At 68.9% G+C, this 56665-nt stretch carries 56 protein-coding genes, 4 tRNA genes and 1 riboswitch (2 of these 61 cut by a window edge); of the genes, 35 read left to right on the top strand and 25 right to left on the bottom strand.

What is annotated here, in order from left to right:
• From BJ972_RS05305 to BJ972_RS05275, 7 genes are all read left to right on the top strand, one after another.
• A protein-coding gene (locus BJ972_RS05305; protein ID WP_129172772.1) for a DNA polymerase IV crosses the window boundary here: on the top strand, positions 1-56 show its 3' portion. The gene continues 1204 nt to the left of window position 1, outside the view; the window shows 56 of its 1260 coding nt (coding positions 1205-1260); its start codon lies beyond the left edge, outside the window; the stop codon is at positions 54-56.
• A 46-nt stretch (positions 57-102) separates the two neighbouring features.
• On the top strand, positions 103-432 hold the full coding sequence (locus BJ972_RS05300) for a spore germination protein GerW family protein (protein ID WP_129172771.1): 330 nt from the start codon (positions 103-105) through the stop codon (positions 430-432).
• A gap of 15 nt (positions 433-447) precedes the next feature.
• Positions 448-557, top strand: a riboswitch (TPP riboswitch).
• A 37-nt stretch (positions 558-594) separates the two neighbouring features.
• Entirely contained in the window at positions 595-1242 is a 648-nt protein-coding gene (locus BJ972_RS05295) for an ECF transporter S component (RefSeq protein ID WP_373366809.1), read from the top strand.
• A gap of 4 nt (positions 1243-1246) precedes the next feature.
• A complete protein-coding gene (locus tag BJ972_RS05290; protein ID WP_129172770.1) occupies positions 1247-2755 on the top strand; it encodes an ABC transporter ATP-binding protein in 1509 nt (502 codons plus the stop codon).
• Complete coding sequence (locus BJ972_RS05285) at positions 2752-3555, top strand: energy-coupling factor transporter transmembrane component T family protein (RefSeq protein WP_129172769.1); 804 nt, start codon at positions 2752-2754, stop codon at positions 3553-3555. Before BJ972_RS05290 ends, BJ972_RS05285 begins: the two co-directional genes overlap by 4 nt.
• Complete coding sequence (locus tag BJ972_RS05280) at positions 3552-4142, top strand: nucleoside/nucleotide kinase family protein (RefSeq protein ID WP_218850994.1); 591 nt, start codon at positions 3552-3554, stop codon at positions 4140-4142. The genes BJ972_RS05285 and BJ972_RS05280 overlap by 4 nt, the downstream gene beginning before the upstream one ends.
• Positions 4139-4414, top strand: coding sequence for a hypothetical protein (locus BJ972_RS05275; RefSeq protein WP_129172768.1), 276 nt, complete (start codon positions 4139-4141; stop codon positions 4412-4414). The genes BJ972_RS05280 and BJ972_RS05275 overlap by 4 nt, the downstream gene beginning before the upstream one ends.
• Here BJ972_RS05275 and BJ972_RS05270 read toward each other — a convergent pair.
• The 4 genes from BJ972_RS05270 to orn all read right to left on the bottom strand — a co-directional run bounded on the left by BJ972_RS05270 (position 4411) and on the right by orn (position 6815).
• Positions 4411-5661, bottom strand: coding sequence for a D-alanyl-D-alanine carboxypeptidase family protein (locus tag BJ972_RS05270; protein WP_129172767.1), 1251 nt, complete (start codon positions 5659-5661; stop codon positions 4411-4413). The genes BJ972_RS05275 and BJ972_RS05270 overlap by 4 nt on opposite strands.
• Positions 5662-5685: 24 nt before the next feature.
• A complete protein-coding gene (locus tag BJ972_RS05265; RefSeq protein ID WP_129172766.1) occupies positions 5686-6039 on the bottom strand; it encodes a metallopeptidase family protein in 354 nt (117 codons plus the stop codon).
• Between the two features lie 30 nt (positions 6040-6069).
• Positions 6070-6145 (bottom strand) — tRNA-His (locus BJ972_RS05260).
• 49 nt (positions 6146-6194) lie between these two features.
• Positions 6195-6815 carry an oligoribonuclease gene (orn, locus tag BJ972_RS05255; RefSeq protein ID WP_129172765.1) on the bottom strand — a complete coding sequence of 207 codons (621 nt, stop codon included), beginning with the start codon at positions 6813-6815 and terminating at the stop codon, positions 6195-6197.
• Between the two features lie 65 nt (positions 6816-6880).
• On the opposite strand from orn, the gene BJ972_RS05250 reads away from it, so the two are divergent.
• Positions 6881-6953, top strand: a tRNA-Arg gene (locus BJ972_RS05250).
• Between the two features lie 21 nt (positions 6954-6974).
• Here the strand turns inward: BJ972_RS05250 and BJ972_RS05245 are convergent.
• A complete protein-coding gene (locus BJ972_RS05245) occupies positions 6975-8192 on the bottom strand; it encodes a cation:proton antiporter (RefSeq protein ID WP_129172764.1) in 1218 nt (405 codons plus the stop codon).
• A 146-nt stretch (positions 8193-8338) separates the two neighbouring features.
• On the opposite strand from BJ972_RS05245, the gene nadE reads away from it, so the two are divergent.
• The gene (nadE, locus tag BJ972_RS05240) at positions 8339-9169 is read left to right on the top strand and encodes an NAD(+) synthase (protein WP_129172763.1); all 831 of its coding nucleotides are present in this window, start codon (positions 8339-8341) and stop codon (positions 9167-9169) included.
• 36 nt (positions 9170-9205) lie between these two features.
• On the opposite strand, the gene BJ972_RS05235 is transcribed toward nadE, so the two are convergent.
• The 3 genes from BJ972_RS05235 to BJ972_RS05225 form a co-directional block, all read right to left on the bottom strand.
• Entirely contained in the window at positions 9206-9877 is a 672-nt protein-coding gene (locus BJ972_RS05235) for a hypothetical protein (protein WP_129172762.1), read from the bottom strand.
• A 65-nt stretch (positions 9878-9942) separates the two neighbouring features.
• Positions 9943-10239, bottom strand: coding sequence for a hypothetical protein (locus tag BJ972_RS05230; RefSeq protein WP_129172761.1), 297 nt, complete (start codon positions 10237-10239; stop codon positions 9943-9945).
• A gap of 106 nt (positions 10240-10345) precedes the next feature.
• Positions 10346-11353, bottom strand: coding sequence for an aldo/keto reductase (locus tag BJ972_RS05225; RefSeq protein ID WP_129172760.1), 1008 nt, complete (start codon positions 11351-11353; stop codon positions 10346-10348).
• Positions 11354-11570: 217 nt separating this feature from the next.
• Here BJ972_RS05225 and BJ972_RS05220 point away from each other — a divergent pair, with 217 nt between their 5' ends.
• The 4 genes from BJ972_RS05220 (at position 11571) to BJ972_RS05205 (ending at position 14803) form a co-directional block, all read left to right on the top strand.
• A complete protein-coding gene (locus tag BJ972_RS05220; protein ID WP_129172759.1) occupies positions 11571-12113 on the top strand; it encodes a single-stranded DNA-binding protein in 543 nt (180 codons plus the stop codon).
• Between the two features lie 71 nt (positions 12114-12184).
• The gene (locus tag BJ972_RS05215; protein ID WP_241830718.1) at positions 12185-12637 is read left to right on the top strand and encodes a DUF6993 domain-containing protein; all 453 of its coding nucleotides are present in this window, start codon (positions 12185-12187) and stop codon (positions 12635-12637) included.
• Positions 12638-12642: 5 nt separating this feature from the next.
• On the top strand, positions 12643-14325 hold the full coding sequence (ettA, locus tag BJ972_RS05210; RefSeq protein WP_129172757.1) for an energy-dependent translational throttle protein EttA: 1683 nt from the start codon (positions 12643-12645) through the stop codon (positions 14323-14325).
• 1 nt (position 14326) lies between these two features.
• Entirely contained in the window at positions 14327-14803 is a 477-nt protein-coding gene (locus tag BJ972_RS05205; protein ID WP_129172756.1) for an acyl-CoA thioesterase, read from the top strand.
• A gap of 7 nt (positions 14804-14810) precedes the next feature.
• Here BJ972_RS05205 and BJ972_RS05200 read toward each other — a convergent pair whose 3' ends face one another.
• Positions 14811-15692 (bottom strand): acyl-CoA thioesterase, encoded by an 882-nt coding sequence (locus BJ972_RS05200; protein ID WP_179419924.1) that lies wholly within the window; start codon positions 15690-15692, stop codon positions 14811-14813.
• 62 nt (positions 15693-15754) lie between these two features.
• On the opposite strand from BJ972_RS05200, the gene BJ972_RS05195 reads away from it, so the two are divergent.
• The gene (locus tag BJ972_RS05195) at positions 15755-16426 is read left to right on the top strand and encodes a DUF8185 domain-containing protein (RefSeq protein ID WP_129172755.1); all 672 of its coding nucleotides are present in this window, start codon (positions 15755-15757) and stop codon (positions 16424-16426) included.
• Positions 16427-16432: 6 nt separating this feature from the next.
• On the opposite strand, the gene BJ972_RS05190 is transcribed toward BJ972_RS05195, so the two are convergent.
• The 9 genes from BJ972_RS05190 to pepN (BJ972_RS05150) form a co-directional block, all read right to left on the bottom strand.
• Positions 16433-18094, bottom strand: a complete 1662-nt coding sequence (locus BJ972_RS05190) for an FAD-binding dehydrogenase (protein WP_129172754.1) — start codon at positions 18092-18094, stop codon at positions 16433-16435.
• Positions 18095-18137: 43 nt separating this feature from the next.
• On the bottom strand, positions 18138-18563 hold the full coding sequence (locus BJ972_RS05185; protein WP_129172753.1) for a globin: 426 nt from the start codon (positions 18561-18563) through the stop codon (positions 18138-18140).
• The gene (locus tag BJ972_RS05180) at positions 18560-19600 is read right to left on the bottom strand and encodes a mechanosensitive ion channel family protein (RefSeq protein WP_129172752.1); all 1041 of its coding nucleotides are present in this window, start codon (positions 19598-19600) and stop codon (positions 18560-18562) included. Before BJ972_RS05180 ends, BJ972_RS05185 begins: the two co-directional genes overlap by 4 nt.
• 22 nt (positions 19601-19622) lie before the next feature.
• Positions 19623-22187, bottom strand: a complete 2565-nt coding sequence (gene pepN / locus BJ972_RS05175) for an aminopeptidase N (protein WP_129172751.1) — start codon at positions 22185-22187, stop codon at positions 19623-19625.
• A 30-nt stretch (positions 22188-22217) separates the two neighbouring features.
• Positions 22218-22916, bottom strand: a complete 699-nt coding sequence (locus BJ972_RS05170; RefSeq protein ID WP_206736484.1) for a response regulator — start codon at positions 22914-22916, stop codon at positions 22218-22220.
• A complete protein-coding gene (locus BJ972_RS05165) occupies positions 22913-24214 on the bottom strand; it encodes a sensor histidine kinase (protein WP_129172750.1) in 1302 nt (433 codons plus the stop codon). The genes BJ972_RS05170 and BJ972_RS05165 overlap by 4 nt, the downstream gene beginning before the upstream one ends.
• A gap of 10 nt (positions 24215-24224) precedes the next feature.
• Positions 24225-25052, bottom strand: coding sequence for an ABC transporter permease subunit (locus BJ972_RS05160; RefSeq protein WP_129172749.1), 828 nt, complete (start codon positions 25050-25052; stop codon positions 24225-24227).
• Positions 25049-25960, bottom strand: coding sequence for an ABC transporter ATP-binding protein (locus BJ972_RS05155; protein ID WP_129172748.1), 912 nt, complete (start codon positions 25958-25960; stop codon positions 25049-25051). Before BJ972_RS05155 ends, BJ972_RS05160 begins: the two co-directional genes overlap by 4 nt.
• Before the next feature lie 98 nt (positions 25961-26058).
• Positions 26059-28599: an aminopeptidase N gene (gene pepN / locus BJ972_RS05150; RefSeq protein ID WP_129172747.1), complete on the bottom strand. Its 2541-nt coding sequence runs from the start codon at positions 28597-28599 to the stop codon at positions 26059-26061.
• Between the two features lie 116 nt (positions 28600-28715).
• Between pepN (BJ972_RS05150) and BJ972_RS05145 the strand changes: the two genes are divergently transcribed.
• The 7 genes from BJ972_RS05145 (at position 28716) to BJ972_RS05115 (ending at position 35252) form a co-directional block, all read left to right on the top strand.
• A complete protein-coding gene (locus BJ972_RS05145) occupies positions 28716-29480 on the top strand; it encodes a DUF2332 domain-containing protein (protein ID WP_164989874.1) in 765 nt (254 codons plus the stop codon).
• A gap of 9 nt (positions 29481-29489) precedes the next feature.
• Entirely contained in the window at positions 29490-29990 is a 501-nt protein-coding gene (locus BJ972_RS05140) for a ribose-5-phosphate isomerase (protein ID WP_129172745.1), read from the top strand.
• Position 29991: 1 nt separating this feature from the next.
• Positions 29992-30996, top strand: a complete 1005-nt coding sequence (locus BJ972_RS05135) for an Fpg/Nei family DNA glycosylase (RefSeq protein WP_129172744.1) — start codon at positions 29992-29994, stop codon at positions 30994-30996.
• A 13-nt stretch (positions 30997-31009) separates the two neighbouring features.
• Entirely contained in the window at positions 31010-31645 is a 636-nt protein-coding gene (locus BJ972_RS05130; RefSeq protein ID WP_129172743.1) for an FMN-binding negative transcriptional regulator, read from the top strand.
• On the top strand, positions 31642-33087 hold the full coding sequence (locus BJ972_RS05125; RefSeq protein WP_129172742.1) for an amidohydrolase: 1446 nt from the start codon (positions 31642-31644) through the stop codon (positions 33085-33087). Before BJ972_RS05130 ends, BJ972_RS05125 begins: the two co-directional genes overlap by 4 nt.
• A 145-nt stretch (positions 33088-33232) precedes the next feature.
• Entirely contained in the window at positions 33233-34579 is a 1347-nt protein-coding gene (locus tag BJ972_RS05120) for a sensor histidine kinase (RefSeq protein ID WP_129172741.1), read from the top strand.
• Positions 34580-34592: 13 nt separating this feature from the next.
• The gene (locus BJ972_RS05115; protein ID WP_129172740.1) at positions 34593-35252 is read left to right on the top strand and encodes a response regulator; all 660 of its coding nucleotides are present in this window, start codon (positions 34593-34595) and stop codon (positions 35250-35252) included.
• Positions 35253-35259: 7 nt separating this feature from the next.
• Here BJ972_RS05115 and BJ972_RS05110 read toward each other — a convergent pair whose 3' ends face one another.
• Together BJ972_RS05110 and BJ972_RS05105 are read right to left on the bottom strand one after the other, a co-directional pair.
• Complete coding sequence (locus BJ972_RS05110) at positions 35260-39390, bottom strand: SCO7613 C-terminal domain-containing membrane protein (protein ID WP_129172739.1); 4131 nt, start codon at positions 39388-39390, stop codon at positions 35260-35262.
• 108 nt (positions 39391-39498) lie between these two features.
• Positions 39499-39987 carry a Dps family protein gene (locus BJ972_RS05105; RefSeq protein ID WP_129172738.1) on the bottom strand — a complete coding sequence of 163 codons (489 nt, stop codon included), beginning with the start codon at positions 39985-39987 and terminating at the stop codon, positions 39499-39501.
• Positions 39988-40179: 192 nt separating this feature from the next.
• On the opposite strand from BJ972_RS05105, the gene BJ972_RS05100 reads away from it, so the two are divergent.
• From BJ972_RS05100 to BJ972_RS05090, 3 genes are all read left to right on the top strand, one after another.
• Complete coding sequence (locus BJ972_RS05100) at positions 40180-40347, top strand: hypothetical protein (protein ID WP_164989873.1); 168 nt, start codon at positions 40180-40182, stop codon at positions 40345-40347.
• Positions 40348-40486: 139 nt separating this feature from the next.
• Positions 40487-41506 (top strand): AraC family transcriptional regulator, encoded by a 1020-nt coding sequence (locus tag BJ972_RS05095; protein WP_129172737.1) that lies wholly within the window; start codon positions 40487-40489, stop codon positions 41504-41506.
• A gap of 37 nt (positions 41507-41543) precedes the next feature.
• A complete protein-coding gene (locus tag BJ972_RS05090; RefSeq protein ID WP_129172736.1) occupies positions 41544-41969 on the top strand; it encodes a DUF1801 domain-containing protein in 426 nt (141 codons plus the stop codon).
• 50 nt (positions 41970-42019) lie between these two features.
• Here the strand turns inward: BJ972_RS05090 and BJ972_RS05085 are convergent.
• Positions 42020-42093: transfer RNA gene (locus BJ972_RS05085), tRNA-Gly, on the bottom strand.
• 192 nt (positions 42094-42285) lie between these two features.
• Between BJ972_RS05085 and BJ972_RS05080 the strand changes: the two genes are divergently transcribed.
• Positions 42286-42363, top strand: a tRNA-Pro gene (locus BJ972_RS05080).
• Between the two features lie 229 nt (positions 42364-42592).
• Entirely contained in the window at positions 42593-44008 is a 1416-nt protein-coding gene (gene tig, locus BJ972_RS05075; protein ID WP_129172735.1) for a trigger factor, read from the top strand.
• A gap of 59 nt (positions 44009-44067) precedes the next feature.
• Here tig and BJ972_RS05070 read toward each other — a convergent pair whose 3' ends face one another.
• The 4 genes from BJ972_RS05070 to BJ972_RS05055 all read right to left on the bottom strand — a co-directional run bounded on the left by BJ972_RS05070 (position 44068) and on the right by BJ972_RS05055 (position 46345).
• The gene (locus BJ972_RS05070) at positions 44068-44955 is read right to left on the bottom strand and encodes a TIGR01777 family oxidoreductase (protein ID WP_129172734.1); all 888 of its coding nucleotides are present in this window, start codon (positions 44953-44955) and stop codon (positions 44068-44070) included.
• A 3-nt stretch (positions 44956-44958) separates the two neighbouring features.
• Positions 44959-45384, bottom strand: coding sequence for an OsmC family peroxiredoxin (locus BJ972_RS05065; RefSeq protein WP_129172733.1), 426 nt, complete (start codon positions 45382-45384; stop codon positions 44959-44961).
• A 78-nt stretch (positions 45385-45462) separates the two neighbouring features.
• Positions 45463-45921 carry a DUF4395 domain-containing protein gene (locus tag BJ972_RS05060; RefSeq protein WP_129172732.1) on the bottom strand — a complete coding sequence of 153 codons (459 nt, stop codon included), beginning with the start codon at positions 45919-45921 and terminating at the stop codon, positions 45463-45465.
• On the bottom strand, positions 45914-46345 hold the full coding sequence (locus tag BJ972_RS05055) for a TlpA family protein disulfide reductase (protein WP_129172731.1): 432 nt from the start codon (positions 46343-46345) through the stop codon (positions 45914-45916). Before BJ972_RS05055 ends, BJ972_RS05060 begins: the two co-directional genes overlap by 8 nt.
• A gap of 102 nt (positions 46346-46447) precedes the next feature.
• Between BJ972_RS05055 and BJ972_RS05050 the strand changes: the two genes are divergently transcribed.
• The 9 genes from BJ972_RS05050 to BJ972_RS05010 all read left to right on the top strand — a co-directional run.
• Complete coding sequence (locus tag BJ972_RS05050; protein WP_129172730.1) at positions 46448-47257, top strand: thymidylate synthase; 810 nt, start codon at positions 46448-46450, stop codon at positions 47255-47257.
• The gene (locus tag BJ972_RS05045) at positions 47254-47754 is read left to right on the top strand and encodes a dihydrofolate reductase (RefSeq protein WP_129172729.1); all 501 of its coding nucleotides are present in this window, start codon (positions 47254-47256) and stop codon (positions 47752-47754) included. Before BJ972_RS05050 ends, BJ972_RS05045 begins: the two co-directional genes overlap by 4 nt.
• A gap of 188 nt (positions 47755-47942) precedes the next feature.
• Entirely contained in the window at positions 47943-48917 is a 975-nt protein-coding gene (gene dapA, locus BJ972_RS05040) for a 4-hydroxy-tetrahydrodipicolinate synthase (RefSeq protein WP_129172728.1), read from the top strand.
• A gap of 51 nt (positions 48918-48968) precedes the next feature.
• Positions 48969-50645: a ribonuclease J gene (locus BJ972_RS05035; protein ID WP_129172727.1), complete on the top strand. Its 1677-nt coding sequence runs from the start codon at positions 48969-48971 to the stop codon at positions 50643-50645.
• A 125-nt stretch (positions 50646-50770) separates the two neighbouring features.
• A complete protein-coding gene (locus tag BJ972_RS05030; RefSeq protein ID WP_179419923.1) occupies positions 50771-51823 on the top strand; it encodes an efflux RND transporter periplasmic adaptor subunit in 1053 nt (350 codons plus the stop codon).
• Positions 51820-52551 (top strand): ABC transporter ATP-binding protein, encoded by a 732-nt coding sequence (locus BJ972_RS05025; RefSeq protein WP_129172726.1) that lies wholly within the window; start codon positions 51820-51822, stop codon positions 52549-52551. The genes BJ972_RS05030 and BJ972_RS05025 overlap by 4 nt, the downstream gene beginning before the upstream one ends.
• Positions 52548-53771, top strand: coding sequence for an ABC transporter permease (locus BJ972_RS05020; protein ID WP_129172725.1), 1224 nt, complete (start codon positions 52548-52550; stop codon positions 53769-53771). The genes BJ972_RS05025 and BJ972_RS05020 overlap by 4 nt, the downstream gene beginning before the upstream one ends.
• A 43-nt stretch (positions 53772-53814) precedes the next feature.
• Entirely contained in the window at positions 53815-54306 is a 492-nt protein-coding gene (locus tag BJ972_RS05015; protein ID WP_129172724.1) for a GNAT family N-acetyltransferase, read from the top strand.
• 59 nt (positions 54307-54365) lie between these two features.
• Positions 54366-56665 carry the 5' portion of an FtsK/SpoIIIE family DNA translocase gene (locus BJ972_RS05010; protein WP_129172723.1) on the top strand. 511 nt of this gene lie beyond the right edge of the window, so only the first 2300 of its 2811 coding nucleotides appear in the window; the start codon lies at positions 54366-54368; its stop codon lies beyond the right edge, outside the window.

Below are 56665 nucleotides of genomic sequence, written 5' to 3'. Positions count from 1 at the left end.
GCGACCGCGGCGGGCGCGTCGAGAGCTCGAAGCGGCGTGATCCTTTCCTGGAATGAACCGGGCGGGCTATCGGCGGGGCTCTGGCGCGGCTAGCGTGGAAGGATGCCCTCCATCATTGAGACCCTTGCAGACAGATTCAGCGGATTCGGCGTGAAGGCCGTCTACGGCGACCCCGTCGAGGTCGACGGCACGACGATCATCCCCGTGGCGTACACGCACTACGGCTTCGGCGTCGGTACGAGCGACGAGACCGACGACCGCAGCGAGGGCGGCGGTGGCGGCGGAGCCTCCGTTCCCATCGGCGCGTACGTGTCGCGCGGAGGAGACCTGCGCTTCGAACCGAACATCATCACGGTGCTCGTCGTCGGAATCCCGTTCGTCTGCGTCGCCGGTCGGGCCCTCGCGCGCGTCATCCGCGCCGCCAAGAAGTAGCGGCGGGTCTATACTCGTCTCGAACACGGGAGTCCGGTGAGCCGGGCTGAGAGGAAGGTTCTCAACCTTCGACCGTCGAACCTGATCTGGATCATGCCAGCGCAGGGAGTCTGACAATCTCACACCCGTGCCCTATCCATCCTTTCGAGAGGGGCACGTCACGTGCACAGTTCTGCCATCACCACTCCAGGTACGAGCGCTCCGGCGCCGAAGCGGTCGGCTTCCGACCTGTTCGGCTGGCGCGTCATCGACATCGTCATCGCCGCCGTGCTCGGCGTCGCACTGGGTCTCGTCTTCTGGGCCTGGAACTCCATCGGCTATCTCTGGTTCCAGGCCGCTGACGCCGTCACGCCCGGTTTCGGCGGCACGGCAGTCGGCATCTGGCTTCTCGCCGGTGTCGTCGGCGGTCTCGTCATCCGCAAGCCCGGCGCGGCTCTCCTCGTCGAACTGCTCGCGGCGATCGTCTCCGCGCTCATCGGCAACGTCTGGGGTATCTCGACGGTCTACTCGGGTCTCGCCCAGGGTCTCGGTGCCGAACTCGTCTTCGCGGCGTTCGCCTACCGTCGATTCGGGATCGTCACCGCGGCGCTCGCGGGTGCCGGTGCGGCCGCCGGTGCGTGGATCCTCGAGTTCTTCCTCTTCGGCAACATCGAGAAGAGCGTCGAGTTCAACATCATCTACTTCGTCTCGCTCATCGTCTCGGGCGTCGTACTCGCCGGTGTGCTCGGCTGGTTCCTCGTGAAGGCCCTCGCCGCGACGGGCGCTCTCAGCCGGTTCGCCGTCGGCAGGGAATCGCGCCGGGAGGTCTGAGCGCATGTCGGGCGGGGCACGCATCACGGCCTCCGGGTGGGGCTGGCGGCACGCCGGGCGGAAACGCTGGGCCGTGCGTGACGTCAGCGTCACGATCGAGCCGGGGGAGCGGGTGCTCCTCCTCGGGGCGTCGGGGTCCGGCAAGTCCACTCTGCTGAGTGGTCTCGCCGGGCTCCTCGGCGGTGCCGACGAGGGCGAGACCGCCGGCGAGCTCGTCGTCGACGGTCGCCGACCCGAAGAGCAGAGGGGGCGGATCGGACTGGTCCTCCAGGACCCCGACTCGCAGGTCGTGCTCGCGCGGGTCGGCGACGACGTCGCGTTCGGGTGCGAGAACCTCGGCGTCGCGCGCGACGAGATCTGGCGCCGCGTGTCGCACGCTCTCGATTCCGTCGGCCTCGATCTCCCGCTCGACCACGAGACGCGTCGTCTGTCGGGAGGGCAGAAGCAGCGGCTGGCCCTCGCGGGCGTGCTCGCGATGCAGCCGTCGCTCCTGCTCCTCGACGAGCCCACTGCCAACCTCGACCCCGTCGGCGTCGAGGAGGTACGGGATGCCGTCGCGCGCGTCGTCGCCCAGACGGAGGCGACGCTCATCGTCGTCGAGCACCGCACGCCCGTGTGGGTCGACCTCATGACGCGGGTCATCGTGCTCGATGCCGACGGCGGAGTGCTCGCCGACGGCGCGCCGGCGGACGTGTTCGGGCGCACCGCAGCGGCTCTCGCCGCCGCGGGGGTGTGGGTACCCGGTGCCTTGACCGGGCTTCCTCCTGCCCCGACGCTCACCGATGCCGCTGCGGTCCTCGCGACGGAGGGACTCGCCGTCGGCCGGGCGCCCCGAGGCAGACGCTCGCGCCCGGCGGTGGCGTCGACGCGTCCGGCGGGGGCCGTGCAGTGGCCGCTCGACCTCGCGATACCGCATGCTGCGTCGACCGTCGTCCTCGGACCGAACGGCGCGGGCAAGTCGACACTCGCGCTGACGCTCGCCGGCCTCCTCGCCCCGCTCGCCGGCCGCGTGGTGTCGGAGTCGGATCTCGGCGCGAAGTCGGGGCGAAGTCCCCACGACTGGACGTCGCGCGACCTGCTGACGCGCATCGGCTCGGTCTTCCAAGACCCCGAACACCAGTTCCTCGCGACGACCGTGCACGATGAACTCGCCGTCGGTCCGCGTCGTCTCGGCTGGGCGGCATCCGATGTCGATCGCCGAGTCGGCGAGCTGCTCGATCGACTCGATCTCGCGGCCCTCGCGGGCGCGAACCCGTTCACGCTCTCGGGCGGTCAGAAACGGCGCCTCTCGGTCGCGACCGTGCTCGCCTCCCGACCGCGCGTGATGGTGCTTGACGAGCCGACGTTCGGTCAGGACCGCGTGAGCTGGATCTCGCTCGTCGAACTGCTCCAGGCCGAGACCGCACGGGGCACGACGCTCATCTCCGTCACGCACGACGCGGGTGTCGTCGAGCACCTCGGGACGAACACGATCACCCTCGACGTGCAGACCGACGAGAGGGCGGCCGCATGAGCGTCGCCCTGCAGCAGACCACCATCGCTCCGGTGCGCCGCCCCGTCGTCTTCCTCGACCGCGTCAACCCCGTGACGAAGATCGTCGCGGCCGTCATCCTCTCGGTGCCGCTCTTCGCCTCGATCGACTGGGTGAGCGCACTCGTCGCGGTGGTCATCGAACTCTCGCTCTTCGCCCTCGCGGGGCTGCGGTTCACCGAGCTCGTCCGCCGCATCGCGCCCGTGCTGCTCTTCGCGCCCATCGCGGGCATCAGCATGCTCCTGTACGGCGAGCCGGGCGGCACGGTGTACGCGAGTTTCTGGTTCGCGACGATCAGCGACAACTCGATCCAACTCGCGATCGCGATCACCCTGCGTGTTCTCGCGCTCGGCCTGCCGACCATCCTCCTGTTCGCACGCGTCGACCCGACCGAGCTCGCCGACGCGCTCTCGCAGGTGGCGAAGCTGCCGAGTCGTTTCGTGCTCGGAGTGCTCGCGGGAACGCGCATGATCGGCCTCTTCCTCGAGGACTGGCGCAGCATGGAACTCGCTCGCCGGGCGCGGGGTGTGGGCGATTCGGGAACGATCCGGCGCTTCCTCTCGATGTCGTTCGTCCTGCTCGTCTTCGCTGTGCGTCGCGGCACGAAGCTCGCCGTCGCGATGGAGGCCCGCGGGTTCGGATCGAGCATCACCCGCACGTGGGCGCGTCCCTCGCAGCTCGGCTGGCGCGACCCCGTCGTCGTCATCGCGGCCCTCGGCATCATGGCGATCGCGCTCGGCGCCGCCGTCGCCGCCGGCACCTTCCGGTTCATCGGATCGTGACGCCCGACGAGGCCCTCCGCGCCATCCTTCACCGAGACGACGTGTCGGCCATCCTCATCGACGGTCCGAGCGGGTCGGGCAAGTCCACGTTCGCCGATTCCCTCGTCGCGGCACGTGGAGCGCGGCCGACGGCGCTCGTGAGGCTCGACGACATCTATCCCGGCTGGTCGGGGCTCGATGCCGCCATCGAGACGGTGCAGACCGGCATCCTCGGTCCGTGGAGGCGCGGTGAGCGTGGTGGCTGGCGGCGCTGGGACTGGGCGCGGAACGAACCCGGCGAGTGGGCGGATGTCGCGCCGGGGCTCCTCGTCGTCGAGGGGTGCGGCGCCTTCGGCGACGACGTCACAAGATCCCGCGTGCTGTTCCATGTCTGGGTCTCGGCACCGGACGCGGTGAGGAAGACCCGGGCCCTCGAGCGCGATGCCGGAGGCTTCGACGAGCACTGGACGATGTGGGACGAGCAGTGGCGTGCGTACGTCGACCGAGCCGACCCCGAACGTCGCGCCGACATCGTCGTCGACACGGATGCGCCAGCGGCGGAGACTCACACGATCCGCGGAGACGCCGGGTCTACGGTGGGATCATGACTGAAGAATCCACCCCCGCCCAGTACCTCGCCGAGTTCGTCGACGGCCCCCTCGAGGGCGAGTTCGACACCCGTAGCCTCATCGGAGGCGCGGCCGAGAAGCGCATCGCCATGGTGGCCGCGGTCGACGGGCTCGAGTCGACGTTCTGGTACGACGCCGTCGACGAGCGCGATGTCGCCGGTCAGCTGCGCGTCGCGTACCGCTTCGACGCTCCTGACTCCGACCCCGTCGCCTCCGACGACGAGAACAACGAGTGGACCGCGACCGTCTAGTCCGCTGACTCGATGAGCGCTTCGATGACCGGAACCGGATTCATCAGGCGCCAGAACACACCGGGGTCGCGGATCGTGCGATCGATCTGCAGCGGCGCCGAGACGTCACCGCCGGGGGTGGCGACGGTCACGCGACCGATCGTCGCCCCTTCGGTCGCCGTCGTGACAGGCGGGATGTCGAGGCTGACGTCGCCTCCCGCGCCATCGAGACCGCTCTGCGACTTCGACACCGCGGCGACGGCTCGCGCCGTCGCACCCCACGGCGTAGAGATGGTCGCGTAGGGCTGACCGGCGGCGATGACCTCGACCGGCCCGATCCCGCCCGCGAGGCTGTCGCGAAGACCCACGACGGCCGGGTCGAGGGTCTCGTAGTCGGGCATGCGGAGGAACGCGCCGGTGACCGTCGCGGTATCGTCGCCTTCTCCGACCGTCGTCGTGAAGAGCAGGCAGAGCCCGGCCTCATCGGTGAACGAGCGGGAGAGCCCGCGCACGCCGGCGTCGGCCAGGTGAGCGCTCGAGTCGGGGATGCTCCGTGCAGAGCTGCCCGACGTTTCGCCGGCGTAGACCGACGCGAGAGCCGGATCGGCGACGGCTCGTGCCGCGAGGCGGGCCATGTCGGTCGCCGTGCCGACGTTGTCGCCCGAGAGCCCTGTCGCATCCGCGACGGTGACCGAGTCGTAGCCTTCCTCGGCGAGCCACGCGTTGGCCGCAGCGACGTATGCGTCGACCGAGCCGAACGCGAAGCGGGCGAGCGTGTCGGCGTGGTTGTTGCTCGACGCGAGGGCGACGGCGCGCACGACGTCGGAGTATGACCAGGTGTCACCGGGGGAGACCTGCAGCACGCGGACGTCCTGACGGCCGTACTCGGCGTAGGCGGCGAAGTCTGCGGCGAGGATCGGCACGGCATCGCCGGCCTCGCCCGCCGTGAGCGGCTTCGCATCGAGTGCGACGAGGAGCGTGATGATCTTCGCCGAACCTCCGATGGGCACGGCCTCGGCGATACCGCTCGTCGAGAGCACCGCGGCGTCGGGTTCGGCTCCGGCGGGGGAGATCACGACGGCGTTGGCACCGTCGGCGGGCATGGCGGCGACCGTCGCCTCCGCGGCACCCGTCGAGGGCGCCATGGCCGTGACGGTGGCCGGGGGCAGCGGGCCGAGCAGGGTGACAGGGCCGTAGAGGCCGATCGCGAGGATCGCGACCGCGCCGACGATGATGCCGACGACACGGCCGGGACTGACGGAACTCACTGCCTCAGGCTAACCCGAGCGGGCTTACGCCCAGCCGAGCTCGTGCAGCCTGTCGTCGTCGATTCCGTAGAAGTGCGCGATCTCGTGCACGAGAGTGATGTGGATCTCGTCGCGGAGCTCGTCTTCGTCGGCACAGATCGCGAGCAGCGATTCGCGGTAGAGGATGACGCGGTCGGGCATCTCTCCGAAGCCGTACCGATCACGTTCGGTGAGGGCGACGCCGTCATAGAGTCCGAGGAGATCGAGCGAGCCGTCCTCGGGTCGGTCCTCGACCACGAACACGACATTGTCGAGGCCGTCGAACATGTCGTCGGGGAGTTCGTCGAGTTCATCGACGACGAGGCGTTCGAAGTCCTCGGGAGACATCTCGAGGGCCATCGGTTCTGCCTTCCCGGGAGAAAAGCTACTTGGGGTGAGTAACGGGGCTTGAACCCGCGACCTCCTGGACCACAACCAGGCGCTCTACCAACTGAGCTATACCCACCATGGCTTCGATTCCCGCTTGCGGTAATCGAGGCAACTCAACGAGATTACTACACCTTTCGGGCGTACTCGTCCACGATGGCCGCTGAGACCGTCTGAAGTTCGGCAGAAGTCGGTCCGGGCTCGCCGATGAAGACTGCCTGACGGTAGTACGCGAGCTCACGGATCGACTCGAGAATGTCGGCGAGGGCGCGGTGGCCGCCGTGCTTGGCGGGGGCGTTGAAGTACACGCGGGGGAACCAGCGACGCGACAATTCCTTGATCGTCGAGACATCGACGTTGCGGTAGTGCAGGTGCTTGTCGAGGCGCGGCATGAACTTGGCGAGGAACGCGCGGTCGGTGCCGATCGTGTTGCCGGCGAGCGGAGCCTTCTGCTCTTCGGGGATGTGCTTCAGCACGTACTCGAGAACGTCGAACTCGGCCTGCGCGAGGCTCACACCGTTCGGGATCTCATCGATGAGGCCGGACTCGGTGTGCATCGCGCGCACGAAGTCGCCCATCGCGGCGAACGCCGAGTCGTCGGGCTTGATGACGATGCTGATTCCCTCGTCGACGGGGTTCAGGTCGTAATCGGTGATGACGACCGCGATCTCGACGAGTTCGTCGACGTCGAGGTCGAGTCCCGTCATTTCGCAATCGATCCAGACGAGGCGGTCGCCAGCAGTTCCCATGCTGGGAGTCTATCGGCGGCTCCGACACGGCCTCGCTCGTGCCCTGCGCTATCGTGGATGCGCTGGCCCCCGTAGCTCAGCGGATAGAGCAGAGGCCTTCTAATCCTTTGGTCGCAGGTTCGATTCCTGCCGGGGGCACCGTGGTCGCGAGGCGACCGGTCAGCCCTCCACCGGCACGAAGACATCGTCGTCGGGGCTCGGCTTCGCGGTCGCCGTCGGTCGGCGGATGAGCAAGGCGACGAGCGGGAAGATCAGCACCGACAGCATGCCCGCCCCGACGAGAGCGGCCGCTGTTCCTGCCGCCACCTCGCCGGCGTCGACGCCGATGGCGGTGACGGCGACGATGATGGGCAGACCCGTCGCGCCGAACAGGGCGAGTGAGGTGCGGTCGCGACCGGTCGCTCCGGGTGGTGCCGACAGCATGCTCGGAAGTCCTCGCACGACGAGGAGGAGCACGAGGAAGATCGGTACGAGCGCGAGTGTCCGCGCGTCGGAGACGAGTGCGTCGAGGTCGAACGTCACACCCGTGCTGATGAAGAAGATCGGCACGAGGAACCCGAAGCCGACGGCCTCGAGCTTCGACTCGACGAACTCCGCATCCTTCTCCGGTGCGCCCTGCAGGAGCAGCCGCCCGAGCACGCCCGCGGTGAAAGCGCCGAGCAGCATGTCGAGGCCGAGCATGACGCTCAGTGCGACGAGCGCGATGAGGATGAAGAGCACGAGCCGCACCGCGAACTGACTGCTCGAGTGAAGCGTCGCCGCGATGATCGCGTGGAAGCGTCGGCCGACGCCGATCGCCGCGAGCCAGATGGCGGCTCCTGCCACGACGGCGAAGACGATGATGACGACGAGTGCCAATCCGGGCTCGCGTCCGCCGAGGAAGAGTGAGATCGCGAGCAGAGGTCCGAACTCGCCGACGGCGCCGACCGCGACGACACCGACGCCGAAGGCCGAGCGCAGCTCGCCGGCATCGCGGAGGACGGGCATGATCGTGCCGAGTGCGGTCGACGTGAGGGCGATGCCGATGAAGACGGCGGTCGAGAACGACGGCGAGAGAAGGGTCGCAAGGGCGATGCCGAGGGCGAGCGATATCAGCCAGCCGAGGACGGATCGCTTGATGGGGCGGCCGCGGATCGCGCGGAAGTCGACCTCGTTGCCCGCGAGGAAGAACAGCATCGCGAGTCCGAATTCGCTGAGCGCGTCGAGGAGCGGCCCCTCCGTGATCCAGCCGAGGCCTGACGGGCCGAGCGCGAGACCGAGGAGGATCTCGAAGACGACGAGGGGGATCGCGATCCATCGACCGATGCCGCGTGCGAGCAGCGGCGCCGTGACGGCGACGAGGGCGACGACGACGAGAGATCCGACCGTGAGTTCCATGGCGCCACCTGTCTGCTGAATCGGGCCCGCTGCCGTGATGCTATCGGCCCGCGGGCCGCCGCAGGGAGAAGGTCGGACCCCGCAACAGAGGGGAGCCTCCCGCTTCGCGTTGCGTCGTCGAAACACGGCGCGGGTAGGGTCGCACTATGCGTGAACGTCAATCGAGAATCATCGCCGATCTCGGCGTGCAGCCCGTCATCGACCCGGCGACCGAGATCAAGCGTCGCGTCGACTTCCTCGTGCGGTACCTCCGGGCCTCCGGTGCCTCGGGCTTCGTGCTCGGCATCAGCGGCGGTCAGGACTCGAGCCTCGCCGGGCGCCTCTGCCAGCTCGCCGTCGAGCGCGTCGTCGCCGAGGGAGGCAGCGCTCGTTTCGTCGCCATGCGGTTGCCCTACGCCGTGCAGCGCGACGAGGACGACGCGCAGTTCGCCCTGCAGTTCATCGCACCGAGCGAGTCGGTCGTCTTCAACATCCAGCGCGGCGTCGACGGGTTCGCGGCGGAGTACGGCGAGTCTCTCGATGAGCCCATGAGCGACTTCACCAAGGGCAACGTCAAGGCGCGCGCCCGCATGATCGCGCAGTATGCGGTCGGTGGCCAGAACGGCCTTCTCGTCGTCGGCACCGACCACGCGGCCGAGGCGGTGACCGGATTCTTCACGAAGTTCGGTGACGGCGGCGCCGACATCCTGCCGCTCAGCGGCTTGACGAAGGGGCAGGGCCGTGCGCTGCTCGCCGAACTCGGGGCCCCCGAGCGCATCTGCCTGAAGGTTCCGACGGCCGACCTGCTCGATGGCTCACCGGGCCAGACCGACGAGGCGAACCTCGGACTCAGCTACACCGACATCGACGCGTTCCTCGAAGGCCGCGACATCGACGACGAGGTCGCCGAGAAGATCGAGCAGCGCTACCTCGCGACGCGCCACAAGCGCTTCTCTCCCGTGGGTCCGCTCGACGAGTGGTGGATGTCGAACGACTGAAGCGGATCGTCGGGCCGTCAGGCTCGACGGTGAGGGTCAGCGGCGCGCGTCGATGATGCTCGTCGCGGGAAGCGATTCGGCCGTCGGGGTCACGACGGTGACGGCTTCGGAGCGATCGGCGTCGTCGGCGGGGATGATGCCGTTGTACTTGTCGTGATGCTGCTGCGCGACCCAGTCGTCCTGCTCGGCGACGAGGCTCGTCTCCGGAGCGGCGCTCTGTGCGGCCCAACGCTGCAGGTCGGCCTGGAAGACACGGCGCATGCGGCCCGGCTTCTGCTGCCACTCGACGAGGTTGTCGCGGAACTCGGCGACGGCGGGCTCGAGCTGGTAGCCGAACGTGGCGGAGGCGCGCTTCAGCTCGTGCAGCTGGTGCGCGGCCCAGTTGGCCGTGACGCCGGCGCCGCGGATGGGGAGCAGGCGCACGAGGATGTCAGCCTGGCCGACGGCGCGGTCGGAGAGGATCTGCTCCTGCGGCGTGAGCGAGTTCCAGACGGACGCCTCGGTCGCGGCGTCGACGAGCGCGGCGATCGCCGAGGCCTTCAGCTCGCGATCCCGCTGAGAGATGAGTCGCTTCACGGTGCCGCGCGAGATCCACGCGGCGACGAGCCCCGCGACGATGATCGACACGAAGAGGACCGCGGCCGTGAGAAGGAGCTCACGGTTCGCGGGAGCGAAGAGCCAGTCTGTCAAGTCATTCCACCACTGCATGCCCGCAGGCTACCCCCGAGGTGTCGTCGCGCCGGGGATGCCGTGCGGCGCGCCTCGCGGCGGCTTCAGTGGAAGCACTCGGCGGCGTCGTGCGCGCTCCAGAACTCGCCGAGCGGCATCGAGCGCGTTCCGCCGCCGATGAGGAGTCGTGCCGCGAAGCGCTCGCCGCTCGCGGCGACGCGGCGCTCGATGTGGCCGAGCACGTCGCCGTTCGTCGACGACACTCGCCAGAGCGACTCGCTCACCGGCACGAACGCGAGACCCGGCACGGTGATGCCCAGGGGGCGTCGACCCGGCGGGTAGGACGGGTCGACGCTCGCTACGGCGGCGGTGAGCGGGGTGCGGAGTGGTGCGGTCGTCACGGTGTCCTCCTCGGTCGGGGAGCCGGTCTCGGCTCGTGCGTCGAACATACATTCGACCACCGACACGGTGGAGGACCGCGGCGTTCACCGCGTCATCCGCCCCCGATCAGCCGAGGACGGTGCCGTGAGCCGCGAAGGGTTCGATCGCGGCGATCTCGTCGGCGTCGAGCGCCGGGGCGTCGAGCGCGGCGATGTTCTGTTCGAGCTGGGCGACCGACGACGCACCGATGAGCGCACTCGTGACCGTCGGCTGACGCAGCACCCACGAGAGCGCGAGCTGCGCGAGCGACTGGCCGCGCGACGCCGCGATGTCGTTGAGGGCGCGCACGCGACCGAGGTACTCCTCGCTGATGCGCTCGGCCGGCAGGAAGTGGCTCGTGGCGGCGCGGGAGCCGGCGGGCACGGTTCCGTCGAGGTAGCGGTCGGTGAGGAGGCCCTGCGCGAGCGGCGAGAAGACGATCGAGCCCGCACCGATCTCATCGAGGACGGGGAAGAGGCCCTCTTCGATGTGACGGTCGAACATCGAGTAGCGCGGCTGGTGGATCGTCAGCGGGATGTTCCAGACCGCGAGGGCCTCGGCCGCTGCACGCGTCTGCTCGGGGGAGTAGTTCGACACACCGACGTAGAGCGCCTTGCCCTGCTGTACGGCCGTCGCGAGCGCGCCCATGGTCTCTTCGATCGGAGTCTCGGGGTCGGGGCGGTGCGAGTAGAAGATGTCGACGTAGTCGAGGCCGAGTCGGCCGAGCGAGCGGTCGAGGCTCGAGAGCATGTTCTTGCGCGAGCCCCACTCGCCGTAGGGGCCGTCCCACATGTGGTAGCCGGCCTTCGTCGAGACGATGATCTCGTCGCGGTACGGTGCGAGATCGCTCGCGTAGAGCCGGCCGAAGTTCGACTCGGCGCTTCCGGGAGGCGGGCCGTAGTTGTTGGCGAGGTCGAAGTGCGTCACTCCGAGGTCGAACGCGCGTCGCACGATCGCGCGCTGCGTGTCGATCGAGCGCTCGTCTCCGAAGTTGTGCCACAGGCCGAGCGAGAGACCGGGGAGCTTCAGGCCGCTCCGTCCCACGCGTCGGTAATTCATCGAGTCGTAGCGGGAGGGGGAAGCGGCATAGGTCATGGGATCAGCCTAGAGCCGCTCGCTCCCTCCTCCACAAGCGGATGACGCGGGAGAAGTCTTCACAATCGGCGCCCTCTCTCGAGCACGATGACGCGACTACGCCGACGATCGAAGAGCGCGGTTCCGGGGGTCGGATTCAGGCACGAGGCGACTCTCGGAACCGCGGACGGGCATTCGCCCGTCATCACTCGTCAGCACCCGGAACCAAGGAGAAATCATGAGCGACACCATCACCCTCATCGGCAACGTCTCGACGCCGCCACGGCACAGCGTCACGAACGGCGTCGACGTCACGACCTTCCGCCTCGCCACGAATCAGGGGTACTACGACCGGGAGAAGCGCGAGTGGGTCGAGGCCGATGCCAACTGGTTCACGGTCACGGCCTTCCGACAGCTCGCGAAGAACACCGTCCAGTCGCTCGAGAAGGGCCAGCGGGTGATCGTGCGCGGCAAGCTCAAGGTGCGTCCGTGGAACACGGGGGAGAAGAGCGGCACGAACATCGATATCGACGCCCAGTCGATCGGGCACGACCTGACGCGCGGCGTCACTCGCTTCACGAAGGTCGATGCGCCGGCCTCGGCGACGGGCGAATCGGGCGGGCCCGGTGATGCGACCGACCCGGTCGAGCCGAGCGGTCCCGGTGGTCGGGGTCGCCTCGCGGATGACGGCGCCGACGTTCCCTGGGGGAGCATCACATCGACCGAGGAGGTCGAGGGTCTCGAGGCGTCGTTTCGAGCATCATCGTCCGTAGACTCGTAGGGGGTGGCCGCGTGGCGCGGCCGGACAGGTGGAGAAGCATGGTGCGCGGTCGACGTGTGGCTCAGGTGTCGATGGCTCTCGCAGTGGGAGCCGCTCTGACATGGGGGCTCGCGGCCTGCACGGGTTCAGAGCCCGTCGCGCCGTCGACGCCACCGCCGAGCACCTCGGCCGCGCCTGAGCCGCCCGCGGGTTCGGTGCTGCTGCCCGACGGCACGGCGGAGGAGAACCTCGCCTACTTCGACTCGGTGAACAACGGCATCGTGACCGCGCTCGGGGCGCCGTGGGGCCGTGACTTCATCGACGGTCTGACGGCGGCCGGCTTCGACCGCGCGAACATGCAGGTCACGGCCGACCGCACCTCGGTCGACCTCGAGGCCGACTCGGTGCAGTTCTCGGTGCTGTGGGGCGAGGAGTGCCTCGTGGGCCAGTTCGGCCCCAAGAGCGGCGGCTACCACAGCGCCGTCCGACCGGCGCTCGGCACGGGCGGCTGCCTCGTCGGAGCCACCCGGCCCATAGACTGGTAAGCGATATGGCCGAATACATCTATTCCATGGTCCGCGCCCGCAAGGCGGTCGGCGACAAGCTCATTCTCGATGACGTCACGATGGCGTTCCTCCCCGGCGCGAAGATCGGTGTGGTCGGCCCGAACGGTGCCGGTAAGTCCACAATCCTGAAGATCATGGCCGGCCTCGACACGCCCTCGAACGGTGAGGCGCGCCTCACGCCCGGCTTCTCGGTCGGCATCCTCATGCAGGAGCCCGAACTCGACGAGTCGAAGACCGTGCTCGAGAACGTCCAGCAGGGTGTCGGGCCGATCAAGGAGAAGCTCGATCGCTTCAACGAGATCTCGGCGGCGATGGCCGAGCCCGATGCTGACTTCGACGCACTCCTCGCCGAGATGGGCACCCTCCAGGAAGAGATCGACGCCGCCGACGCGTGGGACCTCGACTCGCAGCTCGAGCAGGCGATGGACGCCCTGCGCTGCCCGCCGAGCGACGCCGAGGTCTCCGTGCTCTCCGGTGGTGAGCGACGCCGCGTCGCACTCTGCAAGCTCCTCCTGCAGAAGCCCGACCTGCTCCTCCTCGACGAGCCCACGAACCACCTCGATGCCGAGAGCGTGCTGTGGCTCGAGCAGCACCTCGCCAAGTACCCCGGTGCGGTCCTCGCCGTCACCCACGACCGGTACTTCCTCGATCACGTCGCCGAGTGGATCTGCGAGGTCGACCGCGGTCGCCTCTACCCCTACGAGGGCAACTACTCGACCTACCTCGAGAAGAAGCAGGAGCGACTGCAGGTCCAGGGCAAGAAGGACCAGAAGCTCGCCAAGCGTCTCTCCGAAGAACTCGAGTGGGTGCGCTCGAACGCCAAGGGCCGTCAGGCGAAGTCGAAGGCCCGTCTCGCTCGATACGAAGAGATGGCGGCCGAGGCGGAGCGCACACGGAAGCTCGACTTCGAAGAGATCCAGATCCCGCCGGGACCGCGCCTCGGAAGCCTCGTGCTCGAGGTCAAGAACCTGAAGAAGGGGTTCGGCGACCGCACGCTCATCGAGGGACTGAGCTTCAGCCTTCCGCGTAACGGCATCGTCGGCATCATCGGTCCGAACGGTGTCGGTAAGTCGACGCTCTTCAAGACGATCGTCGGCCTCGAGCCGATCGACGGCGGCGACGTCAAGGTCGGTGAGACCGTCGAGATCTCGTACGTCGACCAGTCGCGCGGCGGCATCGACCCGAAGAAGACCCTGTGGGAGGTCGTGTCCGACGGACTCGACTACATCCAGGTCGGCAAGGTCGAGGTCCCGTCACGTGCCTACGTCTCGACGTTCGGCTTCAAGGGCCCCGATCAGCAGAAGCCCGCGGGCGTGCTGTCGGGCGGTGAGCGCAACCGTCTGAACCTCGCGCTCACGCTCAAGCAGGGTGGCAACCTCCTCCTCCTCGACGAACCGACCAACGACCTCGACGTCGAGACGCTCTCGAGCCTCGAGAACGCGCTCCTCGAGTTCCCCGGTTGCGCCGTGGTCATCACCCACGACCGGTGGTTCCTCGACCGCATCGCGACGCACATCCTGGCGTACGAGGGCACCGAGGAGAACCCGTCGAACTGGCACTGGTTCGAGGGCAACTTCGAGTCGTACGAGGCGAACAAGATCGAGCGCCTCGGCCCCGACGCGGCCAAGCCGCACCGCTCGGCATACCGCAAGCTCACGCGCGACTGACATGCGACTCCACGTTCCGACTCCGCTCCGCTGGTCGGATCTCGATGCGTACGGTCACGTCAACAACGCCCGGATGCTGAGCCTCCTCGAGGAGGCTCGCATCCAAGCGTTCTGGGTGTCGGCGGAGGCCGACGAGAACGCGGCCGGCGCATCGACGGCGGTGCTCGACGCGACACCCGGAGCCGACACCGTGACGCTCATCGCGCGTCAGGAAGTCGAGTACCTGGCTCCGATCCCGTATCAGCGTCAGCCGCTCGACATCGAGCTGTGGATCGGTCACATGGGAGGCGCGAGTCTCGAGGTCTGCTACGAGGTCTTCTCGCCGCTCGGCGTCGAACCGCGCGTGCTGTACACCCGAGCCGTCACGACGATCGTGCTCGTCGACTCCGCGACCGAGAGGCCGCGCCGCATCGACGACCGCGAACGTGAGGCGTGGCAGCCGTACCTCGGCGACCCCATCGTCTTCCGTCGCCGCTGAAGGCCGTTCAGTCGAACGACGACGGATCGGGCACACGCACCATGCCCTCTTGAGCGACGCTCGCGACGAGCACGCCGTCGCGCGTGAAGATCCTGCCCGTCGACAGTCCGCGACCCCCGCCGGCCGTCGGCGACTCCTGCACGTAGAGCAGCCACTCGTCGACGCGGGTGTCGCGGTGCCACCACATCGCGTGGTCGAGGCTCGCGATCTTGAGGCCCGGCGTCGCCCAGGCGATGCCGTGTGCGCGGAGGATGGGTTCGAGGATCGAGTAGTCGCTCGCGTACGCGAGAGCGGCGCGGTGCTGGTTCAGGTCGTCCGAGAGGCGGCCGAAGGCGCGCATCCACACGGCCTGATGGGGTGATCGATCGCCCGTGACATCCAGGTAGATCGGCGACGGAGAGTGGCGTACGTCGAAGGGGCGCTGGCTCGCCCAGTGCCGCGCTGCGGGGTGGTCGACGCCCGCCAGCACGTCGGCGGTGCTCGGGAGCGATTCGGGGTCGGGCAGATCGCTCGGCATCTCGATCTGATGCGCGACGCCGTCATCCGGTTCCTGGAACGACGCGATCATCGACAGGATCGGCTTGCCCGCCTGGTACGCCTGCGTGCGCCGGGTCGAGAACGAGCGGCCGTCGTGGATACGATCGACCGAGAAGGTGATGTTCTCGGAGGCGTCTCCGGGGCGCAGGAAGTAGCCGTGCATGGAGTGCACCGGGCGGTCGCTCGGCACCGTGCGTTGAGCGGCCACGAGGGACTGCGCGAGGACCTGCCCGCCGAAGACCCGGCCCATCGGCGCCCACTGCGAGGGGCCCGTGAAGATGTCTTCGTTGGTGCGCGCCCCCGTGTCGGTGAGATCCAATGTGCTGAGCAGTCCGTCGATGGGTCCGTTCATGCGTCCTCCGTCGTGGCAGCCGGGCGCCGGGGCGCGTCCGTCCTTGGTAGTTTAGACAGCAGATGAATCAGCCGATCACGCTTGCAGACCGCCCGTCGCTCGACGACCTTCACACCTACCTGTCGCGAGCCGCGCGCGTCGAGGACGGCTCCGTCCGGCTCATCGCCGGCAAGGGTGTGCTCGCCGTCTACACGGCGATCATCTACCCGCGCGGCCTGCTCGATGACAGCCCCACGGTCCTCGGGCTCCGCACCTACGCGCTCGCCGACCGCGAGGCGTTCGACTCAGTCGTTCCGCTTCGTTCGCTCCTCGAGCGCATCGCGTACGTGCGCGACTCGTCCGGCGCCGACGGCCCCGTCGCCATCGGCCGACCCCACGAGGTCAGCACCGTCACGTGGGCGGGCATCTCGCCGCCCCGCGGCGGGTGGGCGGCGCACGGCCAGGCTGCACCGGCGCTTCTCGAGGCCGCGGCACGCGCGGGCATCGACGAGGTCGCCGCGAGCATCCCCGCCGGCACGGGCGAGCAGCTCGTCCAGCGTGTGCGTGGAGAGGTGTGGGGTCAGCCGGTCGAGGGCGTCGAGCACGTGCCCGCCGGTGCCGCCTTCGCGGCGTTCAGCCTCGGATTCCTCTCGGACGACGCCGTGCAGATCTTCGAGACCGGCCCGTGGACGCGCCTCACGACGCAGCGCGGTCACGTGCTCGTGCGCCGGAAGCCCTGGACTCTCAAGGCCTGACGCGCTTCACGCGCGCCCGATCGCTCGGCCCGCCTGGCGACCGGTGAACAGACATCCGCCGAGGAAGGTGCCCTCGAGCGCGCGGTAGCCGTGGATGCCGCCGCCCCCGAAGCCGCTCGCCTCGCCGACCGCGTAGAGGCCGGGAACGGGGGAGCCGTCGGCTCCGAGAGCCCGGGCGTCCAGGTCGGTCTCGATGCCGCCGAGGCTCTTCCGCGTCACGACGTGCAGCTTGACGGCGATGAGCGGTCCGGCCTTCGGGTCGAGGATGCGGTGCGGGGTGGCGACGCGGAGGATCTTGTCGCCGCGATACCGGCGGGCTCCGCGCACGGCCGTGAGCTGGAGGTCCTTGGTGAACTCGTTCTCGACCTCGCGGTCACGGGCGACGATCTCTCGCTCGATCTCTTCGGTGTCGAGCGGGGCGTCGCCCGAGCGTTCGCGCATGCCGACGAACAGTTCCTCGAGCGTGTCGGCGACGACGAAGTCGGCTCCGCGCTCCTTGAACGCCTCGACGGGCCCGGGGGCACCGGGGCCGAGGCGCTTCGCGAGCAGACGCACGTTCTTGCCCGTGAGGTCGGGGTTCTGCTCGCTGCCCGAGAGCGCGAACTCCTTCTCGATGATCTTCTGCGTCAGGACGAACCAGCTGTGGTCGTAGCCCGTCGTGCGCAGGCGCTCGAGGGTGCCGAGGGTGTCGAATCCGGGGAAGAGAGGCGCGGGCAGCCGCGTGCCCGTCGCGTCGAACCACAGCGATGACGGACCGGGCAGGATGCGGATCCCGTGCCGGGCCCACACCGGGTCCCAGTTCTCGATGCCCTCCACGTAGTGCCACATGCGGTCGCCGTTGATGAGTCGCGCGCCGGCCCGCTCGGCGATGCCGAGACCGCGGCCGTCGACGTGGGCGGGAACGCCCGAGAGCATGTGCGTCGGCGCCGTGCCGAGTCGTGCGGGCCACTGAGCGCGCACGAGGTCGTGGTTGCCTCCGATGCCGCCGGTCGCGATGACGACGGCCGCGGCCTCGAGTTCGAACTCGCCGACCTCGTCGCGTGAGCTCGCCTCACCGCGCGCCGCCGGGCTCGGGGCGAGGACGGCTCCGCGGACTCCGACGACGGCGCCGTCTCGAGTGATGAGCTCATCGACGCGGTGACGATGGCGAACGGTGACGTGGCCGCTCTCCATCCCCTCGCGCACGCGCGCGACGAACGGGTCGAGCACGCCCGGTCCGGTGCCCCACGTGACGTGGAAACGCGGCACCGAGTTGCCGTGCCCCGTGGCCGAGTAGCCGCCGCGCTCGGCCCATCCGACGATGGGGAAGAAACGCACACCCTTCGCGTGGAGCCAGGCCCGCTTCTCGCCCGCGGCGAAGTCGAGGTACGCCTCGGCCCAGCGCTTCGGCCAGGCGTCCTCCTCGCGGTCGAACGCCGCCGAACCGAACCAGTCCTGCCGGGCGAGCTCGATCGAGTCCTTTACGCCGAGTCGGCGCTGCTCGGGGGAGTCGATGAGGAAGAGACCGCCGAACGACCACCACGCCTGTCCGCCGAAGGATGCCTCGGGCTCCTGATCGACGATGACGACCCGTTTACCCGCGTCGAGCAGTTCGGCGGCGGTGACGAGACCGGCGAGGCCGGCCCCCACGATGATGGCGTCGGCGGAGGGCTGATTTGAGACGGGCACGAGACTCCTTCGTCGTGTGCGGACCACTAGTGGGTCAACTGTCTCACTTTTCGAACGTGTTCACCATCGCCTGTGCTGCGCGCTCCAGGTAGTCCCACAGCGTCGCCTCGTACACGGGGGCGAGCTGCAGCTCGTCGACGGCGGTGCGCATGCACGCGAGCCACCGGTCGCGGGCGTCGGGGTTGATGCGGTACGGCGCGTGGCGCATGCGGAGGCGCGGGTGCCCGCGCTCGGCGCTGTACGTTCCCGGACCGCCCCAGTACTGCTCGAGGAAGAGCAGCAGGCGCTCCTCGGCGGGGCCGAGGTCCTCCTCGGGGTACATGGGCTTCAGCACCGGGTCGGCCGCGACCTCGCGGTAGAACACCGAGACGAGCTTCTGGAACGTCGGGCGCCCGCCGACCTGGTCGTAGAACGACTCGATGACGGATGCACCGTGCTCGCCCGAGCGCAGCGGGATGTCGGCGGTCATGAGCCCTCCGGTGGCTTCTTTCCGAATCTCTTCGGCTTCGTGGTCGTCACGTGCGGGACGACGGAGTTGGGCTTCGTCTTCGGCGGACGGGCGCCCTTGACGCGCGTCGCCTCGTCGAAACCGGTGAGGACGACCGCGGCGAGGCTCGGAACCTTCACGCCCATGTCGTCGAGAGCACGCTTCAGTCGCATGCGCAGTTCGCGGGCGATGTCGTCCTTCGAGGATGTGCGCACCTTGACGACGAGGCGGATGACGAGTGCGCCCTCGACGATCGATTCGAGGCCCCAGACCTCGGGCCGCTCGAGGATGCGCGAACGCCACTTGCTGTTCTGCGCCATGTCGACCGCGGTCGCGAGGATCTCGGACTCGACCCCGTCGACGTCGGTCTCGTACGGCACCGTGATGTCGAGGATGACGCGCGCCCAGCCCTGCGACATGTTGCCGACGCGGAGGATCTCGCCGTTCCGCACGAACCAGAGTGTTCCGTTCACGTCGCGCACTTGCGTCACGCGGATCCGGACATCCTCGACGACGCCCGTGACCGGGCCGAGGTCGACGATGTCGCCCACGCCGAGCTGGTCTTCGACGACCATGAACAGGCCGTTGAGCGCGTCCTTGACGATGTTCTGGGCGCCGAAACCGAGGCCGGCGCCGATCGCCGCCGACAGCAGCGCGAACGATCCGAGGATCGTCGAGTCGATGACCCCGACGATCATGAGCACGACGACGATGAACAGCGTGACGTTGACGACGTTCGTCAGCACGGAGCCGAGCGTGCGCGTGCGCTGCACGAGTCGTACCGCGGCGAGGGGCGACGCTTGAAGCGCTTGCGTGTCGGTGACATCCTGCTTGCGCTTGACACCGTTCACGATGTTGTCGACGACGCGACGGATGACGAGATGCAGGATCCAACGGATCAGCAGGGCCACCGCGACGATGACGATGACGTTGATCGCCTTGCCGAGAATGACTCCGCCCTGCTCGCCCCACCACGTGCCGAGGTCGGCCCAGAAGTCGCCGGTCGCCAGTCTGTTCATGTGCAGAGAGCCTACTGAACCCCTACTGCGTGTCGCCTGAGCGGAGCGCGTCGGCGGCCCGCGCGGCGAGGGCGCGTTCGAGTTCGGAGAGGTGCTCGGCGATGATGCGTCGAAGGGCGGGAGCCTGTCCCTCTCGATCGAGCCATTCGCGGGCGGCGCGCGCGACGTCGTGCGACACGAGGGGAGTCGGGAAGAGGCCGTCGACGATGAGTTCGGCCATCGTGAAGCTCCGCGCCGCCCACACCGACTCGAGCATCGCGAAGTAGGGCTCGGTGCTCTCCTCGAGCAGCGACGCCGGCCGAGCGCGGCGCCAGCCGGCCGACAGCGCACGGACGAGGTCGTTGGAGAGGCTCTCGTCGGTCGCGACGGCCGTCCAGGCGTCGCGCTTCACCGCGGCATCCGGGCGGGCCGCTCGAGCCGTCGCAGCCAGCTGTCCGCCCTTCGCGGTGGGGTCGAGTGCGAGGGCCGCGTCGATGTCGGCATCGCGAGCGACGCCCGCGGCCGCGAGGGCGATGACGAGTTCCCAACGGAGGTCGGTGTCGATCTCGATGCCGTCCACGCTCGTCCGGCCGTCGAGGAGACCGGAGAGGATCTCGTGGTGCCCGGGCGTCTCGGCGATGCGGATGAAGGCGCGGAGGAACTGGAACTGCGCGTCGGAGCCGGTCTCGGCGAGCTGCACCAACGCCCACACGGAGTCGGCCGCGTGCACGGCGAGCGAGTGCCGGGTGTCGGGATCGACGTAGCGGTCGAGAGCGGTCTCGAGCTGTCCGAGGGCGGTATTCCGCGTCGTCGACTGCGATTCGTGGCCGATGTTGCCGACGACGAGGCGCACGAAGTCGCTCGCGGGCATCTCGGCGTCGCGCACGGCGTCCCACACCGAGCCCCAGACCAGGATCCGCGCGACGGGGTCGTCGATGCGATCGAGGTTGTCGAGGGCGAACGCGAGGGATGCCTCGTCGAGACGGATCTTCGCGTACGTGAGGTCGTCGTCGTTCAGCAGCACGAGGTCGGGACGTGCACGCCCGATCGCGTCGGCCACTGCGGTCGAGGAGCCCGCGACATCCAGTTCGAACCGCGCGGTGCGGACGACCGCGTCGCCGTCGAGGTCGTAGAAGCCCACGGCGAGCCGGTGCGGACGGAGCGTCGGGTGGTCCTCGGACGCCGTCTGTTCGATGTCGAACCGGATGATCGCTCCCGCGTCATCCGTCTCGATCTGCGGACGCAGAGTGTTGACGCCCGCGGTCTCGAGCCAGAGAGCCGACCACTCGCCGAGAGTACGACCACTCGCCGTCTCGAGTTCGTCGAGGAGGTCGCGAAGCGTCGCGTTGCCCTCGCGGTGCGTGCGGAGGTAGGCGCCGACCCCCGAGTAGAAGGCCTCGCTGCCGACCCAGGCGACGAGCTGCTTGATGACCGAGGCGCCCTTGTCGTAGGTGATGCCGTCGAAGTTGACCTCGACGTCTTCGAGATCGCGGATCTCGGCGACGATCGGGTGCGTCGACGGCAGCTGGTCCTGCCGGGCGGCGTCGGTCTTCTCGATCGACGCGAACGTCGCCCAGGCATCGGTGAACGGTGTCGCCTGTGCGGTAGCATCCGTCGACGTCCACGTGGCGAACGACTCGTTCAGCCACAGGTCGTTCCACCATTTCATCGTGACGAGATTGCCGAACCACATGTGCGAGAGCTCGTGCAGGATGACGATCGTGCGCTGTTCCTTCCGCGCGTCGGAGACCTTGGAGCGGAACAGGTACGCCTCGTTGAAGGTCACCGCCCCGACGTTCTCCATCGCACCCCAGTTGTACTCGGGCACGAAGATCTGGTCGTACTTGTCGTACGGGAAGTCGACGCCGTACGACGTCTCGTAGAACTCGATGCCGGCGCGCACGGTGTCGAAGAGCACGTCGGGCTCGGCGTGCGCGGCGAGGGACGCGCGCGTGAACACCCCGAGCGGCACGACGCGGCCGCTCCGCGTCTCGGCGGCGCTCCGCCACACGGCGTAGGGACCGGCGATGATCGCCGCGATGTAGCTCGAGATGACGGGGCCGGCATCGAACTCCCACACCGCGGTGCCGTCTTCGAGACCGTCGACGGGAAGAGGGGTCGGCGCATTGCTCAGCACCTGCCACTCGGAGGGGGCGGTGATCGTGAACTGGAAGCTCGCCTTGAGGTCGGGCTGGTCGAACACCGCGAAGACACGGTTCGCCTCGGCGACGGCGAACTCCGTGTAGAGGTAGACGCTGTCGTCGACGGGGTCGACGAAGCGGTGCAGACCCTCGCCCGAGTTCGTGTAGAACGCATCGCTCACGACGACGAGCTCGTTCTCCGCAGCCAGACCGTCGAGCCGGATGCGCGTGCCGTCGCTCACGACGGTGGGGTCCAGGCCGACGCCGTTGAGACGGATCTCGTGGATGCTCGTCGTCGTCGCCTCGATGAACGTCGAGGAGCCCGGCCGGGCCTCGAACCACACGTGCGTCTCGGAGCCGAATCGTTCGGCTCCGCGCGTGAGATCCAGGGCGATCTCGTAGCGGTCGACTCGGACGTTCGACGAGCGTTCCTCGGCTTCGAGGCGGGTCAGATTGGCTGCGGGCATGGAGCGGCCTCCCGGGATCGGCGTAGAGGTTCAGCCTACTGAGTCGGCCTGGCGGCCCTTCCCGATCGAGACGATCCCGGCCTCGTACGCGATGATGACGAGGTGCACCCGATCGCGTGCGGACAGCTTCTGCAGCAGGCGTCCGACGTGGGTCTTCACGGTCGACTCCGAGAGGAAGAGGTCGCTCGCGATCTCGGTGTTCGATCGCCCGAGCGCGATGGCGGCGAGGACCTCACGCTCGCGCGGAGTGAGCAGGTGCGTCACATCCGTGTTCGTGGAGGGTGCGCTCGCCACGGTCGATTCGGCGAAGAGCTCGACGAGGCGACGCGTGACGCGCGGCGCGAGTGCGGCGTCGCCCGAGTGCACCGAACGGATCGCCGCGAGCAGTTCGGCGGGGCGGGCATCCTTCACGAGGAAACCGCTCGCTCCCGCGCGGAGCGCGGCGAACGCGTAGTCGTCGAGGTCGAAGGTCGTGAGCACGATGACGCGCGGACCGTCGGGTCGTGAGGTGATCTCCGCCGTCGCGGCGATTCCGTCGACGCCGGGCATCCGGACGTCCATGAGCACGACGTCGATCGGTGTCGTCCGCACGAGAGCGATGGCGCTCGCGCCGTCGGCCGCCTCTCCGACGACGTCGATGTCGTCGACGGCGTCGAGCAGCATGCGGAAGCCGATGCGGACGAGGGACTGGTCGTCGACGATCGCGATGCGGATCGGCGCGGTGTTCACGGGGCCTCCGGTGTCGTCGTGGTCGGGGGAACGGGGATGACGGCGTGCACGCGCCACCCGCGCGGAGTGAGCGCCCCGGCGACGAGCGTCCCGCCGTAGAGCGCGACACGTTCCCGCATACCCAGGATGCCGCGCTCGTGGCCGTCGCTCGTGCGGTCGGGCTGTGCGGGGCCGTCGTCGTCGACGGTGAGCTCGATGCTCTCGGCCGTGGCGCGGACGATGACGCTCACGTGGGCGACGCCGCGAGCGTGCCGCATGATGTTCGTGAGAGCCTCCTGCACGATGCGGTACACCGTGAGGGAGAGCGTCGTATCGGTCGGCGCCGCACCCGACCAGTTCAACTCGATCGGTAGGCCGGCACGGCGGGCGTCGTCGACGAGTTCGAGCACATCGCCCGCGCCCGGCTGCGGCGATCGCGCACTCGAGTCCTCGTCGGCCGACGAGAGCACCCCGAGCATGCGTCGCATCTCGCCGAGAGCATCGCGCCCCGTCTCGGCGACGTGCCGCATGGCCGACGCCGCTCGCTCGGCGTCGCGCTCGGTCGTCGAGGCGGCGCCCTCGGCGAGGGTCACCATGACCGTGAGGTTGTGCGACACGATGTCGTGCATCTCGCGGGCGATGCGCGATCGCTCGGCGGCCGTCGCGAGCTTCGCCTGCTGATCGCGCTCGTGCGCGAGATCGTGAGCGCGGCCGATAAGAGCGTCAAGATACCGCCGACGATTGCCGACCGTGATGCCGATGAGGGTGGCGATGAGCATGAAGATGGCGAACTGACTCGCCGAGGCGGGCGCCGTGGCACCGAAGGGTTCGACGTCGTCGACCCGGTAGAGACCGACGGTGAGCGCCGTCGCGACCCAGCCGACGACGACCGAGGCGCCGAAGCCGATCCAGGCCGATCGGGTCGATCGGTACACGCCGAGTCCATAGAGCGCGATGACGACGGCGACGAGGTCGACGGGGGCCGACGGCGCCACGGCGAGGCAGACGACCCACGCCGCCGACATCAGGAGCCAGGGGCGCGACCGGCGCGCAAGGGCGAGCACTGCGGTCACGGCGAGTGTCGCGATGACCGCGAGGGCGACGGCGTAGCCCGAGCCCGGCGTCGAGGCCGACTCCGCCGTCGAGGCGTTCGCGATGATGCCGATGAGACTCGGCACGCCGTAGAGACCGGCGATGAGTCCATCGGTGAAACGCGGGTGTCGTGCCCAGAACTGGCGGATGACGCCCGGGGGTTTCGGCAGCCGCAACTCACCCCCGACGGTCGGGCGACCGTCGGGGGTGAGTGAGCCGGAACGCATGGCTCGAAGCCTACGCGTCGCGGCGTTTCAGGAGCACGCCGCCGACGATGAGCGGAACCGCGGCCCAGATGCCGATGATGACGAGGTTCGCCGCCGTGCTGAGGTCGCTCGCCGTGAACCCGTTGAGTCCGAACGACGCGAGACCGGCGTTCATGAGGAGGTAGGGCTGCAGGTCCTGCAGCCACTCGACGGGGAGCATCATCAGGATGATCGGCAGCAGGATGATCGCGCCGATGGCCGCCGTGATCCCGCCGGCCGAGCTCCGCACGATCGTGCCGATGCCGAGTGCGAACACCGAGACCACAGCGAGGTACAGAGCGCTGCCGAGGAGGGGCACCCAGAGGTCGGGATCGGTGAGCGAGGCCGACACGCCGAAGCTCGAGAGGAACGCACCGCCGACGGCGTACGACGCGAGCGACGCGACGACGCCGAGGACGAACGCCGAGACACCGAGGACGATGGCCTTCGCGACGAGCACGGGGAGGCGCTTCGGTACGGCCGTGAAGCTCGAGCGGATCATGCCCGTCGAGAACTCGCCGCCGATGACGAGCACACCGAGCGTCGCCATCACGAGCTGGCCGAAGAAGACTCCGAACGTGGCGACCTGGAGCACGAGCGACGTCTGCTGCTCGGCGGGGATGCTCTCACCCTCGCCCCAGAACGTCGCACCCATGAGCGCGGCGAGCCCGATCGAGATCGCCACGTAGACGCCGAACGACCACCAGGTCGAGCGCAGGCTGAAGAACTTGATGCGTTCGGCGCGGAGCACTCCGCCGAACGAGAGCGTGGCCGAGGCGGGCAGGCTCGTGCGGGGTTCGGTGACGGTTGCGGTACTCATCGGGCGGCCTCCGTGCGGTATTCGACCGAGTCGTTCGTCAGGGCCATGTAGGCCTCTTCGAGCGACGCGGTCAGCGGGGTCAGTTCGTGCAGCAGGATGCGGTTGGCGAGTGCGGCCTCCGCGATGGTGGGGGAGTCGATGCCCGTGAACTCGAGCACATCGGCCTCGACCTGCGAGATCTGCACCGTCGAACCGGCGAGCAGCCCGATCAGTTCACCGGTCTGGGGCGTGCGGACGCGAACGCGCGTCGCGGCTCCTCCCGCGAGGACCTCGGAGACGGGTGCGTCGGCGATGATGCGGCCGCGCCCCAGCACGACGATGTGGTCGGCGGTCTGCGCCATCTCGCTCATGAGGTGGGACGAGAGGAAGACCGTGCGTCCTTCCGCGGCGAGCGAGCGCATGAGGCGTCGCACCCACAGCACGCCCTCGGGGTCGAGACCGTTGACGGGTTCGTCGAGGATGACGGTCGCGGGGTCTCCGAGGAGTGCCGAAGCGATTCCGAGCCGCTGTCCCATTCCGAGTGAGAAGCCGCCCACGCGCTTCTTCGCGACCGACTCGAGACCGGTCATCTCGATGACCTGGTGCACTCGTGCGACGGGGATGTTGTGCGTCGCGGCCATGGCGCGCAGGTGATCGAACGCGGTGCGACCGGTGTGCACGGCCTTCGCATCGAGCAGCGAGCCGACCTCGCGGAGGGGAGCGCGGTGTTCGGCGAACGGCTTGCCGTTGACCGTGACGCTTCCCGCGTTCGGGCGGTCGAGTCCGACGATCATCCGCATCGTCGTCGACTTGCCGGCGCCGTTCGGGCCGAGGAAGCCTGTGACCTGGCCCGGCCGCGCGGAGAACGTGATTCCATCGACGGCGACCTTGTCGCCGTAGCGCTTCGTGAGTTGTTGTGCGGTGATCATGCACTCGACGTTACGGACGACACCGCTGTCGGCACATCGGTCGGAAGTCGGGTCTCGGGTGCCCGGGGTGGTACCGCGGTACCACCCCGGGGGTGCCGTCAGCGCGCGTCGCGCTCCTGGGCGGCGAGGGCGCGTTCGACACCGGCGAGGTTCTCGACGATGAGGCGGCGGAGCGCGGGCGGCTCGGCGTTCGCCTCGAGCCAGGCGTTCGTCGCGTCGACGAGGGCCCGGTTCGCGAGCGGCGAGGGGTAGAGCCCGACGATGAGCTTCTCGGCGATCGCGTACGAGCGGTCCTCCCACACCGGCAGCAGCATGTCGAAGTACGGCTTCACGAACGGTGCGAGCAACTCGGGGTCGGCTGCACGCAGGAAACCGAGGGCCGTGGTGCGCACGATCGTGTTCGGTGCGGTGGAGACCTCGACGAGGGACGCCCACGCCGCGTGCTTGCCTTCGACGGTCGGGAGTGCGGCACGAGCGTGCGCGGCCGACTGCTGGCCCGTCGCGGTGTTGTCCGATGCGAGGCGTGCATCGATTTCCGCCTCGCCCGCGAGACCTCCGGCCACGAGGGCGATGAGGAGCTCCCAGCCGAGATCGGTGTCGACGTCGAGCCCGTCGAGGCTCACGGCACCGCTCAGGAGGTCTGCGACGACCGCGAGGTCGGACGACGACTCCGCGATGGAGGCGAACGCCTTGACGAACTGGAACTGGGAGTCGCTCCCGGCGTCCGCGGTGCGCGCGAGGGTCCACAGGGTGTCGGCGACCTCGCGCAGGGTCTCGTCGCGTCGCTCGGGCGTCGTGTACGCCGACGCGGCGAGCACGACCTGCGACAGCACGGTGCGGAGCGTCGTCGACTCGGTCTCGGTCGCGATGTTGCCGAGCACGAGCTTCACGAAGTCGCGCGCGGGCACCTCGGCGTCTCGCGTCGCATCCCACACGGAGCCCCAGACGAGCGAGCGGGCGAGCGGGCTCTCGAAGCCGGCGAGGTTCTCGATCGCGACCGCGAGGGATGCCTCGTCGAGACGGATCTTCGCGTAGGCGAGATCGTCGTCGTTCAGCAGCACGAGGTCGGGCCGGGCGAGGCCGACGAGCTCGTCGACGCTCGTGACCGCACCGTCGACGTCGAGCTCGACGCGGTGCGTCCGTGCGAGGCGTCCGTCGGTGAGCGTGTAGAAGCCAACCGCGAGGCGGTGCGGACGGAGGGTCGGGTACGCGTCGATCGCGGTCTGCTCGATGTCGAAGCGTGTGATCACTCCCGCGGCATCCGTCTCGATGACCGGGCGGAGGGTGTTGACGCCCGCGGTCTCGAGCCAGAGCGTCGCCCATGCCGAGAGGTCGCGGCCGCTCGCGGTCTCGAGTTCGACGAGGAGGTCGGAGAGCTCGGTGTTGCCCCACGCGTGCTTCTCGAAGTACGCGGCGACGCCCGCGAAGAACGCGTCGATGCCGACCCACGCGACGAGCTGCTTGAGCACTGATCCGCCCTTGGCATAGGTGATGCCGTCGAAGTTGACCTGCACGTCCTCGAGATCGTTGATCGTCGCGACGATGGGGTGCGTCGAGGGCAGCTGGTCCTGGCGGTACGCCCAGCTCTTCTCCATCGCGGCGAAGGTCGTCCACGCCTCGGTCCACTCGGTCGCCTCGGCCGTCGCGATCGTCGACGCCCACTCGGCGAACGACTCGTTGAGCCAGAGGTCGTTCCACCACTTCATCGTCACGAGATCGCCGAACCACATGTGCGCGAGCTCGTGCAGGATCGTGACGACGCGACGTTCGCGGATGGCGTCGGTGACCTTCGAGCGGAACACGTACGACTCGGTGAAGGTGACGGCTCCGGCGTTCTCCATGGCGCCCGCGTTGAACTCGGGCACGAAGAGCTGGTCGTACTTCTCGAACGGGTACGCACGACGGAACTTCTCTTCGAAGTAGGCGAAGCCCTGGCGCGTCTTCTCGAAGACGTAGTCGGCGTCGAGGTACTCGACGAGGCTCTTCCGAGCGAAGACGCCGAGAGGGATGACACGGCCGTCGCTCGACGTGAGCTCGCAACGCACGACGGCGTAGGGGCCGGCGATGAGCGCGGTGATGTAGCTCGAGATGCGGGGCGTCGGCTCGAACGCCCACGTCTTCGCACCGGGCGCGGCCTCCGTCGGCGGGGGAGTCGTCTGGTTCGAGACGACCTCCCAGTGCTCGGGCGCCGTCACGGTGAAGCGGAAGGTCGCCTTGAGGTCGGGCTGCTCGAACACGGCGAACATGCGCCGCGAATCGGGCACCTCGAACTGCGAGTAGAGGTAGACCTCGCCGTCGACGGGGTCGACGAAGCGGTGGAGGCCTTCACCCGTGTTCGTGTAGAGCGCGTCGGCGACGACGGTGAGCTCGTTCGAGGCGGCGAGGTCGTCGAGCGCGATGCGCACGCCGTCGGAGACGGACGGGTCGAGCACGACGCCGTTGAGGGTCACCGAGTGCACGGTGCGGGTGATCGCATCGATGAAGGTCGACGAACCCGGCGTCGCACTGAAGCGCACGGTCGTCGTCGAGCCGAACACCTCGTCTCCGCGGGTGAGGTCGAGGTCGACGTCGTAGCTCTCGACGGCGATGATGCCGGCGCGTTCCTGGGCTTCGACGCGGGTGAGATTCTCTCCGGGCACGGTCACTCCTTCGGTGTCATCGGCGGCTCGTGGCCGCACCCGATCAAGCTTAGGCGCGGCGTCTGACGGCGCCGCCCGTCGTGTTTGCCGAGAACGCATCTCTGGCAGGCATCCGCTTGACCGATGACATCGCCGGATGGCTCACGGAGCACTGGCCGGAGGTGTCGGCCGTCGCCCTCGACCACGCGACCCAGACGAACGAACCCGCCCGCTGCGCCACCCTCCTTCCCGTCCTCACCTCGATCCCCGGCCCGCTCGCGCTCCTCGAAGTGGGCGCCTCGGCCGGCCTCTGTCTCTTCCCCGATCGATACAGCTACCGCTACAGCGACGGCACGGAGCTCGATCCGCCGATCGGACCGAGCTCCGTCGTCATCGAGTGCGAGGTCGCGGGCGACGTGCCGCTGCCCGACCGGCTTCCCGAGGTCGTCTGGCGCCGCGGCATCGACCTGCACCCGCTCGACATCGCCGACGCGGATGACGTCGACTGGCTCGACGCCCTCATCTGGCCCGAACACGACGACCGCCGACGCCGTCTCCACGACGCCGTGGGCATCGTGCAGGCCGAGCCGCCGCAGATCGACACGGGTGATCTCGTCTACCGCATCGAGCAGACCATCGCGGAGGCGCCCGAGGATGCCACGCTCGTCGTCTTCCACGCCGCGGTGCTCGCCTATCTGCCTCGTGATCGACGCGCGCGGTTCGTCGAGCTCGTCCGGGAGAGCCGTGCTCGATGGATCAGCGCGGAGGCGCGGGGTATCGTGCCCGGCATCCCCGAGCCTGACGGAGGCGAAGCCGGTGACTTCTTGCTTGCGCTCGACGCCCGGCCGCTTGCCTTCGTGCAGCCACACGGGCGCGCGATCCGGTGGTCGGCGACTCCTTAGACTGGGCGCATGCGCATCCACATCGCGACCGATCACGCCGGCCTCGACTTCAGCACACACCTCATCTCGCACCTCGGTGCCGCCGGTCACGACGTCGTCGACCACGGGCCCGTCGAGTACGACGCGCTCGATGACTACCCCGCCTTCTGCATCAACGCCGCGCAAGCGGTCGCCGTCGACCAGGCCGCCGGAATCGAGGCCCTCGGGGTCGTTTTCGGCGGTTCAGGCAACGGTGAGCAGATCGCGGCGAACAAGGTGACGGGCATCCGCGCCGCACTCGTCTGGAACCAGAGCACGGCCGTGCTCGCCCGCCAGCACAACGACGCGAACGTCATCTCGATCGGTGCACGTCAGCACACGGTCGAGGAGGCGACGAGCTTCATCGACGCGTTCATCGCCGAGCCGTTCTCCGGTGACGAGCGCCACGCGAGGCGCATCGCTCAGCTGGCCGAGTACGAAGCCACGGGCGACATCGCCGGCAAGAACGTCGACCACCCCGCGCGCGGCTGACATGCCCGAAGGCCATTCCGTCCATCGCATCACGCGGCAGTTCGCACGCAACTTCGTCGGACACCGCGTCGAGGCGTCGTCGCCGCAAGGCCGATTCGCCGCGGGCGCGGCCGAGATCAGCGGCCGCACGATGATCGACGCGCGGGCGGTCGGCAAGCAGATGTTCCTCGAGTTCGACGATGACGTGTGGCTTCGTGTGCACCTCGGCATGTACGGGGCGTGGGACTTCGCCGGCGACATCCGTCTCGACGCCACGATCGCGAGCGCGAACGGGCGCATGGGGCAGACCAACCAACGCGGCACGATCCTCGACGCGCCGAATCCGGATGCCGTCGTGTTCGACGCCGACGGCGAGAACTCGCTGAGCTCGATCGGTGCGCCTCGCCGCACCCGGGTGCGGATGGCCGAGAGCGAGAAGGAGAACGACGCGCTCGCGGAGTTCCCGCCGCCTCCCATCGGTCAGGTGCGCGTGCGGCTGCTCACCGAGAACGTGTGCGCCGACCTGCGCGGCCCGACGGCGTGCGAGGTGCGCGATTCCGCCGAGGTCGAGGCGATCGTCGCGAAGCTCGGGCCCGACCCTCTGCTCGACGACTCGCCCGAGGCGGAGGAACGCTTCACGACCGTCATCCGGAAGAAGCCGACCCCCATTGGTCTGCTGCTCATGGACCAGTCGGTCGTCTCGGGCATCGGCAACGTCTACCGTGCCGAGATGCTCTTCCGCGCGAACCTCGACCCGCACACGCCCGGCAAGCTCGTGCCGGAGGAGACGGTGCGCGCGCTCTGGCACGACTGGGCGCACCTCTTGCGCATCGGTGTCGAGACAGGCCAGATGATGACGATGGACGGACTCGAGGGCGAGGAGTGGCGCCAGGCGATGGCGAACCGTGCCGATCGTCACTGGGTCTACAAGCGCGAGGGGCTGCCGTGCCGGGTGTGCGGCACGAACATCGTGCTCGAGGAGATGGGCGCCCGGAAGCTCTACTGGTGCCCCTCGTGCCAGCGCTGACATCGGAGGAACGATGAGACAGAACCCGAGCTTCACCCTCGCGAGCGAGGATGCCGTGAAGCGCGTTATCCGGGAGAACCCGTGGGCGACGATCGTCAGCCGCACGGATGCCGGCGAGCTCGTCGCCTCGCACTACCCGGTGCTCCTCGAAGAGACGGCCGAGGGCATCTCCCTCGTCAGTCACGTCGGTCGCCCCGACGAGCAGCTGCACGAGCTCGGACAGCACGAGGTGCTCGTCATCATCCAGGGTCCGCACGGCTACATCTCGCCGTCGTGGTACGACGCGAAGCCCGCCGTACCGACCTGGAACTTCGTGTCGGTGCACCTCTGGGGAACGCCCGAGATCCTGAGCGACGAGGAGAACCTCCGTGTGCTCGACGACCTCGTCGCCCACTTCGAGCAGAAGGTGCCGGAGCCCCGACTCATGAACGGCACGCCCGAGAACGCGGCCTACGCCGCCCGCATCTCGGCGGGAACGGTCGGTTTTCGTCTGCGTGTCGACCGTTTCGTCGGAAAAGACAAGATGAGTCAGAACCGACCCGCCGAGACCGTCGAACGCATCATCACCGAACTCGATGCCGGCAGTCCCTACGCCGACCCGCGTCTCGCCGACGAGATGCGCCGCGCGCGAGACGAGCGCACCCGGTGAGCGACCTCGTCCTCGCCGGGGTCCGCCGGCCCGGCGAGGAGACCCTCCTCGACGTCGTCGTCGATGCGGGGGTCGTGACAGCGATCCTGCCGGCGGGGTCGGATGTCTCGGGCGAACGCATCCCGGCCGACGGGCGGGTGATCGTGCCTGGCCTCTGGGACGAGCACGTGCACTTCAGCCAGTGGGCGCAAGCGAACGGACGGGTCGATCTCTCTGCGGCCAGTTCGGCAGCGGAGGCGGCGGCGATCGTCGGCGATGCAATCGCGCGAGGTCGACGCGAGATCATCGGCGCGGGGTTCCGCGACGGACTCTGGCCGGACGCGCCGGATCGCCCCGTGCTCGATGCGGCGAGCGGAGAGGTGCCGGTCGTGCTCGTGAGCGCCGACCTGCACTGCGTCTGGCTCAACAGCGCGGCTCTGCGACGCCACGGGTTCGCCGAGCACCCGACGGGCCTCCTGACGGAGGAGGACAGCTTCCGCGTCGTACGCACGCTCGAGGACATCGGCGACGAGGCGCTCGACGCACTCATCGACGACGCCGGTCGTGCGGCGGCCGCGCGCGGAGTCGTCGGCATCGTCGACCTCGAGATGCGCTGGAACCGCGACGACTGGCTGCGACGTCGCCGCGGCGGCTTCGACGCGCTGCGCGTCGAGTTCGGCATCTACACGCAGCACCTCGACCGCGCGATCGCCGACGGGATGCGAACGGGTGACGCGCTCGACGAACTCGTCACCGTGGGGCCCTACAAGGTCATCACCGACGGCTCGCTCAACACGCGCACCGCGTGGTGCTTCGACTCGTACGTGGGCCAGGACGTCGACCCGTACGGACTCTCGACGGTTCCTCCCGAGCGACTCCTGCCGCTCGTCCGCCTCGCGACCGAGAACGGTCTCGTGCCGGCCGTGCACGCGATCGGTGATCGGGCCAACGCGGCAGCCCTCGACGCATTCGCCGAGCTCGGCGTGGGCGGGCGCATCGAGCACGCGCAGCTCCTCCGCCGAGAGGACGTCGCGCGCTTCGCCGATCTCGGGATCACCGCGAGCGTTCAACCCGAACACGCCCTCGACGACCGTGATGTCGCCGAGCTGTACTGGTCAGGGCGCACCGACCGCGCGTTCATGCTCGCGAGCCTCGTCGACATCGGGGCCACCCTCGCGCTCGGCTCCGATGCGCCCGTCGCGCCGCTCGACCCGTGGGTGACGATCGCCGCCGCCGTCGGTCGCACGCGCGGCGATCGCGAGCCGTGGCATCCCGAGCAGTCGATCACACGAGAGGCGGCGCTCGCCGCATCGTCGCGGGGTCGTCGGTCCGTCTCCGTCGGGGATGCGGCGGATCTCGTGCTCGTCGACGCCGACCCGCTCACCGTGCCCCTCGCCGAGCTCCGCGAGATGCCCGTCGCGGCGACCTTCCTGGGTGGTCGGGCCACCTACAGCGCGCTGTAGCGGGGGATAACCCCCTTTCGCACTGGGTTGCCCGCCCGGTGGGAGCGAACGCCGCGCCACGAGAGTCTGAGAGGACGATCGACGCACGCGCCCCCGGGCCGCGTGAGAGTCGGCGCCGCGCACGGCAGAATGACCGAGGAGAACCATGTCGACCACGAGCACCGAACCCGCCCCGACCCGCCGAGGCTACGGCTCGCTGTGGCGCGGCGTACCGCGCGAGCTCGGCTTCCTCCTCCTGACGATGCCGATCGCCATCACCGGGTTCAGTGTCGTGATCACCCTGTTCCTCACCGGACTCGGCCTCATCGCCCTCGTGTTCGGCGTCTTCATCGTCGTCGCGGCACTGTACGCGGCGCGCGGTTTCGGAACCCTCGAGGTGATGCGCCTCGGCTGGGCCGGGCGAGCGCCGATCGCACGACCGGTGTGGGAGCCGCGCGATCGTTCGATCGGATTCTGGCGCGCTGTCTTCGGCCCCTTCGCCGACGGCCACTACTGGCTCTACCTCCTGCACACGGTCGTCGTCGCGCCCGTCATCAGCATCATCAGTTGGACCTTCGCGGTCGTCTGGCTCTCGGTCGGACTCGGCGGAGCGACGTTCTGGATCTGGGCACGCACGCTTCCCCGTGATGAGCAGAACGTCTGGCTGCATCAGGTGCTCCTCGACTTCTTCGTTCCCGGTCGCACCTTCACCGTCGATCCGATTCTCGGCGAGAGCATCCTTCAGTTCCTGCTCGGCGTCGTCTTCCTTCTCACCCTGCCGCTCATCACGCGTCTCTTCACGCTGCTCCACGACGTCGTCGCGCGCGGCATGCTGTCGTCGTGGCGTTCAGAGGCGCTCGAGCGCGAGGTCGCCGTATTGTCGGCATCGCGGGGTGCCGCTGTCCAGGCCGAGGACCGCTCGCTCCGCCGCCTCGAGCGAGACATCCACGATGGTCCGCAGCAGCGCCTCGTGCGTCTGCAGATGGACCTCGCCGCAGCCGAACGCAAGCTCGATTCCGATCCCGAGGCAGCCCGAGCGGTGCTCGCCGAGGCTCGAGGCCAGGCGAAGGACACCCTCGACGAACTCCGAGCCCTCTCGCGCGGCTTCGCGCCGCCGATCGTCCAGGACCGCGGTCTCGCCGCGGGTCTCGAATCCCTCGCCGCGGCATCCATCATCCCGGTCCGGCTCGAACTGTCGCTTCCCGACGGACGCCTGCCGGCGGAGATCGAACGTAACGTCTACTTCGTCGCGGCAGAGCTCATGACGAATGCGGCGAAGCACTCGGGCGCGACGGAGATACGCCTGCACGCGGCTCTTCGCCCGGTCGTCGGCGGAGCGTGGCTCGATGTGTGGGTGACCGACAACGGTCGCGGGGGAGCATCGCTCCGCGACGACCATGGACTGCGCGGGCTCGAGGAACGTCTCCGCGGACTCCGCGGAGTGCTCGTGATCGAGAGCCCGGTGGGCGGGCCCACCGTGATCGGCGCGCACGTGCCCCTCCCCGTCGGCTGAGTACGCTGAGGGGGTGCCGACCGATGCCCCCGCCCTGCGCCTCGTTCTCGCCGAGGACTCTCTGCTCCTTCGCGAGGGACTCGTCCGCCTCTTCGACGAGGCGGGATTCGAGACGGTCGCAGCGTACGGTGACGCCGATTCGCTCCTCGCCGAAATCGACGGCATCGCCCCCGACCTCGCGGTGCTCGATGTGCGGATGCCTCCCACGTTCCGCGACGAGGGCGTGCGTGCAGCGCTCGAGATTCGGAGGCGGTTGCCGAAGACCGGCATCCTCCTGCTCTCGCAGTACGTCGAGGGCACGTACGCACACGAGCTCCTCGCCGCCGGCGAGGGCGGCATGGGCTATCTCCTGAAGGACCGCGTCGCATCGCTCGAGGAACTCGAGGATGCCGTCGCGCGCGTGAGCGCCGGCGGAACCGTGCTCGACCCTCAGGTCGTGCGGGAGCTCCTCGCGCGTCGCGTCGACCCTGTCGCCGCCCTGACTCCGCGCGAGCGCGAGGTGCTCGAGCTCATGGCGGAGGGCCGCACCAACGGCGGTATCGCCGAACGGCTCTTCATCGGCGTCGGCGCCGTCGAGAAGAACGTCACGTCGATCTTCCAGAAGCTCGCTCTCGAGGACTCGGGCACCGATCACCGCCGGGTCCTTGCGGTGCTGACCTGGCTGCAGCGCTGACGACGCCTCAGCGCAGGTGCGCGATCGCGAGCGCCGCCGCCTTGAACTCCCGGATCCGCCTCTCGTAGGTCGCCGCGACGACGATGAGGAGCACGCCTCCGATGCCGAGCCAGATCCACCAGAAGACCGACTCATAGACGAGGGTGATCCACGGCCAGAGCTGAGCGACCGCGTGCACGATGAGCACGCCGCCTCCCAGCACGAAGGGCGCCTGGAGTTTGGCGCGAGCGCCGACGACGAGGAGCGCGAGTGCCACGACGCCGAGGACCGTGGCTCGCCAGAGCGTCGTGCCGGTGAAGTCGAGCAGGAGCGGCGGCACGAGCAGCAGGACGAGTCCGGGGGCGAGGAACGGCCAGCTCGACGCGTTCGGTCGCGCAGCGAAGAGGAGCCACCCGGCGATGAGCACCGGAAGGGCTCCGCTCACCAGCCACAGGTCGAAACCGGGCTCCGTCTCGGCGAGCGGCAGCTCGCGGATGCTCTGGATTCCTGTCGTGATCACGAGGGCCGGCGCCGAGATCGCGAGGGTGGCGAAGATGTACGGGGCGCGGATCGGTCCGCGCCGACCTGCCGCTGCCGCTCCGATCAGGAGGACGGCGGCAGTCGCGCTGATGATGAAAGGGCGTACGAGCTCATCGGGCTCGAGTGCCACGATCGATGCTCCGAACCCCAGCACGAGCGCGATCGCCCACAGCGCGACGGATTCGCGTCGCGTCGCGGGGCGGCGTGCGGCCCATGCGGTCGCCGCGAGACCGACGACCAACGGGATCGTCAGCCACTCGATCGGTCGGATCGATGTCGTGGCGAGTGCCGTGGCCGTCACGACGGCGCTTCCCCCGATCGCCGTCCACGCCGTGAGTCGTCCGAGTGGTGCACGCGACACCTCGACGGAGGCCGCGCCGAGGGCGGCGAGGAGCAGGGTCGCGAAGAGTGATCGCGCGATCGGTCCGCCCTCCACGGCGATGGCGGTCGACTCGCCGAGGACGAAGAGCACAGCACCCGCGACGACGAGCGCCGAGGAGGTGCGCGCGTGAACGGCCGTGTCGCTTCGCGCGAAGCCGACCGCTGCGACGCCCACGACCGCGAGACCGGCGAGCAGCCAGATGTCGTTCGGTTCTTCGCCGAACCAGGGGCCCGTCGCTCGGAGCGTCATCGCGGTGAGCACGACGGCGGCGCCGGCCGCTCCCGTCGCGAGCACGAGGGCGGCGTCGGCGGCGCGAGCACGCACCCACGTGCCGACGATGAGGAGGAGCGCACCGATCGATGCAGCGATGATGCCGCCCAGCGAATCTCGCTGCTCGATCACGAAGGGGAGGAGGGCGAGAACGCTCGCCGCGAAGAGGATGACGGCCGGGGCGGCAGCGTCGAGAGAGTACGACGACGTGCTCGCATCGCGCGGTGCGGCGTCGGCCGGGCTCGGGGTGCCCGTCTCTCGGCGACGTGCGCGTTCCGTGAGGGCGGCGATGACGGCGAGTGCTCCCGCGGGAGCGAGGGTCCAGGAGCCGAGCGAGTCGATGCCCTCTGAGCCGAGGCGCAGCCAGAGGCCGGCGGTGCCCGCAGCGAACGCCGCCCACACGAGATGCTTCCGCAACGACTGCGAGCCGAAGAGACCTGTGCGATCGGTCGCGGCGATGAGGAGCACGACGGCGAGGAGGATGAGGGCGATCGGAGGAGCGTCGGCGACGGCCGTCGACATGACGAGGCCGAGGACGACGGTGAGCGCGACGCCGATCTCGACGGCGATGCGCCGAACACCCGAGGCGTCGCGTCGAGCGAGCGCGAGTGCGCCGCCGGCCACGAGGATCGCCACGACCGATGGAAGGAGAGCACCGACGAGCGGCTCGGCGCTCAGAAGCTCGGCGAGGGTGAGACCGGCGAACGTCACGAGCGGCGCCACGGCGATGCCTGTCGCGATCGTTGCGGAGCGGCCGATCATCGTCGTGCCGGAGCGCAGGGCGATGAGTGCGCCGACTGCTCCGACGAGACTGCCGATCGCGACGCTGAGCGGCGTCGGCGAAGCGAAGGTCGCGACGTAGGCGAGCGGCAGGATGAGCGCGACACCGGTGAGCAGTACGGCACGCCGCTCGCGGTTCGACAGCGCCCGGCCGAGTCGCAGTGACGCGAGGAGGAGAAGCGCGGCGCTCGCGATCACGGCCGCACCGAGCCCCTCGGCCGTGCGGAAATCGGCACCGCGCGCGACGGGCGCGACGAGCAGTGCCGTGCCGGCGGCCTGCACGACGAACACGGTGAGAACCGTGGAGAGTACGACGGAGACGGCTGCAGTCGCGATGAATCGCGCGGCGTAGATCGCGAGCACGATGACGATCGTCGTCGCCCACCACGTGACGGCGTTCGCGAACGAGGCGAGCCACGCGCTGAAGGACGCCGCGATCGCGAGGGCGACCAGGGGAGCGGTCGCTCCGCGGGGCAGGCCTCCTCGACGAGCGAGTGCGGCGAGCGCCGCGAGTGCGATGACCAGGCCGGCCACCGTGATGCCGAGCGGCGTCTGCAGCAGAGCCGGAGCGCCGAGAAGCACGACGGCAGCGGCCCACGCCAGCCCCGTGCCCCGCGCGCGTGTCATTCCGCCGACGAACCAGAACACCGCAGCAAGCGCCACGGCGACAGCGAGTCCGAGCGTCGCCCACACGTCGGGCCCGAGGGGAGTACGTACCGGGTCGACGAGCGGCGCTCGCCAGAGCCTCTCGGCCCCGAGCAGCGTCTCGGCCCAGGCGGCGAAGGAGCGGCCGAGTGGTGCGATGAGGCAGATCACCGCGACGGCCGCCGCCCCGATCGAGGCGCTCACGGCGACGATTCTCGGTGCCGCGGGCCGGGTCCGCCGTGCGACGAGTTCGAGGGCCAGCGCGACGGCGACGGCTGCCGCAGGAGGCACGATCAGGGCGAACGACTCGTCACCCGTTCGAAGAGCGACGAACGCGGGAGCCGCGGACAGGGAAACGGCGCCGACGACGCCGGCGATCGCTGAGGTGACCGTCGTCAGGGGAGCTCCGCTGCCGAAGCGGAGGCCGCGCACGAGGAATGCGGCGGCGACAACGGTGACGATGCCGCCCGAGAGGATCGGTCCGGCGTCGTGGTCGGGGAACACCCACGGCGCGAGGGCTGAGGCGCCCACGAGTGAGGTCGCCCCGACCGCGTGGAGCGTCGATCGTTCGATGCCGAGAGACCGATCGCCACGACGGCCGAGCGCGAGGAGGGGATGGATGAGGGTCGACAGAGCTGCCGCCGCGAGGCCGGCGAACACGGCGAACATCCCGTCGCCGTCGACGAAGGACGACACCAGGACGCCGACGCCGATGGGCAGCGCGAGTGAGGCGGCGATGCTCGCCGCGCGCAGCCGCGACAGCCACGCCCAGCCGACGAAGGCGAGGCCGAGAACCGTGAGAGCTGCACCCCAGTACGTGCCGGCATCGGTCGTGCCCGCAGCGAACAGGTCGTTCGCTCGAGCCGCCCAGACATCGAGGAGCAGGAGGATGACGGCGAGCCAACCGATACCCTCGGCGGTCGCTTCGAGTCGTCGGCGCAATGCCGTCGAGATCGCGAGGGCGAGCAGCGTCAGGATGCCGATGACGACCGCGCGCATGACGAGACCACCGGTGATCCACGCGACCGTCAGGAAGAAGACGGCAGCCACACCGACGAGTACGACTCCGGCGAGGAGGAGGACGACCTGCACGCTCGAGCGTCGGCGTCGAGGTTCATCGCCCGCGGCATCCGTTCGTTCGGTGGGCAGGACGGGCGCAGCGAGAGGTGCCGACGCGGGAGCCGGGACGGGGGAGGCATGCGGGGCGGAAGGAACAGGAGCGAGGAGGGTAGGCGGAGCGACGACCGGTGCCGGTGCCGGAGCGGGAGCGGGCGCGGGAGGAGCCACCGGGCGTTGCGCCGCCGCACGCTGCTCCGCTCGCATCGTGCGGATCAGATCGGAGCGTTCGAGGAGCGCGCCGGCCGACTCCTCGGAGAGGCGGAGGAGTTCGTGGGCGCGGGGGCCGCTGAGGTCGAGGCCGCATAGCGAGCACACGGCGCTCGTCAGCGGAGTGAAGCAGGCGGGGCAGCGACGTGGATCGATGAGATCGTCGGTCGATCGAGGCCAGAGCCCTGCGTCGAAACCTTCTGAGTGCGCTGCCATGCCCCTGCCCCCTTGTTGCCTGGGGACTCAGCGTATCGAGCGGCGTCGCCGATTAAAAAGAAGCGGCGCGTTCTGTGGAGAACGCGCCGCTCGTCAGTGGTGTGGAGGTCAGCTGACCGCGATGTGGGAGAAGAGGAACCAGCGGTCCTTGTCGAGTCCCTGGCGGATCGCGATGGCGATGTCCTGGCTCGAGGGGTCGAGCTGCTCGAGACCGGAGATGGCCTCGTCGACCTTGGCGATCGTGACGTCGATCTGAGCGATCACCTCGGCGATCGTCTTCTCCGACGTCTTGAAGCCGGCCGTCGGGGTCGTGCCCGTGGTCTTCTCGGCGACGGTCGCGAGGCGTCCGTCGATCGGCAGACCCAGAGCGACGACGCGCTCGGCCGCGAGGTCGGAGAAGTCCTGCGCGTGCTCGACGACGACGTCGAGGAACTCGTGGACGCCGATGAAGTTCGCGCCGCGCACGTGCCAGTGCGCCTGCTTGCCGTTGACGGCGAGAGCGATGAGCTCCTGCACGATGGGGGTGAGGAACTGTGCGACGCCGGCAGCGACATCGGGGTTCGATACGGCCTGGGGGGCAATCTGGGTGTCGGTCATCGTGTGCACCTTTCCTTGTCTCTACGTTCTCTCGGTGATGACAACGCTACGCCGGTGACATTTATTCGCAAGCAAGATAAGGCTCCGCTCACCCGTATGACAAGGCGAGTCGCCGTATGACGGGTGCATGAATCGACGAGTCGCCCTAGTGTCGAATGAACGGCGCGACGATGCGCCAGGGAAGGACGGACCATGGCACACCTCGAACTGGCTCGCGAGTATCTCGAACTGCGCGAGGCGAACGGACACCCCAGCCCGCCCGATGCCGAACATGCGGCGATCGAGCTCACGCGCGATCACTCCGAGGAGGAGCTGCGCGGCCTCATCAAGGAGGAGCGCAACGTCCTCGAGGGCGAGTGAACGACGCTCACCCTGATGTGACGCGAACGGGGGCACGCGTCATCCGCCCCCGCCAGCCGCGTCGAACCGCCCCACCGTCTCGGCCTCGGTAGGCTCGGCTGGGGCGGTTCGACCGCCGCGACGATGCTGGAGGGTTGTATTGGCGGGGTTCACTGACGACGATGTCATCGCGTGGTTCGACCGGCTGGTCGGGGCGGTTCCCTCCGCCGGCGCTCGCCGAGTCGAAGCGCCGACGAGCGTCATGTCCTTCGACGGTGCGGCGGGCCTCGCCCAGTTCGCGCGCGGGATGGACGTCGTCTCCCCGGATGCCGCGGAATTCAGCGCACGCCTCGCTCTCGTGCCCCTCGTGCACGTCGCGATGTCGGCGCGACTGCAGACGCCCCTGACGACGAGCCGCACCGAGCGATGGATCGCCGAGGAGTCGGAGGGCGCCATCATCTTCGGCGCCCAGAACCGCGGGGGAGTGATCTGTCGACAGGGTGAGAACGCCGCGGTCATCGCGCCCGGGCGCTCGACGCTCCTCCTGACCGACGTGCCCTTCGTCATGGAGCACCCCGGCGTGACCGAGCCCGTGGGCCTCCAGGTTCCGCTCGAGCTCCTGGGCGTCGCCCGCGACGAACTCGTAGCCGTCGCCGCTCTCCCTCTTCCCGACTCTCCCTTGACGCGCGCGACTCGCACCTTCGTCAACCACTTCGTGCACGAGGCGGTCGTCGACGGCACGGCCGGCGACGTCGCCGACGTCGAACTGGCCGTCCTCGACCTGGTGCGCGCGACCGTCGCTCAGGCCGTCGGCCGTGCGCGACGCCTGGAGGACCGTACTCTCTACGTCCGCTCGACGGTGCGCGACCTCATCGAGCGCCGGCACCGGTCTCCCGAGTTCTCGGTCGACTCGATCGCACGCGCTCTTCACCTCAGCCGTCGCCAGCTCTACCGGTACTTCAGTCCCGACGAAGACGGGCTGGCCGACCTCATCGCCGAGCGGCGCATCGAGTCGGCCCGCCGCCTGCTGCTCGATCACCCTCACGCGCCGATCGGCGAGGTCGCCGCGTCGACGGGCTTCGCCAACGCGAACACCTTCCGCTCTCAGTTCGTCCGCCGCTTCGGCGTGACACCGACCGAGTACCGCCGCGAACCGAACGTGGCCGAACGGTCGGCGTGAGCCCGGGCGACGCCGGAGCACCCCGAAGGAACAGATCATGGCTGAAGCGAAGACCGGACCGACGGATGCCGATGTCGAGGCGTTCCTCGCCTCGGCCGCCACGCCGCGGAGACGAGACGAAGGCGCTCGACTCGCGGAGATCTTCCATGAGGTGACGGGCACGGACCCCGTGATGTGGGGTCCGACGATGGTCGGCTACGGGAGCTTCCGATACATCTCCGCCGCGAACCCGCGAACCCGTGGCACCTGGCCGAAGACCGCGTTCTCGCCTCGCAAGGCGCAACTGACGTTCTACGGCCTCAAGGATCTGCCCGACGGAGCCGCGCTGCTGCCGAGACTCGGCACCTACACCGAGGGAGCCGGCTGCATCTACGCGAAGAAGCTCGACGATCTCGACCTCGACGTGCTGCGCGAGCTCATCGCGATCGCCTGGTCGCGCGGCGACGATCCCGAGCCTGCCTAACAGCGCGCACGAGCTATGACCCCGCAGAGAGCGTGGGGGAGAAGCCGATCTGGAGGGGCTGACGAGAATCGAACTCGCATCATCTGTTTGGAAGACAGAGGCTTTACCACTAAGCTACAGCCCCGAATTTCTCCGGAGAGAAATCGGTCGTGGCCCGCGAACGGGCACTCGAACATCCTAATACAGGATGAGCGCTTCATCGTGCACGGCCATCGCGCGCGTCATCCGTCGGCATCGGTGATCGCTCGCGAGGCGTGCCACTAGACTTGCCGAGTTCCCGCCCTGGTCGGCGGAACACCGGGTCGCAGAGCCGACTCGGGGCGTAGCTCAGCTTGGCTAGAGCGCCCGCTTTGGGAGCGGGAGGTCGCAGGTTCGAATCCTGTCGCCCCGACCACGATCGGGGTCGGGCGTGTTCGCCCGTGGCCGAACACCGTCTCATTCAGGTGTCACACGACGCCATCACGATAGGCTGATCACCATCGATCGGTTCCCATCGATTGGGCTGTCGCGCCCGGGTCAACTACGCTTGTCCGGGTTTAGTTTGGCGCTGCATTTTCGAATCCTGTCGCCCCGACCAGCAGCCCGACTCGCCACGAACTTCCACCAAACAGGAGATCTTCCCCATGCCGACTACTTCGGTTGAGAAGCTGAGCCCGACGCGCGCCAAGCTCACCATCACGGTGACGCCCGAAGAGCTGAAGCCCAGCATCACCCACGCCTACGGCCACATCGCCGAGCAGGTCAACATCCCCGGATTCCGCAAGGGCAAGGTTCCGCCGCCCATCATCGACCAGCGCGTCGGTAAGGGTGCCGTTCTCGAGCACGCGGTCAACGAGGGCCTCGACGGCTTCTACCGCGCCGCGATCGCCGAGCACGGCCTGCGCGCCCTCGGTCGCCCCGAGGCAGACATCGTCGAGTGGCCGAGCGACAAGGACTTCTCGGGAGACCTCCTCCTCTCGATCGAGGTCGACGTCCGCCCCGAGATCGAGCTCCCCGACTACTCGGGCGTCACGCTCACGGTCGACGCGGCAGAGATCGCCGACACCGAGGTCGACGACGAGCTCGACCGTCTCCGCAGCCGTTTCGGAACGCTCATCACGGTCGACCGCGCCGCGAAGACCGGTGACTTCCTCACCATCGACCTCACCGCCAAGATCGGTGACAACGAGGTCGACTCCGCGAGCGGAATCTCGTACGAGCTCGGCTCGGGCGAACTGCTCGAGGGCATCGACGAGGCGCTCGACACGCTCTCGGCCGACGAGACCACGACCTTCAACTCGGAGCTCCTCGGTGGCGACCACGCCGGCGAGACCGCCGAGATCACGGTGACCGTCACGGCCGTCAAGGAGCGCGAGCTCCCCGCAGCCGACGACGACTTCGCTCAGATCGCGAGCGAGTTCGACACCCTCGACGAGCTTCGTGCGAGCCTCGCCGAGCAGGTCGCCACGTCGAAGACCTTCGGTCAGGGTGCACAGGCCCGCGACCTCCTCGTCGAGAAGCTCCTCGAGCTCGTCGAGATCCCCCTCGCGCAGTCGGTCATCGACGACGAGGTGCACCGTCACCTCGAGGGCGAGAACCGTCTCGAAGACGACGAGCACCGCGCAGAGGTCACCGAGGCGAGCGAGAAGAACTTCCGCACGCAGATCCTGCTCGACGCCGTCGCCGAGGCCGAGAAGGTCCAGGTCAGCCAGGAAGAGCTCACCCAGTACCTCGTGCAGGGCGCCTCGCAGTACGGCATGAGCCCGAACGACTTCGTCCAGGCGCTCAGCGAGAACGGCCAGATCCCGGCGATGGTCGGCGAGGTCGCGCGCAACAAGGCCCTCGCGATCGCGCTCGGCAAGGTCACGGTCGTCGACTCCGACGGCAAGGCCGTCGACCTGTCCGACTTCACCGCAGTCGTCGCCGACGATGAGGCGGATGACGCCGACGAGGCCGCCGCCGAGGCCGAGGTGACCGAAGAGGTCGTCGAAGAGAAGCCCAAGAAGAAGGCTCCCGCGAAGAAGAAGGCTCCTGCCAAGAAGGACGCCGACTCCGAGTAGTCGTACTTCACGCGAAGGCCCCCGATCAAGTCGATCGGGGGCCTTCGTCGTGAGATCGTTCAGCGCGCGAGCATCGCGTCGATCGCCTGATCGGATGTCGAGTGGGTGAAGCGGAATCCGTCGCCGAGCAGGCGGGCCGGCCGCACCTTCTGGCTCGCGAGGAGCAACTCGTCGGCGGCGTCGCCGAGGACGACCTCGAGGAGTCGCTCCGGTACGGGGATGAGGTACGGCCGATGCATCCGCCTCGCCAGTTCGCTCATGATCGCATCGGCGGTCGCCGGGTTCGGTCCGACGAGATTGACCGGGCCGCTCAGCGTCGAGTCGAGGAGGTGCACGATCGCGCGCACTTCGTCCTCGATGCTGATCCACGGCCAGTGCTGACCGCCCGTGCCGAGACGGCCCGAGACGCCGAGCTTCGTCAGCAGGCGCACGGGCTTCATGGCGCCGGCGTCGCCCACGACGACCCCGGTGCGGAAGGTGACGACACGGGTATCGCTCGGGGCGAGGGCCGCGGTCTCCTCCCAGCGCAGCGTGACGTCGGTCAGGAACGACTCGCCGTGCGACGAGTACTCGGTGAGGAGCTCGCCCGGTCGATCTCCGTAGAAGCCGACGGCCGAACCGCTGAGGAAGACCGACGGCGGGTTCGCCGCCTGACGCATCGCATCGGCGAGCGTGCGCGTCGCCGTCACTCTCGATTCGAGGATCTCGCGTCGGTACTTCTTCGTCCAGGGCAGTCGAGAGATCGACGCGCCCGACAGGTTGATGACGGCGTCCGCGTCATCCATCGCCCGGAAGTCGAGGATGCCGGCGGCCGGCGACCAGTTGACCTCGTCGGGAGCGGTCGTCTGATGCCGCACGAGGCGAGTGACCTCGTGGCCCTCGGCGCGCAGCTTGTCGACGAGAGCCGTTCCGATGAAGCCCGAGGCTCCGGAGATCAGGATGCGCACGGGCTACGCGAGCTCCGCTTCGATGGTGATCGAGATGCCGGCGAGAGCCTGCGAGATCGGGCAGTTCGCCTTGGCGTCGTTCGCGAAGGTCTGGAACTCGTCCTCCGAGAGGCCGGGCACGCGAGCCGCGACGAGGAGGTGGGAGCCGGTGACGCCCTTGCCGGGTTCGAACGTCACGGCGGCGGTGGTCTGGATGCTCTCGGCGGTATGTCCTGCCTGAGCGAGCGCGTGCGAGAGCGCCATCGAGAAGCAGGCCGAGTGGGCCGCGCCGAGCAGTTCTTCGGGGTTCGTGGTTCCGGCGTCGCCCTCGGCGCGCGCCTTCCAGTTCACGGGGAACGATGCCGCCTTCGACGAATCGAGGGCGACGGTGCCCGAGCCTTCGAACAGGGTGCCGGTCCAGACCGTTGTCGCTTCGCTCGTGATTGCCATGGGGTCCTCCTCGATCGCCGAATGGGGCTCCAGCCTAGCCGCGGGCGCGCTCCGCAGTCAGTGGGTCGAGGGCGACTCTCAGGTCTGCGGGATGACGCGTGCGCGCACGAGGAGCAGGTAGATCTGGCAGCCGAGGCAGTACCCGAAGGCCGCGTTCAGGAAGGCCGCGATGAAGGCTGCGGCCGCGGCGATCGGCACGGCGAGGGGAAGGCCGAACAGGGCCAGGATGACACCGGCGAGCGTGACGACGAGTCCGACGCCCTGCGCGAATGTCGGCGGGCGCGAATCCTCGAGTTCGCTCGGCGGTGAGAGCCGAGGCCGGATGACGGCCTTGAACAGGAGCCCGAACGGATGACGCGCCACTCCGGCGAACGCGCCCCAGGCGAAGAGCGCTGCGAGCACGACCAACAGCCAGAAGGCCGCGGTGGCCGCGCCGCCGAGTCCGAGGATCACGACGACGAGGAGGAGGACCGCGGTGATGCCGGCGCTGAAGCGCGGACCGCGAGGATCGACAGACGTGTGGCTCGTGTCAGACATGGCTGCTCCTGGAGATGAGATCGAGTTGTTCCCGGACGGCGTCCGGCCGGGGAGGGCCGCCGATGCGCGCACGGACGATGCCGTCGCCGTCGACGATGAGTGTCGTCGGAGTCTGCGTGACCCTGAACGCCGAGGCGAGGTCGGCGCGGTGCGTCAGATCCACGTCGATGTGGTCCACGCCCTCGCGCTCGGCGGCGATCGAGCCGAGTGCACGTGCCGTTCCGGGGCATCGACTGCAGAACTCGGTCGAGAACTGCAGGAGCGTCGCGCTCCCACCGAGGGCCTCGACACCGACATCCGCGGCGGAGACCCTGTCGAGGCCGCCGGCCCGCACGGCTCCCTGGCGGCGGCTCCAGATGAGGCCGCCGATGGTCGTCGCGACGACGAGCGCCACGGCGGCGCCGATCGCGAGAGACCACTCCATCACCCGAGGGTAAAACCGGCGGCGCCGACGGGCGGAAGTATGACGGTCCGTGACGGTGCGGACTCGGCCGCGACGGGCGCTGGGCGGGGTAGCATCGAGGCGATGAGCGCTCCGATCCCCACCCCCTACGAAGACCTGCTCCGCGACGTGCTGGCGAACGGCACGCAGAAGTCGGATCGCACCGGTACCGGCACGCGCAGCGTCTTCGGGCGCCAGATCCGCTTCGATCTCTCCGAGGGATTCCCCCTCGTCACGACGAAGCGCGTGCACTTCAAGTCGATCGCGTACGAGCTGCTGTGGTTCCTCCGCGGCGAGTCGAACATCGGCTGGCTCACCGAGAACGGCGTGAGCATCTGGGACGAGTGGGCGGATGACGCGGGGGAGCTCGGCCCCGTCTACGGCGTGCAGTGGCGATCGTGGCCGACGCCGAGCGGTGAGCAGATCGACCAGATCTCCGACGTCATCGAGCAGATCCGCACGAACCCCGACTCGCGGCGTCTCATCGTGTCGGCGTGGAATCCCGCCGACATCCCAGACATGGCTCTCGCGCCGTGCCACGCGCTCTTCCAGTTCTACGTCGCCGACGGCAAGCTCAGCTGCCAGCTCTACCAGCGCAGCGCCGACCTCTTCCTCGGCGTTCCGTTCAACATCGCGAGCTACGCGCTCCTCACCCACCTCGTCGCCGCGCAGACCGGCCTCGAGGTCGGCGACTTCGTGTGGACGGGCGGCGACTGCCACATCTACGACAACCACGTCGAGCAGGTCACTGAGCAGCTCACGCGCGAGCCCTTCGCGCCGCCGACACTCCGCATCGAGACCGCGCGCGACTCGATCTTCGACTACACGTTCGACGACCTCGTCGTCGAGGGTTACGAGCACCACCCCGCGATTCGCGCCGCCGTCGCCGTATGACGCGCATCGGTCTCGTCTGGGCGCAGGCGCGGGGCGGAATCATCGGTGCCGGTGGCGTGATGCCGTGGCGCCTGCCCGAGGATCTCGCCCACTTCCGTGACGTGACGGGGCAGTCATCCGTCATCATGGGCCGCCGCACGTGGGAGTCGATCCCGCCGCGCTTCCGTCCGCTCCCGGGCCGACGGAACATCGTCGTCTCGCGCACCGCCGACGACTTCGCCGGAGCGATCGCGGCCGACTCGCTCGAGTCGGCCCTCGACATCGCGGCGGATGACGGCGGCGAGGCGATCTGGATCGTCGGCGGTGCACAGATCTACGAGCAGTCGATCGCTCGGGCCGATGTGCTCGAGGTGACCGAGATCGATGCCGACGTCGAGGGCGACACCGCGGCGCCGGTCATCGACACGTCGTGGAGACTCGTCGCCGCCGATCCCGAGACCGGCTGGCACACCTCGCGTACGGGCCTCACCTACCGCTTCCTCCGCTACGAGCGCTGACCGCGCCACCGCCGCTCCGGCCTGACTCCCGCCTGATCGTTGCGGCGGATGTGCGGCTCGCCACGCCGATTCGGCGGGAGCGCGCGCGGCGCGTCGGCGAGATGTCCGCGACAACGGCGGACGGGCGCGGGATGACGCGTGCCCAGCCGCGACGCGCGAAGACGCGCCGAGGCGATAGCCTGGAGGGCGTGACTCAGGAGAACCCTTTTGGCCAAGTGCTCGTCGCGCTCGTCACGCCGTTCACGGCGGACGGCGAAGTCGACTGGGCCGGGGTCGAGAAGCACATCGACGATGTGATCAACGCGGGCGCCGACGGCATCGTGGTGACCGGTACGACCGGTGAGACCTCGACCCTCACCGACCCCGAGAAGCTCAAGCTCGTCGAGGTCGGCAAGTCGGTCTCCGCGGGGCGCGCGAAGATCATCACGGGTGGCGGCTCGAACGAGACGGCGCACGCGATGCAGCTCGCGAAGCAGTCCGAGAAGGCCGGCGCCGACGGCAACATGATCGTCACGCCGTACTACAACAAGCCCACCCAGGCGGGCATCCTCACGCACTTCCGCATGATCGCGGATGCCACGGATCTGCCCGTCATCCTCTACGACATCCCCGGCCGCACGGGCGTGCCGATCCGCTACGAGACGATCCTGCGCGCGGCGAAGCACCCGAACATCCGCGCGATCAAGGACGCCAAGGGCGACTTCAGCGAAGTCAGCCGCGTGCTCAACCAGACCGATCTGCTGTACTTCTCGGGCGATGACGCGAACGTGCTGCCGCATCTCTCGATCGGTGCGAGCGGACTCATCGGCGTCACCGCGAACATCGCCGCGACGCCGTACCGCACGATCGTCGACGCCGTGAACGCGGGCGACCTCGCGACCGCGACCGAGGCTCACAAGAAGCTCGAGCCGCTCGTCCGCGCCGTCATGACGCACGTTCCCGGAACGGTCGCGGCGAAGTACATCCTGCACGGGCTCGGCCGCATCAACAGCCCGCGCGTGCGCCTTCCCCTCGTCGGCCCCGAAGAATGGGAGGCCGCGCAGATCGAAGACGAGATCGATCTCGTGCAGGGCATCCCGGGCGTCGACTTCCACAACTTCCGACCCGACCGCAACGCCGCCGCCGGTGGCGCACTGCCGAAGGTCGCGGGTACGACCCGCTAACCGGTCGCGCCTCTGGCGACCGTGTAACAACGCAATAAAGGAGGGCCATCCATGCCCCTAGAGATCCGCGAACCCGCCCCGCTCGAACCGGGCACACTGCGAGTGATCCCGATCGGCGGCCTCGGCGAGGTCGGCCGCAACATGACGAGCTTCGAGATCGACGGCAAGATCCTCATCGTCGACTGCGGCGTGCTCTTCCCTGAAGAGCACCAGCCGGGAGTCGACCTGATCCTGCCCGACTTCTCGCCCGTGCGAGACCGTCTCGACGACGTCGTCGGAGTCGTGCTGACGCACGGCCACGAAGACCACATCGGTGCGGTGCCGTATCTGTTGAAGCTCCGGGCCGACATCCCTCTTATCGGTTCGACGCTGACGCTCGCGCTCGTCGAAGCGAAGCTCAAAGAGCACCGCATCCAGCCGTACAGCCTCACGGTCAAGGAGGGTCAGAAAGAGACCCTCGGCCCGTTCGACCTCGAGTTCGTAGCGGTCAACCACTCTATCCCCGACGCCCTCGCGATCGCCATCAAGACGCGTGCCGGAACGGTTCTCGCCACCGGCGACTTCAAGATGGACCAGCTGCCGCTCGACGATCGCCTCACCGATCTGCGCGAGTTCGCCCGTCTCGGTGTCGAGGGAGTCGACCTCTTCCTCGTCGACTCGACGAACGCCGACGTGCCGGGCTTCACGCCCCTCGAGCGTTCCATCGGTCCCGTGCTCGACCAGGTCATCTCGCGCGCCCCGCGCCGGGTGATCGTCGCGAGCTTCTCGAGCCACGTGCACCGTGTGCAGCAGGTGCTCGACGCCGCTCACTCCAACGGCCGCCGCGTCGCGCTCCTCGGCCGCTCGATGGTGCGCAACATGACCATCGCCGCTGACCTCGGCTACCTCAAGGTTCCCGAGGGCGTGCTCGTCGACTACAAGAAGGCCGGCGACATCCCTGACGACAAGATCGTCTACATGTCGACGGGTTCGCAGGGCGAGCCGATGGCCGTTCTCGCGCGCATGGCCAACCTCGACCATCAGATCGAGGTCGGGGAGGGCGACACGGTCATCCTCGCGTCGAGCCTTATCCCCGGCAACGAGAACGCCGTCTACCGCGTCATCGACGGACTGACGAAGCTCGGTGCGACCGTCGTCCACAAGGGCAACGCGAAGGTGCACGTCTCGGGCCACGCCGCCGCCGGCGAACTGCTCTACTGCTACAACATCCTCAAGCCGAAGAACGTGCTTCCGGTGCACGGCGAGTACCGACACCTCGTCGCCAACGCGAAGCTCGCGAACGACACCGGAATCCCCGAGGCCAACACGTTCCTCGGTGAGGACGGCACCGTGTTCGACCTGAAGGACGGCCACGTCACGGTCGCCGGCCAGCTCGACCTCGGCTTCGTCTACGTCGACGGTTCGACCGTGGGCGAGATCACCGAGGCCGACCTCAAGGATCGCCGCATCCTCGGTGAAGAGGGCTTCATCTCGATCATCATCGTCGTCGACGCGTCGACGGGTCGCATCATCAGCGGTCCCGAGATCCACGCGCGTGGTTTCGCCGAGGACGACGCCGTGTTCGACGAGGTCAAGCCGAAGATCGAGAAGGCCCTCGCGGATGCCGCGCAGAACGGCGTGCGCGACGCGCACGGTCTGCAGCAGATCGTGCGCCGCACCGTCGGCGGTTGGGTCAACCGACGTCTTCGTCGTCGCCCGATGCTCGTTCCCCTCGTCATCGAGGCGTGACCTCGTCACACGACGTCAGGGATGACCCGGATTCGACCCCGATCGTCGTGTGAGAGCAGCGATCTGCCTCTAGCCTGAAGGAACGCGCCCCGACTCGGGGCGCGTTCTGGGCGAGAGGGGTCGGCGTGGGCATCTGGCGGAAGTGGATCTTCCCGATCCTGAGGATCGTGCTCGTCGCGGCGGTCGCTGCGGCACTGATCAAGCTCGCCTTCTTCCCCGACGGTCAGTCCGAGGCGTCGCCGACCGAGCCGACGGGAACGATCGTCGAGCCGCAGTACACGGTCGCGATCGGTTCGATCGTCAACGATCTCGTGCTCACCGGAACGGTTAACGCGGATGCCGCCGTGCCGGTGAAGGCCACGGGTGCGGGCGCCGTCGACGAGGTGTTCGTGAACGTCGGCCAGCAGGTCGCGTCGGGCGACAAGCTCTACGACATCAAGGTCGAACTGCCGTCGACCCCCGTTGAGAGCGTCGGCCCCGACGGGCTCCCGATCATCACGACACCCGAGCCGCGCTTTGAGTTCGCGAAGGTCTTCGCGAGTGCCGCGGGCGTGCTCAGCAGCCTCGACGTGATCCCGGGCCAGGTCGTCGCGATCGGCGCCGTCACGGGTCAGATCGCACCGCCGAGCTTCAACGTGACCGCGACCCTCACGCCCGAGCAGCAGTATCGCCTCACCGAGCAGCCGACGGAGGCGCTCGTGACGATCACGGGCGGTCCCGCGCCGTTCACCTGCACCGGGCTCACGATCACCACGGCACTCGCGGGTGCCGGTTCGGGCGACGGCGAGCAGACCGGGCAGCCCGCCGCGGGCGCAGGGTCGGGTGCGACCGTGCGTTGCGCGGTTCCGCCCGAGGTCAGGGTCTTCTCGGGCCTCGCCGCTCAGGTCACGATCTCGGCGGGTGCCGCCGATGACGTCCTCGTCATCCCGACGACCGCTGTCGAAGGAGGAGCCGAGACGGGTGTCGTCTGGCTGTTCGATGAGACAGGCGTGAGCGCTGAGCACCCGGTCACGCTCGGTGTGAGCGACGGGCAGAACGTCCAGGTCGTCGACGGGCTCGTTGAGGGCGACCTCATCCTGCAGTTCGTGCCCGGCGCCCCGGCCGTGCAGCCGGGCATGGGTGAGGACTGCGTGACGAACCCGGACGGCAGCATGGTCTGCTCGTCGGTCGGCGGATGAGCCTCCTCCACCTCGAGGGCGTCACGCGCACCGTCGAGCGCCCCGACGAGGAACCCCTGACGATCCTGCACGGCATCGACCTCGAGGTCGATTCCGGTGATCGCATCTCGGTGGTAGGCCGTTCCGGCTCGGGAAAGTCGACGCTCCTCAACATCCTCGGCCTCCTCGATGCGCCCTCGACCGGCCGAATCGCGATCCATGATCGCGACGTCCGCACGCTCTCGTCGGCGCACCGCGATCGGCTGCGCGGGTCGGAGATCGGATTCATCTTCCAGCAGTTCAACCTGCTTCCCGGTCGGACGGCTCTCGAGAACGTCATGACTCCCTTGCTCTACGCCCACGGGGCGAGCTTCTGGCGGCGCGAGTCCATCGCGCGAGCCATGCTCGAACGCGTCGGGCTCGGGCACCGGCTCGATTCGAAGCCCGACCGGCTCTCGGGCGGTGAGCAGCAGCGCGTCGCGATCGCGCGCTCGCTCGTCCGCGGACCGCGTCTCATCCTCGCCGACGAGCCGACCGGCGCACTCGACCTCGAGACCGGCGAGGCCGTCATGTCGATGATCGATGAGGTCGCGACCGACACGGGCGCCGCCCTCGTGACGATCACCCACGATCCCGCGATCGCCGCACGAGCGACGCGCCACTACCGCCTGATCGCGGGGCGCCTCTTCGAGGGCGCGGAGATGACGGATGACGCGGCGGAGACGCCGACCGTGGCGGTGGCGCCATGAAGCAGTGGCTCGCGCGCGTCACATCGAACGTCGCCGGAACCGTCATCGAGGCCTGGCAGGAGCTCCGGATCCACCGGCTCCGCGTCATCCTCTCGCTCATCGGCGTCGGGGTCGCCGTCTGCGCCCTGACGACGGTCGTCGCGCTCGGCGCGATCGCCGAACAGACCAGTCGCGAGGTCAACGAGCGCTACAGCGGTCGGCCGGCCACACTCACCGCATCGATCTTCGGCTCCGAGGGTCCGGTCGACTCCGCCGTCACCGACGAGGCGTGGATCGCCGCCATGCACCGCTACGAGATCGACTACTGGAGCCGGAACGGCTACGGGTCGCTCACGGCGCAGTTCGTCGACGGCGCCGTCCCGCTCGCCACCCAGGTGGTCGACGTCGACTTCGCCGAGATCCACCGTCTGCGAGTCGTGACCGGTTCGTGGTTCACCGAGCGCGACGTGACCCGCCTCGCGCCGCCGATCGTCGTCAATGAGAAGGTGTGGGACCGCCTCGGCCGACCGCCGATCGACTCGCACCCCACGCTCCAACTGCTGGGCGAGCAGAAGACGACCGCCGTCATCGTCGGCGTCACTCCGGCGGGGGAGTGGGACGGCGAGTCCATGTTCATGCTCGCCGACGCCTATCTCGAGCTGTCGCTTGCACCTCCCGGCACGGAGCAGATGGGCTACGAGGCGTGGGTTCCCGAGGGAATCGCCGATCAGCTCGTCCCCATCATCGATCGCGAGATCGAGGCGGCGATCGGGGCGGGCGCCCAGGTCGACGTGTATCGCACCGACTCGGGGGCATGGGGTGAAGACCCGTTCCTCGCGACCAAGCTCATGGTCGGCGGTGTCGCGATGCTCGTGCTCATCCTCGGGGCTCTCGGCCTCGTCAACATCTCGCTCGTCACGGTCAAGCACCGCATCCGCGAGATCGGCATCCGGCGGAGCTTCGGGGCCACGAGCGGTCGCGTCTTCTTCGGAGTGATGATGGAGAGCGTCGTCGGCACGTTCGTCGCGGGTGTCGTGGGCGTCATGGCGGCGATCCTCATCGTGAAGAGTCCGTGGGTCGAGCAGACGATCGGTCAGGGGCTCATCGAGGACTTCCCGCCCTTCCCCACGGAGGCGGCCATCCTCGGCATCGTCGCCGCGACCGTCGTGGGAGCCATCGCCGGCCTCCTACCCGCCATCGCGGCGGTCAGGGTCAAGGTCATCGACGCCATCCGCTTCTGACCGGGGAAACACCCCGGAAACACGTCGCGCGTACCATCCGCTCATGTCGGAGTTCACGGTTCGATCGGCGACACCCGATGACGGGCAGTTCCTCGCCGAGATGGTCGTCGAGGCGGCAAACTGGCGCCCCGCTCCCGCTCGTCCGCGCGTCACCGTGCTGGCCGATCCGAACTACGCGCACTACCTGTCGGGCTGGCAGCGGCCCGCCGACCGCGGTGTCGTGGCGACGGATGCCTCGGGCGAGTCGATCGGTGCGGCCTGGTACCGCCTGTTCCCCGCCAACGCTCCCGCCCACGGGTTCGTCTCCGTCGGTGTTCCCGAACTCATCATCGGGGTACGACACATCTGGCGCGCACAGGGCGTCGGTCGCGCGCTCCTGCGTGAACTCGTCGGCGAAGCGCGCCGCGCTGGCCACTCACGACTCGCGCTCAGCGTCGAGCAGGGGAACTTCGCTGCTGCCCTCTATCGATCCGAGGGGTTCGACGTCGTCTCGGGTGCCGGCGTCCGCGAGACGATGGTCCTCAATCTGCGCTGAGCGGTGACACTCGCACGGCGTTCCGGGCCGCAGGCACCCGCCGAAGGTACGGTGAGAGCATGGCTACGAGCACCAAGTCGAGCGGACGCGCGTCCGGCGCGCGCGGCGGTACTTCGCGCGGCACGTCGACGCGCGCGACCTCCACGAGCTCGCAGAAGACGAAGAAGCTCCCCGTCGCCGAGGAGAAGCCCAATCTCCTCGTGCGCTCATGGATGGGTCTCGCCCACCTGACGGGTGGCGCGGCGCGAGCGCTCGGCCCCGAGAAGCTCGAGAAGGACGAGCGTCGGGACGGCCTTCCGTTCTTCCTCGTGCTGCTCTCGATCGCCGGCGTCGTGATCGAGTGGTTCTTCATCAACGACCCGGTCGCGCAGACGCTCGACGCCTGGACGTTCGGTCTCCTCTTCGGCCGCGTCGCTTTCGCGCTCCCGATCATCATGCTGCTCTTCGCCGTGTGGCTCTTCCGTCACCCCGCGACCGTCCACGACAACACCCGGATCGGCATCGGCCTCGGCATCCTCCTCGTGAGCATCTCGGCCCTGTGCCACATCTTCGGTGGCGCCCCCCAGCCGAGCGACGGCATGAACGTGCTCGCGCGCGCGGGCGGCGTGCTCGGCTGGCTGGTCGCTGCGCCGCTCACCTCGTTGATCACGGTCTACGGCGCGACCGCGGTCGTCATCCTCCTCATCGCCCTCTCGCTGCTCATCATCGCGAAGACCCCGCCCAACAAGATCCCCGAACGATCCCGTGAGCTGTACGCCTGGCTGTTCGGGGCGACGATCCCCGATGCCGACGAGCGTCAGGCCGCGTCGGAGGCGAAGAAGGCGGCGAAGACCAAGCAGGTCGAACTCGACGGCCTCGACGACGACGAGCCCGAATCCGGGGGAGCCCTGCCCTGGTGGCGACGCAATGCCGCCCAGCGAGAAGAAGACGTCGCGTTCGATTCGCCCGTGCTCGACGGCTCCGACGGTCTCACCGAGGTCTTCGGCGCCGGTTCTGCCGCGGGCAGCTTCGAGAGCGCGATCGAGACGCCCGCGGCGCCGACGGCCGACGACTACGGCACGGAGGTGCTCGGCGAGCTCGAACGCGCGGAGAGCGCATTGCGCGCCGTCACCGGCGAGATCCCTCCGGCGACCGGCCTGCGCGCCGACGACGCGACCGCGACGGGCGTCCTGCCCGGATTCGGCGCGGATGTCGAGGGCGATGGCTTCGACGCGGCATCCATGATCGGCGAGCCGACGTCCGGCCAGCCCGAACGTCCGTACCACCTGCCCGCCGCGTCGACCCTCGTCGCGGGTGCACCCGCCAAGGCGCGGTCGGCGGCGAACGACGAGGTCGTGCGCGCCATCACCGAGGTGCTGCGTCAGTTCCAGGTGGATGCCGCGGTCACGGGCTTCTCGCGCGGCCCGACGGTCACGCAGTACGAGGTCGAACTCGGGCCGGGCGTCAAGGTCGAGCGGGTCACCGCTCTCTCGAAGAACCTCGCCTACGCCGTGGCGTCGAACGAAGTGCGCATCCTCTCGCCGATCCCCGGCAAGAGCGCGATCGGCATCGAGATCCCGAACACCGACCGCGAGATCGTGACGCTCGGCGACGTGCTGCGGTCGGGTGCGTCGACGAACAGCACGCACCCCATGACGATCGGCGTCGGCAAGGACGTCGGCGGCGGCTACGTCGTCGCGAACCTCGCGAAGATGCCTCACCTCCTCGTCGCCGGTTCGACGGGTTCGGGTAAGTCGAGCTTCGTGAACTCCATGATCACGAGCCTCCTGATGCGCGCGAAGCCCGCCGACGTGCGTATGGTCCTCATCGATCCGAAGCGCGTGGAGCTCGCCCCGTACGCCGGTGTCCCGCACCTCATCACTCCGATCATCACGAACCCCAAGAAGGCCGCTGAGGCGCTGCAATGGGTCGTGAAGGAGATGGACATGCGGTACGACGACCTCGCGTCGTTCGGATTCCGTCACATCGACGACTTCAACAAGGCCGTCGTGAACGACGAGATCGTCCTTCCCGCGGGGTCGGAGCGGAAGCTCAAGCCCTACCCGTACCTTCTCGTCGTCGTCGACGAGCTCGCCGACCTCATGATGGTCGCTCCGCGCGACGTCGAGGACTCGATCGTCCGCATCACGCAGCTCGCCCGCGCGTCGGGCATCCACCTCGTGCTCGCGACCCAGCGTCCGTCGGTCGACGTCGTGACGGGTCTCATCAAGGCCAACGTGCCGAGCCGCATGGCGTTCGCCGTGACGAGCGTCACCGACTCCCGAGTCATCCTCGACCAGCCGGGCGCCGACAAGCTCATCGGCCAGGGCGACGCGCTCTTCCTGCCGATGGGCGCCTCGAAGCCGCTCCGCGTGCAGGG

The organism is Agromyces atrinae, assembly GCF_013407835.1.
Classification (GTDB): domain Bacteria; phylum Actinomycetota; class Actinomycetes; order Actinomycetales; family Microbacteriaceae; genus Agromyces; species Agromyces atrinae.
This window is presented reverse-complemented; position numbering and strand designations above follow the sequence as displayed.

Coding starts and splice junctions, on each gene's coding strand:
- ettA (WP_129172757.1), top strand. CDS start 12,643: ATGGCCGAATACATCTATTCCATGGTCCGCGCCCGCAAGGCGGTCGGC.
- BJ972_RS05090 (WP_129172736.1), top strand. CDS start 41,544: ATGGCTGAAGCGAAGACCGGACCGACGGATGCCGATGTCGAGGCGTTC.
- orn (WP_129172765.1), bottom strand. CDS start 6,815: ATGGGAACTGCTGGCGACCGCCTCGTCTGGATCGATTGCGAAATGACG.
- BJ972_RS05120 (WP_129172741.1), top strand. CDS start 33,233: ATGTCGACCACGAGCACCGAACCCGCCCCGACCCGCCGAGGCTACGGC.
- BJ972_RS05035 (WP_129172727.1), top strand. CDS start 48,969: ATGCCCCTAGAGATCCGCGAACCCGCCCCGCTCGAACCGGGCACACTG.
- BJ972_RS05165 (WP_129172750.1), bottom strand. CDS start 24,214: ATGCGTTCCGGCTCACTCACCCCCGACGGTCGCCCGACCGTCGGGGGT.
- BJ972_RS05200 (WP_179419924.1), bottom strand. CDS start 15,692: ATGAACGGACCCATCGACGGACTGCTCAGCACATTGGATCTCACCGAC.
- BJ972_RS05225 (WP_129172760.1), bottom strand. CDS start 11,353: ATGACCTATGCCGCTTCCCCCTCCCGCTACGACTCGATGAATTACCGA.
- BJ972_RS05205 (WP_129172756.1), top strand. CDS start 14,327: ATGCGACTCCACGTTCCGACTCCGCTCCGCTGGTCGGATCTCGATGCG.
- BJ972_RS05195 (WP_129172755.1), top strand. CDS start 15,755: ATGAATCAGCCGATCACGCTTGCAGACCGCCCGTCGCTCGACGACCTT.
- BJ972_RS05160 (WP_129172749.1), bottom strand. CDS start 25,052: ATGAGTACCGCAACCGTCACCGAACCCCGCACGAGCCTGCCCGCCTCG.
- BJ972_RS05045 (WP_129172729.1), top strand. CDS start 47,254: ATGACGCGCATCGGTCTCGTCTGGGCGCAGGCGCGGGGCGGAATCATC.
- BJ972_RS05155 (WP_129172748.1), bottom strand. CDS start 25,960: ATGATCACCGCACAACAACTCACGAAGCGCTACGGCGACAAGGTCGCC.
- BJ972_RS05060 (WP_129172732.1), bottom strand. CDS start 45,921: ATGTCTGACACGAGCCACACGTCTGTCGATCCTCGCGGTCCGCGCTTC.
- BJ972_RS05285 (WP_129172769.1), top strand. CDS start 2,752: ATGAGCGTCGCCCTGCAGCAGACCACCATCGCTCCGGTGCGCCGCCCC.
- pepN (WP_129172751.1), bottom strand. CDS start 22,187: ATGCCCGCAGCCAATCTGACCCGCCTCGAAGCCGAGGAACGCTCGTCG.
- nadE (WP_129172763.1), top strand. CDS start 8,339: ATGCGTGAACGTCAATCGAGAATCATCGCCGATCTCGGCGTGCAGCCC.
- BJ972_RS05105 (WP_129172738.1), bottom strand. CDS start 39,987: ATGACCGACACCCAGATTGCCCCCCAGGCCGTATCGAACCCCGATGTC.
- BJ972_RS05015 (WP_129172724.1), top strand. CDS start 53,815: ATGTCGGAGTTCACGGTTCGATCGGCGACACCCGATGACGGGCAGTTC.
- BJ972_RS05055 (WP_129172731.1), bottom strand. CDS start 46,345: ATGGAGTGGTCTCTCGCGATCGGCGCCGCCGTGGCGCTCGTCGTCGCG.
- BJ972_RS05110 (WP_129172739.1), bottom strand. CDS start 39,390: ATGGCAGCGCACTCAGAAGGTTTCGACGCAGGGCTCTGGCCTCGATCG.
- BJ972_RS05185 (WP_129172753.1), bottom strand. CDS start 18,563: ATGACCGCCGACATCCCGCTGCGCTCGGGCGAGCACGGTGCATCCGTC.
- BJ972_RS05275 (WP_129172768.1), top strand. CDS start 4,139: ATGACTGAAGAATCCACCCCCGCCCAGTACCTCGCCGAGTTCGTCGAC.
- BJ972_RS05130 (WP_129172743.1), top strand. CDS start 31,010: ATGAGACAGAACCCGAGCTTCACCCTCGCGAGCGAGGATGCCGTGAAG.
- BJ972_RS05065 (WP_129172733.1), bottom strand. CDS start 45,384: ATGGCAATCACGAGCGAAGCGACAACGGTCTGGACCGGCACCCTGTTC.
- BJ972_RS05290 (WP_129172770.1), top strand. CDS start 1,247: ATGTCGGGCGGGGCACGCATCACGGCCTCCGGGTGGGGCTGGCGGCAC.
- BJ972_RS05140 (WP_129172745.1), top strand. CDS start 29,490: ATGCGCATCCACATCGCGACCGATCACGCCGGCCTCGACTTCAGCACA.
- BJ972_RS05300 (WP_129172771.1), top strand. CDS start 103: ATGCCCTCCATCATTGAGACCCTTGCAGACAGATTCAGCGGATTCGGC.
- BJ972_RS05265 (WP_129172766.1), bottom strand. CDS start 6,039: ATGGCCCTCGAGATGTCTCCCGAGGACTTCGAACGCCTCGTCGTCGAT.
- BJ972_RS05245 (WP_129172764.1), bottom strand. CDS start 8,192: ATGGAACTCACGGTCGGATCTCTCGTCGTCGTCGCCCTCGTCGCCGTC.
- BJ972_RS05180 (WP_129172752.1), bottom strand. CDS start 19,600: ATGAACAGACTGGCGACCGGCGACTTCTGGGCCGACCTCGGCACGTGG.
- BJ972_RS05215 (WP_241830718.1), top strand. CDS start 12,185: ATGGCTCTCGCAGTGGGAGCCGCTCTGACATGGGGGCTCGCGGCCTGC.
- BJ972_RS05020 (WP_129172725.1), top strand. CDS start 52,548: ATGAAGCAGTGGCTCGCGCGCGTCACATCGAACGTCGCCGGAACCGTC.
- BJ972_RS05050 (WP_129172730.1), top strand. CDS start 46,448: ATGAGCGCTCCGATCCCCACCCCCTACGAAGACCTGCTCCGCGACGTG.
- BJ972_RS05025 (WP_129172726.1), top strand. CDS start 51,820: ATGAGCCTCCTCCACCTCGAGGGCGTCACGCGCACCGTCGAGCGCCCC.
- BJ972_RS05100 (WP_164989873.1), top strand. CDS start 40,180: ATGGCACACCTCGAACTGGCTCGCGAGTATCTCGAACTGCGCGAGGCG.
- BJ972_RS05135 (WP_129172744.1), top strand. CDS start 29,992: ATGCCCGAAGGCCATTCCGTCCATCGCATCACGCGGCAGTTCGCACGC.
- BJ972_RS05235 (WP_129172762.1), bottom strand. CDS start 9,877: ATGCAGTGGTGGAATGACTTGACAGACTGGCTCTTCGCTCCCGCGAAC.
- BJ972_RS05220 (WP_129172759.1), top strand. CDS start 11,571: ATGAGCGACACCATCACCCTCATCGGCAACGTCTCGACGCCGCCACGG.
- tig (WP_129172735.1), top strand. CDS start 42,593: ATGCCGACTACTTCGGTTGAGAAGCTGAGCCCGACGCGCGCCAAGCTC.